55 protein-coding genes (1 of these 55 running past the window's edge) are annotated in these 56013 nt (G+C 62.7%); 39 read left to right on the top strand and 16 right to left on the bottom strand.

Features of this window, described 5'->3' with window-relative positions; all coding sequences use genetic code 11:
- Positions 1–4: 4 nt before the first annotated feature.
- Genes D3M59_RS04015 through D3M59_RS03995 form a run of 5 tightly spaced genes read right to left on the bottom strand, consistent with a single transcriptional unit; the run spans position 5 to position 5272 of the window.
- Positions 5–556 (bottom strand): winged helix-turn-helix domain-containing protein, encoded by a 552-nt coding sequence (locus tag D3M59_RS04015; protein ID WP_119531801.1) that lies wholly within the window; start codon positions 554–556, stop codon positions 5–7.
- A 14-nt stretch (positions 557–570) separates the two neighbouring features.
- A complete protein-coding gene (locus D3M59_RS04010; RefSeq protein ID WP_119531799.1) occupies positions 571–975 on the bottom strand; it encodes a DUF3035 domain-containing protein in 405 nt (134 codons plus the stop codon).
- Entirely contained in the window at positions 968–1468 is a 501-nt protein-coding gene (gene lspA, locus D3M59_RS04005; RefSeq protein WP_119531797.1) for a signal peptidase II, read from the bottom strand. Before lspA ends, D3M59_RS04010 begins: the two co-directional genes overlap by 8 nt.
- The gene (gene ileS / locus D3M59_RS04000) at positions 1461–4319 is read right to left on the bottom strand and encodes an isoleucine--tRNA ligase (RefSeq protein WP_119531796.1); all 2859 of its coding nucleotides are present in this window, start codon (positions 4317–4319) and stop codon (positions 1461–1463) included. The genes lspA and ileS overlap by 8 nt, the downstream gene beginning before the upstream one ends.
- An 11-nt stretch (positions 4320–4330) precedes the next feature.
- Positions 4331–5272, bottom strand: a complete 942-nt coding sequence (locus D3M59_RS03995; RefSeq protein WP_119531794.1) for a bifunctional riboflavin kinase/FAD synthetase — start codon at positions 5270–5272, stop codon at positions 4331–4333.
- A gap of 202 nt (positions 5273–5474) precedes the next feature.
- On the opposite strand from D3M59_RS03995, the gene rpsM reads away from it, so the two are divergent.
- The 4 genes from rpsM (at position 5475) to rplQ (ending at position 8017) form a co-directional block, all read left to right on the top strand.
- Positions 5475–5843: a 30S ribosomal protein S13 gene (rpsM, locus tag D3M59_RS03990; protein ID WP_119531792.1), complete on the top strand. Its 369-nt coding sequence runs from the start codon at positions 5475–5477 to the stop codon at positions 5841–5843.
- 73 nt (positions 5844–5916) lie between these two features.
- Complete coding sequence (rpsK, locus tag D3M59_RS03985) at positions 5917–6306, top strand: 30S ribosomal protein S11 (RefSeq protein WP_119531790.1); 390 nt, start codon at positions 5917–5919, stop codon at positions 6304–6306.
- A 103-nt stretch (positions 6307–6409) separates the two neighbouring features.
- Complete coding sequence (locus D3M59_RS03980) at positions 6410–7489, top strand: DNA-directed RNA polymerase subunit alpha (protein WP_119531788.1); 1080 nt, start codon at positions 6410–6412, stop codon at positions 7487–7489.
- Between the two features lie 111 nt (positions 7490–7600).
- Positions 7601–8017, top strand: a complete 417-nt coding sequence (gene rplQ / locus D3M59_RS03975; RefSeq protein ID WP_119531786.1) for a 50S ribosomal protein L17 — start codon at positions 7601–7603, stop codon at positions 8015–8017.
- A 57-nt stretch (positions 8018–8074) separates the two neighbouring features.
- Here rplQ and D3M59_RS03970 read toward each other — a convergent pair whose 3' ends face one another.
- Complete coding sequence (locus D3M59_RS03970; RefSeq protein ID WP_119531784.1) at positions 8075–8665, bottom strand: DUF1989 domain-containing protein; 591 nt, start codon at positions 8663–8665, stop codon at positions 8075–8077.
- A complete protein-coding gene (gntA, locus tag D3M59_RS03965; RefSeq protein ID WP_119531782.1) occupies positions 8665–9414 on the bottom strand; it encodes a guanitoxin biosynthesis heme-dependent pre-guanitoxin N-hydroxylase GntA in 750 nt (249 codons plus the stop codon). The genes D3M59_RS03970 and gntA overlap by 1 nt, the downstream gene beginning before the upstream one ends.
- Before the next feature lie 242 nt (positions 9415–9656).
- Here gntA and D3M59_RS03960 point away from each other — a divergent pair, with 242 nt between their 5' ends.
- The 5 genes from D3M59_RS03960 (at position 9657) to guaA (ending at position 15372) form a co-directional block, all read left to right on the top strand.
- Complete coding sequence (locus tag D3M59_RS03960) at positions 9657–11804, top strand: prolyl oligopeptidase family serine peptidase (RefSeq protein WP_407695433.1); 2148 nt, start codon at positions 9657–9659, stop codon at positions 11802–11804.
- Between the two features lie 121 nt (positions 11805–11925).
- Positions 11926–12339 carry a DUF3597 domain-containing protein gene (locus D3M59_RS03955; protein WP_119531778.1) on the top strand — a complete coding sequence of 138 codons (414 nt, stop codon included), beginning with the start codon at positions 11926–11928 and terminating at the stop codon, positions 12337–12339.
- A gap of 121 nt (positions 12340–12460) precedes the next feature.
- Positions 12461–12970, top strand: a complete 510-nt coding sequence (locus D3M59_RS03950) for a hypothetical protein (protein ID WP_119531776.1) — start codon at positions 12461–12463, stop codon at positions 12968–12970.
- A gap of 148 nt (positions 12971–13118) precedes the next feature.
- Complete coding sequence (locus D3M59_RS03945) at positions 13119–13703, top strand: hypothetical protein (protein WP_119531774.1); 585 nt, start codon at positions 13119–13121, stop codon at positions 13701–13703.
- Positions 13704–13800: 97 nt separating this feature from the next.
- Complete coding sequence (gene guaA / locus D3M59_RS03940; protein ID WP_119531772.1) at positions 13801–15372, top strand: glutamine-hydrolyzing GMP synthase; 1572 nt, start codon at positions 13801–13803, stop codon at positions 15370–15372.
- A gap of 3 nt (positions 15373–15375) precedes the next feature.
- Here the strand turns inward: guaA and D3M59_RS03935 are convergent, their stop codons facing one another.
- Positions 15376–15765, bottom strand: coding sequence for a hypothetical protein (locus D3M59_RS03935; RefSeq protein ID WP_119531770.1), 390 nt, complete (start codon positions 15763–15765; stop codon positions 15376–15378).
- Between the two features lie 123 nt (positions 15766–15888).
- Here D3M59_RS03935 and D3M59_RS03930 point away from each other — a divergent pair, with 123 nt between their 5' ends.
- Positions 15889–16317 (top strand): hypothetical protein, encoded by a 429-nt coding sequence (locus tag D3M59_RS03930; RefSeq protein ID WP_119531768.1) that lies wholly within the window; start codon positions 15889–15891, stop codon positions 16315–16317.
- 66 nt (positions 16318–16383) lie between these two features.
- Here D3M59_RS03930 and D3M59_RS03925 read toward each other — a convergent pair whose 3' ends face one another.
- Entirely contained in the window at positions 16384–16692 is a 309-nt protein-coding gene (locus D3M59_RS03925; protein WP_119531766.1) for a hypothetical protein, read from the bottom strand.
- A 226-nt stretch (positions 16693–16918) separates the two neighbouring features.
- Between D3M59_RS03925 and panB the strand changes: the two genes are divergently transcribed.
- Positions 16919–17788: a 3-methyl-2-oxobutanoate hydroxymethyltransferase gene (gene panB / locus D3M59_RS03920; protein WP_119531764.1), complete on the top strand. Its 870-nt coding sequence runs from the start codon at positions 16919–16921 to the stop codon at positions 17786–17788.
- A gap of 13 nt (positions 17789–17801) precedes the next feature.
- Here panB and ybaL read toward each other — a convergent pair whose 3' ends face one another.
- Entirely contained in the window at positions 17802–19406 is a 1605-nt protein-coding gene (gene ybaL, locus D3M59_RS03915) for a YbaL family putative K(+) efflux transporter (RefSeq protein ID WP_119531762.1), read from the bottom strand.
- Between the two features lie 181 nt (positions 19407–19587).
- Here ybaL and D3M59_RS03910 point away from each other — a divergent pair, with 181 nt between their 5' ends.
- The 4 genes from D3M59_RS03910 to D3M59_RS03895 all read left to right on the top strand — a co-directional run bounded on the left by D3M59_RS03910 (position 19588) and on the right by D3M59_RS03895 (position 23566).
- Complete coding sequence (locus D3M59_RS03910; RefSeq protein WP_233543124.1) at positions 19588–20301, top strand: tetratricopeptide repeat protein; 714 nt, start codon at positions 19588–19590, stop codon at positions 20299–20301.
- 11 nt (positions 20302–20312) lie between these two features.
- On the top strand, positions 20313–21644 hold the full coding sequence (locus D3M59_RS03905) for an outer membrane protein assembly factor BamB family protein (protein ID WP_119531758.1): 1332 nt from the start codon (positions 20313–20315) through the stop codon (positions 21642–21644).
- A 38-nt stretch (positions 21645–21682) separates the two neighbouring features.
- Positions 21683–23035: a ribosome biogenesis GTPase Der gene (gene der, locus D3M59_RS03900; RefSeq protein WP_119531756.1), complete on the top strand. Its 1353-nt coding sequence runs from the start codon at positions 21683–21685 to the stop codon at positions 23033–23035.
- A gap of 93 nt (positions 23036–23128) precedes the next feature.
- Positions 23129–23566 carry an Hpt domain-containing protein gene (locus D3M59_RS03895; protein WP_199662426.1) on the top strand — a complete coding sequence of 146 codons (438 nt, stop codon included), beginning with the start codon at positions 23129–23131 and terminating at the stop codon, positions 23564–23566.
- Here D3M59_RS03895 and D3M59_RS03890 read toward each other — a convergent pair.
- The 6 genes from D3M59_RS03890 to D3M59_RS03865 all read right to left on the bottom strand — a co-directional run bounded on the left by D3M59_RS03890 (position 23563) and on the right by D3M59_RS03865 (position 29312).
- A complete protein-coding gene (locus D3M59_RS03890; RefSeq protein ID WP_119531754.1) occupies positions 23563–24834 on the bottom strand; it encodes a DUF418 domain-containing protein in 1272 nt (423 codons plus the stop codon). The two genes, D3M59_RS03895 and D3M59_RS03890, sit on opposite strands and share 4 nt — an antisense overlap.
- Before the next feature lie 23 nt (positions 24835–24857).
- The gene (bfr, locus tag D3M59_RS03885) at positions 24858–25337 is read right to left on the bottom strand and encodes a bacterioferritin (protein ID WP_119531752.1); all 480 of its coding nucleotides are present in this window, start codon (positions 25335–25337) and stop codon (positions 24858–24860) included.
- Between the two features lie 334 nt (positions 25338–25671).
- Positions 25672–26127, bottom strand: a complete 456-nt coding sequence (locus D3M59_RS03875; protein WP_119531748.1) for a hypothetical protein — start codon at positions 26125–26127, stop codon at positions 25672–25674.
- A gap of 123 nt (positions 26128–26250) precedes the next feature.
- The gene (locus D3M59_RS12045; RefSeq protein WP_158581942.1) at positions 26251–26421 is read right to left on the bottom strand and encodes a hypothetical protein; all 171 of its coding nucleotides are present in this window, start codon (positions 26419–26421) and stop codon (positions 26251–26253) included.
- 178 nt (positions 26422–26599) lie between these two features.
- Positions 26600–28879, bottom strand: a complete 2280-nt coding sequence (gene purL / locus D3M59_RS03870) for a phosphoribosylformylglycinamidine synthase subunit PurL (protein ID WP_119531746.1) — start codon at positions 28877–28879, stop codon at positions 26600–26602.
- An 82-nt stretch (positions 28880–28961) separates the two neighbouring features.
- A complete protein-coding gene (locus D3M59_RS03865) occupies positions 28962–29312 on the bottom strand; it encodes a hypothetical protein (RefSeq protein WP_147416692.1) in 351 nt (116 codons plus the stop codon).
- An 80-nt stretch (positions 29313–29392) separates the two neighbouring features.
- Between D3M59_RS03865 and D3M59_RS03860 the strand changes: the two genes are divergently transcribed.
- The 24 genes from D3M59_RS03860 to D3M59_RS03745 all read left to right on the top strand — a co-directional run.
- The gene (locus D3M59_RS03860) at positions 29393–29650 is read left to right on the top strand and encodes a hypothetical protein (protein ID WP_119531742.1); all 258 of its coding nucleotides are present in this window, start codon (positions 29393–29395) and stop codon (positions 29648–29650) included.
- Positions 29647–30348: a motility-associated ABC transporter substrate-binding family protein gene (locus D3M59_RS03855; protein WP_119531740.1), complete on the top strand. Its 702-nt coding sequence runs from the start codon at positions 29647–29649 to the stop codon at positions 30346–30348. The genes D3M59_RS03860 and D3M59_RS03855 overlap by 4 nt, the downstream gene beginning before the upstream one ends.
- A gap of 278 nt (positions 30349–30626) precedes the next feature.
- Positions 30627–31112, top strand: coding sequence for a division/cell wall cluster transcriptional repressor MraZ (locus tag D3M59_RS03850; protein WP_158581941.1), 486 nt, complete (start codon positions 30627–30629; stop codon positions 31110–31112).
- Entirely contained in the window at positions 31109–32056 is a 948-nt protein-coding gene (rsmH, locus tag D3M59_RS03845; RefSeq protein ID WP_119531736.1) for a 16S rRNA (cytosine(1402)-N(4))-methyltransferase RsmH, read from the top strand. The genes D3M59_RS03850 and rsmH overlap by 4 nt, the downstream gene beginning before the upstream one ends.
- Positions 32053–32742, top strand: coding sequence for a hypothetical protein (locus tag D3M59_RS03840; protein ID WP_119531734.1), 690 nt, complete (start codon positions 32053–32055; stop codon positions 32740–32742). Before rsmH ends, D3M59_RS03840 begins: the two co-directional genes overlap by 4 nt.
- Positions 32742–34442: a peptidoglycan D,D-transpeptidase FtsI family protein gene (locus tag D3M59_RS03835; protein ID WP_119531732.1), complete on the top strand. Its 1701-nt coding sequence runs from the start codon at positions 32742–32744 to the stop codon at positions 34440–34442. Before D3M59_RS03840 ends, D3M59_RS03835 begins: the two co-directional genes overlap by 1 nt.
- A gap of 4 nt (positions 34443–34446) precedes the next feature.
- Positions 34447–35862, top strand: a complete 1416-nt coding sequence (locus D3M59_RS03830) for a UDP-N-acetylmuramoyl-L-alanyl-D-glutamate--2,6-diaminopimelate ligase (RefSeq protein WP_119531730.1) — start codon at positions 34447–34449, stop codon at positions 35860–35862.
- Complete coding sequence (locus D3M59_RS03825; RefSeq protein ID WP_119532859.1) at positions 35859–37250, top strand: UDP-N-acetylmuramoyl-tripeptide--D-alanyl-D-alanine ligase; 1392 nt, start codon at positions 35859–35861, stop codon at positions 37248–37250. The genes D3M59_RS03830 and D3M59_RS03825 overlap by 4 nt, the downstream gene beginning before the upstream one ends.
- Positions 37238–38308 (top strand): phospho-N-acetylmuramoyl-pentapeptide-transferase, encoded by a 1071-nt coding sequence (gene mraY, locus D3M59_RS03820; RefSeq protein ID WP_119531728.1) that lies wholly within the window; start codon positions 37238–37240, stop codon positions 38306–38308. The genes D3M59_RS03825 and mraY overlap by 13 nt, the downstream gene beginning before the upstream one ends.
- Positions 38305–39570: a UDP-N-acetylmuramoyl-L-alanine--D-glutamate ligase gene (murD, locus tag D3M59_RS03815; RefSeq protein ID WP_119531726.1), complete on the top strand. Its 1266-nt coding sequence runs from the start codon at positions 38305–38307 to the stop codon at positions 39568–39570. Before mraY ends, murD begins: the two co-directional genes overlap by 4 nt.
- Positions 39567–40793, top strand: coding sequence for an FtsW/RodA/SpoVE family cell cycle protein (locus D3M59_RS03810; RefSeq protein WP_119531724.1), 1227 nt, complete (start codon positions 39567–39569; stop codon positions 40791–40793). Before murD ends, D3M59_RS03810 begins: the two co-directional genes overlap by 4 nt.
- Entirely contained in the window at positions 40790–41941 is a 1152-nt protein-coding gene (murG, locus tag D3M59_RS03805) for an undecaprenyldiphospho-muramoylpentapeptide beta-N-acetylglucosaminyltransferase (RefSeq protein WP_119531722.1), read from the top strand. The genes D3M59_RS03810 and murG overlap by 4 nt, the downstream gene beginning before the upstream one ends.
- Positions 41938–43350, top strand: a complete 1413-nt coding sequence (murC, locus tag D3M59_RS03800; RefSeq protein ID WP_119531720.1) for a UDP-N-acetylmuramate--L-alanine ligase — start codon at positions 41938–41940, stop codon at positions 43348–43350. Before murG ends, murC begins: the two co-directional genes overlap by 4 nt.
- The gene (gene murB / locus D3M59_RS03795) at positions 43347–44243 is read left to right on the top strand and encodes a UDP-N-acetylmuramate dehydrogenase (protein WP_119531718.1); all 897 of its coding nucleotides are present in this window, start codon (positions 43347–43349) and stop codon (positions 44241–44243) included. Before murC ends, murB begins: the two co-directional genes overlap by 4 nt.
- 44 nt (positions 44244–44287) lie before the next feature.
- Entirely contained in the window at positions 44288–45214 is a 927-nt protein-coding gene (locus D3M59_RS03790) for a D-alanine--D-alanine ligase (RefSeq protein ID WP_233543172.1), read from the top strand.
- Between the two features lie 113 nt (positions 45215–45327).
- Positions 45328–46095, top strand: a complete 768-nt coding sequence (locus D3M59_RS03785; RefSeq protein WP_147416691.1) for a cell division protein FtsQ/DivIB — start codon at positions 45328–45330, stop codon at positions 46093–46095.
- A 9-nt stretch (positions 46096–46104) separates the two neighbouring features.
- Positions 46105–47361, top strand: a complete 1257-nt coding sequence (gene ftsA, locus D3M59_RS03780) for a cell division protein FtsA (RefSeq protein ID WP_119531712.1) — start codon at positions 46105–46107, stop codon at positions 47359–47361.
- 585 nt (positions 47362–47946) lie between these two features.
- Complete coding sequence (gene ftsZ, locus D3M59_RS03775) at positions 47947–49329, top strand: cell division protein FtsZ (protein ID WP_119531710.1); 1383 nt, start codon at positions 47947–47949, stop codon at positions 49327–49329.
- A 104-nt stretch (positions 49330–49433) separates the two neighbouring features.
- A complete protein-coding gene (locus D3M59_RS03770; RefSeq protein WP_158581940.1) occupies positions 49434–51041 on the top strand; it encodes an SPOR domain-containing protein in 1608 nt (535 codons plus the stop codon).
- Entirely contained in the window at positions 51038–52198 is a 1161-nt protein-coding gene (locus tag D3M59_RS03765; protein ID WP_119531706.1) for a deoxyguanosinetriphosphate triphosphohydrolase, read from the top strand. Before D3M59_RS03770 ends, D3M59_RS03765 begins: the two co-directional genes overlap by 4 nt.
- A gap of 71 nt (positions 52199–52269) precedes the next feature.
- Positions 52270–52797: a D-Ala-D-Ala carboxypeptidase family metallohydrolase gene (locus tag D3M59_RS03760; RefSeq protein ID WP_119531704.1), complete on the top strand. Its 528-nt coding sequence runs from the start codon at positions 52270–52272 to the stop codon at positions 52795–52797.
- Between the two features lie 93 nt (positions 52798–52890).
- Positions 52891–54621 (top strand): arginine--tRNA ligase, encoded by a 1731-nt coding sequence (argS, locus tag D3M59_RS03755; protein ID WP_119531702.1) that lies wholly within the window; start codon positions 52891–52893, stop codon positions 54619–54621.
- The gene (locus D3M59_RS03750; RefSeq protein ID WP_119531700.1) at positions 54622–55368 is read left to right on the top strand and encodes an SPOR domain-containing protein; all 747 of its coding nucleotides are present in this window, start codon (positions 54622–54624) and stop codon (positions 55366–55368) included.
- Between the two features lie 79 nt (positions 55369–55447).
- Positions 55448–56013, top strand: the 5' portion of a protein-coding gene (locus D3M59_RS03745; protein WP_119531698.1) for an SPOR domain-containing protein. 115 nt of this gene lie beyond the right edge of the window; the window shows 566 of its 681 coding nt (coding positions 1–566); its start codon is at positions 55448–55450; its stop codon lies beyond the right edge, outside the window.

The following is a 56013-nucleotide window of genomic DNA, read 5'->3' as shown; positions in this document are numbered from 1 at the left end:
GTGCTCAGGCGGCCGACGCATTTTCGATGTCGCGGAGAATCCAGCCACGCTGGGGGATCGTCTCGATAAACTCCGCGCCGCCACTGGCGGAGCGCAGCTTCTTGCGAAGCTTCGAGATGAAAACATCGATGATCTTCGGCTGCGGCTGGTCGTCGGCGCGGCGATAGAGATGCTTCAGGAGCATCTGGCGCGTAACGACATTGTTGCGGGCGAAGGCCAGCAGTTCCAGCACGCGATATTCCATCTCGGTGATGCCGATCGGATGGCCGTCGATGCGGATCAGACGCTGGACCGGATCGACCGCCAAGCGGCCGCCGCAAAGCGTTTCGGGAAGCTCGCTTCCGCTAGCCTTCAAACTGGCGAGCAGGCGCGACGCCGCTTCCTCATTATCTTCCGGTGACAGCGTGACCGGCGAACCGATCAGCAATTGCTGCACCTCGGCAAGCGACTTGTGCGCTTCTTCGACTAGGCGGCTGCCTTCTTCGAACCGGCGGCGCGAGCGGTCGAGCATCGCTTCGATTTCGACCAGGCGGGCGGACAGCGTCTCCGAACTCATGCGTTGGTTCGTCCTTATTGCGGGGTCTGGGCGGACGCGTCCTGACCGTCGCCTTCCGGCGCGGCAATGATCGCCTGCGTGGCCTGGCCCTTGTCGACGACGCGGGTGTCTGGTGCGCCGGCGGTCGAGCGGATGCCAAGTGCGGCGCGGTCGCGGCCGGCGCTGTCGAGCATCGACGTTTCGGTCGCGCTGCGCGGGGCGGGGCCGCCGAACAGCGCCTCGATCGCCTGCGTTTGTGCATCCTGCGCGGTCAAGCCAACGGTGCCGGCGACCGGCGGGGTCAGTGAATAGTCGGGGGGAATGACGAGTGGTGCGTTGCGAGCTACCGCGAATTCGTCGAGCGTCGCCCGTTTGCCGCTGAGCACGCCGCAGCCGCCGAGCAGGATAGCTGGGGCAAGAATGAAGAGGGCCTTACGCATGTTCGTTCGTTCCTTCAGGCGCCTTGTCCCGGACGAGGAAGGCGCGGAGCAGCAAGATGACGACGCCGATGCTAATCGCGGCGTCGGCGACATTAAAGACATAAAAGGGGCGGAACGAGCCAAAATGCAGGTCGAGGAAGTCGACCACATAGCCGAACCGCACCCGATCGACGATATTTCCGACCGCGCCGCCCAATACCATGGCGAGGGCCAGTTGGTCGCCCCGTTTCTCTTCGCGTGTAATCCACCAGGCCACGCCAATGGCGATTGCGGCGGTCATTGCGACCAGCATCCAACGGTGACCGTCGTTCTGCGCCTGCGCCAAACCAAGGCTGATGCCGCGGTTTTCGACCCAGGTCAGGTTAAAGACCGCCAGCAGTTCAATCTGCCCGCGCTCCATCAGGCGGAGCGGGTTGATCATCACCCACTTGGTCAGCTGGTCGACGATGAAAATGACCAGCGCCATGACATAGGCAGTAGTGCGGTTACCCATTCACGACATCCTCGCAACGCGCGCAAAGATCGCCGTCCTCTACGACCTCTGGCAGGAGCCGCCAGCAGCGGCCGCATTTGTGCTTGTTGGTCTTGGCCACCGACAACGCTTCTCCGGGTGTGACCGAAGAGACGATGAACAATTCGGCCAGCAAATCAGTGTCGGCGTCGCCGGGCACCGTTATTTCCGCTTCCAGACTGGAGCCGATGACCTTGTCGCGACGGAGCGGTTCGATAGCTTCGGTTACCGCCACTCGCTGCTCGCGAAGCTCGGCCCAGCGTATCTCCAACGCCTCGTCGCGCCAGTTGGCGTCGACCTCCGGCCATTCCAGCAGGTGGACGCTTCCAGCGCTTGGATAACGTGTGCCCCATACCTCCTCGCTGGTAAAGACCAGCACGGGTGCCGTCCAACGGACCAGAGCGTGGAACAGCGCGTCCAGCACTGTGCGATAAGCACGGCGTTTCGGATCCGACGGCGCATCGCAATAAAGGCAGTCTTTCCGGATATCGAAGAAGAAGGCGCTGAGGTCGTTGTTGCAGAAATCAGCCAGCGCGCGCGTGTAATCGTTGAAGTCGAAGTCGTTGACCGCCGTGCGCAGCCGCGCGTCAAGGTCGGCGGTCAGCGCCAGCATGTAGCGCTCCAGCTCCGGCATAGATTCGATCGCAATTCGCTCTTCGTCGCTGAAGCCGTCCAGTGCGCCGAGCAGGTAGCGGAAGGTGTTCCTTAGCTTGCGATACTGGTCGGCGACACCGGCAAGGATTTCCTTGCCGATACGATGGTCCTCGGTGAAGTCGACGCTGAGCGCCCACAGCCGCAATATGTCCGCGCCATAGTCGCGCATCAAGTCGAGCGGGTTGACGGTGTTCCCCAGGCTCTTGGACATTTTCATGCCCTTCGAGTCCATGGTGAAGCCGTGGGTCAGGACAGCATTGTAGGGCGCACGGCCCCGCGTACCGCAGCTTTCCAGCAAGCTCGACTGAAACCAGCCGCGATGCTGGTCACTCCCTTCAAGGTAGAGGTCGGCGGGCCAGCGCTGTTCGGGCCAATAACCGCTCTCCAGCGTGAAAACATGGGTGCAGCCGCTGTCGAACCAGACGTCGAGAATGTCGGTAACGCGCTCATAATCATGAACGTGGTAGTTGGCGCCGAGGTATTCCTGCGCGCGCTCGTCTTCCCAAGCGTCGACGCCTTCGGCCTTGATCGCGGCGACGATGCGGGCGTTGACCTCGGCATCGACCAGCAACTGGCCCGTCTTGCGGTCCACGAAGACGGCGATGGGCACGCCCCAGGCTCGCTGGCGGCTCAGCACCCAGTCGGGGCGACCTTCGACCATTGATCCGATGCGGTTGCGTCCCTTTTCGGGGACGAAGCGGGTTTCGGCAATGGCCTTCAAAGCTAGCTGGCGAAGCGTCGCGCCTTCATCGTCGCTAACATGATGTGCGGGATCGAGCAGCGCGCCGCCTTCGCCTTCCCACCGCTTTTCCGCCGGCGTCTTGAAGTGATGATGGCCCAGCGGCTTATCCATCGCGACAAACCATTGCGGCGTGCAGCGGTAAATGACCTTGGCTTTCGACCGCCAGCTGTGCGGGTAACTGTGCTGGTAGTCCGCGCTGGCTGCTAGCAGCCCGCCGGCTTCGCGCAGGTCGTTGCAGATCGGGCCGTCGGGCGCGTTGAACTTGGGGTTGATGACAGACCCTTGTCCGCCTAGCCAAGGCCAGTCCTCGCGATACTTGCCGTCGCCCTCGACCGCGAACTGCGGGCCGATGCCGTGGGTCTTGCAAAGTTCGAAATCGTCCTCGCCATGGTCCGGTGCCATGTGGACGAGACCGGTGCCGCTGTCAGTCGTGACGAACTCACCCGGCAGGAAGGGGCGTGGCTTGGCAAAGAAGCCGCCGAGTTTGTGCATCGGATGGCGGGCGACGGTGTCGGCGAGCATTTTGCCCGGAAAATCGTTGAACGTGACCCATTCGCCATCACCCAAGCCGGCGTTCCGCATTCGCGTCACGAACTCATTCCAGAGATCGCTCGCGATCAGGTAGCGGGGACCGAGGCCACTTGTACTGCCTACGACGTCGTATTTAATGTCCGGATTGAACGCGATCGCCTGATTGACCGGGATCGTCCAGGGCGTGGTTGTCCACACCACCGCATATGCGCCGATCAGCTCCGGAAAAGGGCTTTCGACGATCTCGAATGCCACGTCGATCTGGGTTGAGGTAATATTCTCATATTCGATCTCGGCCTCGGCCAGCGCGGTCTTTTCGACTGGGCTCCACATCACCGGCTTGGCGCCGCGATAGAGCTGGCCGCTTTCTGCGAACTTGTAGAGTTCGGACACGATCGTGCCTTCGGCCTGATAGTTCATCGTGAGGTAGGGCTTGTCCCACTGCCCGCCGATGCCGAGGCGCTTCAGTTGCTCGCGCTGCGTGTCGACCCAATGCTGCGCGTAAGCGCGGCACTCGGCGCGGAACTCCTTGACCGGCACCTCGTCCTTATTGAGCTTCTTCTTGCGATACTGCTCCTCGACCTTCCACTCGATAGGCAGGCCGTGGCAATCCCAACCGGGGATGTAGGGCGCGTCCTTTCCCAGCAGCGTCTGGGTGCGGACGACCATGTCCTTCAGGATATGGTTGAGCGCATGGCCGATGTGGATGTCACCGTTCGCATAGGGCGGGCCATCGTGAAGGATGAACTTTTCGCGGTCTTTGCGGGCTTTCCGCACTTGGGCGTACAGGTCGCCTTCCTGCCACTTAGCGAGGATGAGCGGCTCCTTCTGCGGCAAGCCGGCCTTCATCGGAAAGTCGGTCTTCGGCAGAAATACGGTGCTGCGGTAGTCGGGCTTTTCGGACATCGCGGCGGGCCTTAGGCGAGGGGCGAGCCAGCGGCAAGCAGTCGCCGCGCCTCGGAGGCGTCGCGGTCCATCTGTGCCATCAGTGCTTCCAGCCCGTCGAAGGTCGCCTCCGGCCGTATATAATGATGCAGCGCCACCTCGATCGTCTGGCTGTACAGATCGCGATCGATGTCAAACAGGACCGCTTCCAGCAACTCCTTCGGCGGGTCGAACATGGGCCGGACGCCTAAGCTGGCCACGCCCTCATGCTCGCTGCCGTCGTCCAGCCTGACGCGGACGGCGTAGATGCCGTAAGCGGGGCGAAGGTAGCTGCCCAGTTCCAGATTGGCGGTCGGCCAGCCAAGCTCGCGGCCGCGTTTGTCACCATGTACGACCTTGGAATGTACGGCAAAGGGCCGGGTTAACAGACGGGTCGCGGTGCCAGGATCGCCGGCCTTCAACGCCGCACGGATCCGGCTGGACGATACCGGCACTCCATCCAGCAGGATCGGCGCGACAGTCTCGGCCGCGATGCCGTGGGCCGCGCCCAGTGTCTTCAGCGTTTCCGCATTGCCGCCGCGTGCCTTGCCGAAGGTGAAGTCCTCGCCGGTCACGACCCCCGCTACGCCGAACCGGCCAGCTAGCAGACCCGACACGAACTGCTCCGCGGTGGTCGCGGCAAGCTCCGGACCGAAGGTGAACACGAGCATCGCATCTGCGCCGGCGGCGGCGAACATCCGCTCGCGCTGTTCCAGCGTAGTCAGTCGAAAAGGGGGCGTCTCGGGCCGGAAGTGACGGACGGGATGCGGGTCGAAGGTGGCGACGATGACCGGCCGGCGCTCATGCGCGCCCCATTGCACGGCTCGCCCGACCACCGCCTGATGGCCAAGGTGGAACCCGTCGAAATTGCCGAGCGCGACGATCGCGCCCTTCAAGGCTGGCGGGAAGGGGTCTTCGTGGGTAAAGCGCTGCATGCGGAACAGGGGCTTAGCGCTAATCGGTGCCGAGTCCAGACGCTTGACTCTCCCCACCCGAATCCATATCTGGCGGCCATCCCGTTTTACCGGCCACGGCGGCGCAACCCTGCGCGCGCCGTTTTTCCGTTGGATCGGGTGGTCGCTTTGAGATGGGATCGTCGGGTGCCCGCGATCCTGTGGAGCTAGGAGAAGTTAGTTCATGGCACGTATTGCGGGCGTCAACCTGCCCACCAACAAGCGCGTTCTCATCGCGCTCCAGTACATCCATGGTATTGGCCAGGCCAAAGCCAAGGAAATCACCGAAAAGCTGAGCATCGCGCCGGAACGCCGCGTCCAGGACCTGTCGGACCAGGAAGTGCTGCACATCCGCGAGACGATCGACGCCGACTACACCGTCGAAGGCGATCTTCGCCGCGAAACTGCGATGAACATCAAGCGGCTCATGGACCTCGCCTGCTATCGCGGCCTGCGTCACCGCAAGGGCCTCCCGGTCCGCGGCCAGCGCACGCACACCAATGCTCGCACCCGCAAGGGCAAGGCCAAGCCGATCGCTGGTAAGAAGAAGTAACGATTGTCCGGGGACAATCGAATTACCTCTTCTCAATCCGGCTGAACGCACAGCTTAAGGTTTAGGATTTCCAATGGCACAAGCACCTCAGCGCCTTCGCCGCCGCGAGCGCAAGAACATCACCGCCGGCGTCGCGCACGTGAACGCCAGCTTCAACAACACCATGATCACCATCACCGACGCTCAGGGCAACGCCATCGCGTGGAGCTCGGCCGGCATGATGGGCTTCAAGGGAAGCCGCAAGTCGACCCCGTATGCGGCGCAGGTTGCCGCCGAAGACGCGGGCCGCAAGGCCGCGGAGCACGGCGTCCGCACCCTCGAGGTCGAAGTTAAGGGTCCGGGTTCGGGCCGCGAAAGCGCGCTTCGTGCGCTGCAGGCGGTCGGTTTCCAGATCACGTCGATCCGCGACGTGACCGCGATCCCGCACAACGGCGTTCGTCCGTCGAAGCGCCGCCGCGTCTAAGGGTTTCGGCCAAAGTAGAACTTTGGCCGAAGTTCTAACACGCGAAAAAGTTCAAAATCCGGGTTTGGCGGGACGCCGCAGGACCCACTGCCAAGGAAGAAACATGGCCGTCAACGCAAAGAACTGGCAGGAACTCAAGAAGCCGAACAACCTTGAGCGCAAGCCGGGGACCGACGTTCGCCGCAAGGCGTCGTTTGTCGCCGAGCCGCTTGAGCGCGGCTTTGGCATGACGCTCGGCAACTCGCTGCGCCGCGTGCTGCTCTCGTCGCTGCAGGGCGCCGCGGTGACCTCGATCAAGATCGAAGGCGTGCTTCATGAGTTCTCGAGCCTCGCAGGTGTCCGCGAGGACGTGACCGACATTATCTTGAACGTGAAGCAGATCGCGCTGAAGATGGAAGGCGAAGGCCCCAAGCGGCTGCAGCTTTCGGCGACCGGTCCGGGCGAAGTCACTGCCGGTCAGATCGCGACGTCGGGCGACATCGAAGTCACCAATCCGGACCTGGTCATTTGCCACCTGGACGATGGCGCGACACTCAACATGGAACTGACTGCCGACGTCGGTAAGGGGTATGTTCCTGCCGCCGCGAACCGTCCCGCCGACGCCGCGATCGGCCTTATCCCGGTCGATGCGCTGTACAGCCCGGTCCGCCAGGTCGCGTACAAGGTGGAAAACACCCGCGTCGGCCAGGAACTGGATTATGACAAGCTGACGCTGACGATTGAAACCGATGGCACCGTCACGCCGGAAGACGCGCTCGGCTATTCGGCCAAGATCTTGCAGGACCAGCTTCAGCTGTTTGTGCATTTCGATGACAGCCAGGTCCGCTCGGCGGCTCCAGCAATGGCCGGCGGCACGGCCGGCATGGGCGCTGCCCCGGCCGAAGGCGCGGCCACCGACACCAATCAACTCAACCGCTACCTTCTCAAGAAGGTGGATGAGTTGGAACTATCGGTTCGGTCGGCGAACTGCCTGAAGAACGACAACATCATCTACATCGGCGACCTGGTTCAAAAGACCGAGGCCGAGATGCTCCGTACGCCTAACTTTGGTCGCAAGAGCCTCAACGAGATCAAGGAAGTCCTTGCCTCGATGGGCCTGCGCCTCGGCATGGACATCCCCGGCTGGCCGCCGGAAAACATTGAGGAAATGGCCAAGAAGCTCGAACAGGAGCTCTTGGGCTAATCAGGACCAGCCCCGGCTTCGGCCGGGGCATCGGTGAAGAGCAGCGACCGCAACGGCTGCCGGGATTGGGGTGCCTGATACGGCCCCTCTACGAACGAGAAGGAAGATATCATGCGTCATCGCGTTGCTGGCCGTAAGCTCCAGCGCACCTCCAGCCACCGTGCGTCCCTGTTCCGCAACATGGCCGCCGCGCTCATCAAGCATGAGCAGATCACCACTACGACAGCCAAGGCGAAGGAACTTCGTCCGTACGTCGAGAAGCTGGTGACCCTGGCCAAGAAGGGCGGCCTGTCGAACCGCCGTCTGGCACACGCCCGCCTGCTCGACGACGCGCAGCTTGTGAAGTTGTTCGACGTTATCGGCCCGCGTTATGCGGACCGCAACGGCGGCTACATCCGCATCGTCAAGGCCGGCATCCGCGCTTCGGACGCTGCGCCGATCTCGATCATTGAATTCATCGACCGCGACGTTTCGGCCAAGGGCCAGGACTCGGGTCCGGTGATGACCGAGGAAGAAGTCGAAGCGTAAATATTTTGCGCCTCACAGGGTTAAGGAAGGGCCGCAGCGAAAGCTGCGGCCCTTTTCCTAATTGGCCTGTTCTACCTCATAATCGATCGGTTTGAAGCTGCCGCCGTTGCTCGCATAGGCTGAACAGGCAGTCAGACCGATGATCAAGTCCATCTCCGCGCGCAGACGCAGGAAGTCCCCTGCCTTGCTGAGCGGCGGTTGCACGGTGATTGCGCCGTCGGCCCCGACTGGAACGTTCATGAAACAGTTGAACGCGACGGGGATGTCGTCCTCACTGATGCCGTACGGGGCGAGGGCCTCTGCCAAGTTGCCGAAACAGCCGCGATGGACCGGCTGTCCAGGGTAAAAATGTTCGAATGTCGCCTTGCTGCAAGGGGTCAGCAGGAAGTCGTGGGTGCCGACCGTGTCCTCGACAATGGTCAGCATCGGTCGCGAGCGGTTGCTGTACAGGACATGCCCTGTCGTCAGCTTGATTGTTTCCGCATAATCGAACGTCCGTCCGTTCGAAATGACTTCCCTCACGTCATTCGCATTGTAAGCGAGCAGATCGGCCACCTGGACGCCCTCGGGGTCGATCACCCAGAGCGTATCACCGGCGGAGAGGCGGAAAGCGGTCCCGCTTCGCGGTGGAATCGATTGGCGGCCCATCAGCCGTCGCTCCGGTGAAACGGGCAGACCCAGCCCTCATCAATGCGCCGGCCGCTGTATTGGCGCGCCTCGCTGGTTTCGCCATGGCGCGCGAGCATCGGGTTGATTGATCCGGCCAGCTGCCGGTCGCGCTCGAGAATGGATTGGCGGAGACTATCGTAGCGGCCCTCTGCCCGAAGCGTTTCGAACTGGTCGTGCAGGTTGAATACCATGACAGGGTGATTGAATCGCCGGGCAGGGCGGCTAGCTTGCGGATGCAGGCCCACGACGAAGAATGCCTCTCCGCCAAAGCTAAGCGAAAAATGCGGATCGGCGGGATTGGAACTCACGCGCTCGTCGGCGGGAAGCCCGCGCCAAACATCTTTGTCGGTCACCGACTGAATCCGCTGCCACAATGCCTGTTCAAAGGCGGTTTCGTCGAGGTGGTCCGGTCCTTCGAAAATGACAGCCAGACTTCGGAAAAGGCCGGGTTTGCGGCGATAGGATTGAGCCCAGCGGCGCAGTTCTTCATGAATTCGAAGGTCGTCCCATGCACTGGCAATGGAGCGGCAAACGATTGTCTTCAGCGTTCCGCGCCCCAGCGCCGACTTCGCGCCCACGCAAGGAAAATCGCGTTCGCGTACGAATTGCTGGAACCGGGCCTCCAAGTCCGCTTGCGGCCGGTGGGGAATGTCAAAGGGGTGAGCGAGAGCGGCCGCGCCACTCCCTTCAGCGTCAACCGCCGCCAAGGCTTTAGAATCTCGGAACATATTGCCCAAACCAGCGGAACGGGGCGCGAGTTCCCCAGTTGCAGTTTTGTCGGACTGAGAAATCGGTCACCGTTGGTTCCGGAAGGTTGAGCGTACTTCTTCGCGAACGTCGTCCGTCGAATAGCGGATTGAAACGGGCGGCACGGCCGCTAGGCTGCGAGCGTGTAAACCCAATTTTGCCTCATCCCATGCCATCGGAGACCTGCCTGATGCGTTCGAGTCCGACGCTTGCCGCCCTTTTTATGACCAGCGCCTGCATGACCACGCCACCGCCTCCGCCGGCACCGCCCGAGCTTGCGGCCTTAGAAGCCGCCGCAGCGACACAGAAGGAGGGAAGCATCGCTTATCCGTTGACCCGCCGCACCTACCTCGTCGATCCCCAGTTCGGCGTCCAGGTCGCCGATCCTTATCGCTGGCTGGAAAATGACGTCCGCAACGACCCGGAGGTGCGGTCGTGGGTGACCGCCCAGAACGAGGTGACGGATAAGTTTCTCGAGACGCTGCCGCTGCGCGAGACATTCAAGGCGCGGATGACGCAGCTGTACGATTACGAGCGGTTCGGAATCCCACGGAAAAAGGGCGGGCATTATTTCTATACCCGCAACGACGGCCTGCAGAATCAGTCGGTATTGTACGTGCGCGACAAGGTCGATGGCGAAGGCAGGGTGCTGATCGATCCTAATGGCTGGTCCGCTGACGGTGCCACCGCGCTGGCCGAATGGACGCCGAGCGACAACGGCAAGCTTCTGGCTTATGCGATTCAGGATGGCGGAACAGACTGGCGCATCGTCCGGGTGCTGGACGTCGCGACCGGCAAGCTGCTTGAAGACGAACTGAAGTGGCTGAAATTCGGCGGCGGGGTCGAATGGGCGAAGGACGGCAGCGGATTTTATTACTCTCGCTTTCCCGAGCCGGAGGCGGGCCAAACCTTCCAGTCGCTCAACAAGAACCAGAGCGTCTACTACCATAAGCTGGGAACACCCCAGGTCGAAGACCGGCTGGTTTATGCGACCCCTGACCATCCCGATTATGGCCATTACCCGACGATAAGCGAGGACGGCCGTTGGCTGGTCGTGACCAGCTCGATTGGGACGGACGATCGCTACGAAGTCACTTTGATCGACCTGAGGAAGCCGGGCGCTAAGCCGCGGACGCTGATCAAGGGCTTCACTAACAATTACAGCTATGTCGGCAACAAGGACACGACCTTCTATTTCCAGACCAACGACGGCGCGCCGCGTATGAAGGTGGTGGCGATGGACGTTGCACAGCCCAACCCTGTCGCGCGGACGGTGATTGCGGAGGATACGGCGACGCTCGATGGCGTATCCATGATCGGCGGGCGGCTCGTTACCTCCTATCTGGTTGATGCCAAAACCGAGGTACGCGTGCATGGCCTCGGCGGAAAGCTGGTTCGCAAGATCGAACTTCCCGGCATCGGCACCGCGTCCGGATTCGGCGGGGAGCAGGACGACGAGGAAACCTTCTTCGCTTTCACCAGCTTCAATCGGCCGACAACGATCTATCGCTATGATGTGGGGGCCGGCCAGGCGAGCGCCTGGGCCAGCCCGAAGGTCGCGTTCAATCCAGACGATTTCACTGTCGAGCAGCGCTTCTATGCATCGAAGGACGGGACGAAGGTGCCGATGTTCATCGTTCGCAAGAAGGGGACGAGCGGCCCGGCGCCGACCATGCTGCATGGCTATGGTGGGTTCAACGTGTCGAGCCTGCCCGCCTTTTCGCCCACGCGGTTAGCGTGGGTCGAGCAGGGTGGAATCTTCGCGCTGGCGAACCTTCGCGGCGGCGGTGAATATGGCAAGGCCTGGCACGACGCTGGGCGGTTGCAGAACAAGCAGAACGTGTTCGACGACTTCATAGCCGCGGGCGAATATCTGAAGGCGCAAGGTTTCACTGGGCCGAAGCAGCTCGCGATTACCGGCGGGTCCAACGGCGGCCTTCTGGTCGGAGCGGTAGTCAACCAGCGGCCCGACCTGTTCGCGGCGGCAAGTCCGGCGGTCGGCGTGATGGACATGCTGCGTTTCGACCGGTTTACGGCTGGACGCTATTGGGTTGACGATTATGGCTATCCCAACAAGGAAGCGGATTTCCGCGCCCTCTATGCCTATTCGCCCTATCACAACATCAGGGGCGGCACGGAATATCCGGCAGTGCTGGTGACGACTGCCGATACCGACGACCGAGTCGTCCCGGGGCACAGCTTCAAATATGCGGCTGCCTTGCAGGCAGCCGAGGATGTCGGCGGCCAGCCGCACCTGATACGCATCGAGACTCGGGCGGGTCATGGGTCTGGCAAGCCGACCAGCAAGATCATCGAGGAAGCCGCCGACGTCTATGCCTTCCTAGGACACTTTACCGGGCTGGAGAAGTAAGCAGTTCGTTCAATCGCCCCGCAGCCGCGATCGGTTGCGGGGCGAAGCGAAACCGCCATCGACGGCAGGCATTCACTCATGAGGAGCGTTCGCGAAGAGCGGTCCGAAGGAGGAGAGTGTCATGAGCATCTTCGGCAAAATGAGGGACGCCATTTTCGGCAAGAAAGCCGTACCGTCGCAGTCGCAAGTGACTCCCGGTCAAACCCCGGCCGGCCAAAGTCCGACCGGCCAGGCCAATCCGGCCCCGCAGCTACAACCCACCGCCCCCGCACAGCATGTCGATGTCGAACAGGTGTTGAGCCGGATTGCGAGCGAAAAGGGCAACCCCGACCTCCACTACAAGACATCGATCGCCGACCTGATGAAGCTGCTTGACCTGGATTCGAGCTTAGAGAACCGCAAGGAACTCGCGACCGAGCTTGGGTACGCCGGCGACAAGGACGGCAGCGCGGACATGAATATCTGGCTGCACAAGGAAGTCATGAAGCAGCTGGCGGCTCACGGCGGCAAGATGCCGGCCTCCTTGGCGGATTGATCGAAGGCCGGGCGGGCATTTGCGCCCCTCCGACCCCTTTTTGCATCCTTTTCGGAGCTGTAACGTTTTAATGGGTGCCGCGTCGTTGGCGAGTCCATGGGACTGAACGATGGAGGGGCGAATGTCGTTAGTGTCGCAGTTGCTGATCGGCGTGGGCGTGACCGTGGTCGCGGGCGCCGCCAGCGCGCAATATTATCCGCAGCAGCACCCCAAGGGCGTCCTTGGCGCAATCATCAATAGCTATCGCTACGGACAGTATCCGTACGGCAACTACGGCTATAACCAATATGGCCAGCAGGGCTATGCGATTGATCGCTGCGCTCGCGCCGTAGAGCAAAGGCTGAACGGTTACAGCTACAACTGGGGTTACCAGGGACGGCAATACAACCGTTATCGCAATCACGGCCGAGTCGAGGGAATCACGCGGGTTGAGCGCAAGTCCTATGGCCTGAAGGTGTGGGGCGTCGCCAGCAGCGGCTGGGGCGGCTATCAAGGCTGGAACCAGAGGGGTTATGGCAATTACGGCTATGGCGCCGGCGCAGACCTGAGATGGGATTGCGAAGTGAACCGGAGTGGCCGGATCCGCGACCTTGACATCAAGCGGCGCACGGCCACTTGGCGAGGCTATTGAGCGGCACCTCTGCCGTCAGCATCATTAACGAACCTTTCGCGCAGCAAAACGACGCATTCAGGGGGAATGCAGCCCGAATCGCTTATTGAGCGTTGTATGGCCCGGAAATGTCCGGGTTTCGGACGAGTGCGTGAAAAGGAGACAGCTGATGTCGCTTAAGATGAAGATCCTGGCCGGAGCGGCTGGCATCGCGGCTGCTGCGGGTCTGGCGACCCCGGCTGCTGCCCAATATTATCCGGCGCCAAACTACGGTTACGGTTATAATCAGGGCTACAACAACAATGGCGGCGTACTTGGCGCGATCGTCAACCAGGTGTTGGGCTATGGCCGTTATCCGTACGGCAACTACGGCTACAACCAGTATGGCAACCAGAGCGCCGCAGTGAACCAGTGCGCCCGTGCGGTTGAAGCCCGCATTGGTGGCGGTTCGTACGGCAACTGGGGCTATCAGGGCTGGAACGGCTACAACCGCGGTTACGGTTACAACCAAGGCTACAACAACGGTGGCCGAGTGCTCGGCATCACCCGAGTTGATCGCAAGTCCTATGGCCTGAAGGTCTATGGTGTCGCGAGTTCGGGCTACAATGGCTACAACGGTTATGGCCGCAGTGGTTACGGTAACTACGGCTACAACGCCGGCGCGGACCTGAGCTTCAACTGCGAAGTCCGTTACGATGGTCGTATCCGTGACATCGACGTCAATCGTCGGTCCGCCAGCTGGCGCGGCTACTAAGGCCACGCTTTTAGGCTAACGGAGCGCGCGTCCCGCAAGGGGCGCGCGCTTTGTTTGGGGCGTTTACAGGACGGGCGCCGCTCTTTATCGGCCAGCCATGACAATCCAACCCGCCGACACTATCCTGATCGTCGACTTCGGAAGCCAGGTCACCCAGCTTATCGCCCGCCGCGTCCGCGAAGCCGGGGTTTACTGCGAGATCGCACCCTTCAGCATGGTCGACGAGGCGTTTCGCCGGATGAAGCCGAAGGGCATCATCCTTTCAGGCTCGCCCGCCGGCGTTCCGGAGGAAGGCAGCCCGCGCGCGCCGGATATGCTGTTCGAGGCCGGGCTTCCCATCCTAGGCATCTGTTACGGCCAGCAGGTGATGAGCCATCAGCTTGGCGGAACCGTCGAAGCCGGCAACAGCGGCGAATGGGAAGGCGAGTTCGGGCGGGCGTTCATCACCGTGACCGAGGATTGCGCCCTGTTCGATGGTCTGTGGAAAGTCGGCGAGCGGCATCAGGTCTGGATGAGCCACGGCGACAAAGTGACCAAATTCGCGCCCGGCTTCCGCATTGTCGCAGTGTCCGACGGCGCGCCCTTCGCCGTGATCGCGAACGAGGAGCGGCAGTTCTACGGCACCCAGTTCCATCCGGAGGTGGCGCACACGCCCGACGGGGCGAAGCTGATCGCTAACTTCGTCCACCGCGTCTGCGGGCTGAAGGGCGACTGGACGATGGCCACGTATCGCGACACCAAGGTGGCTGAAATTCGCGATCAGGTCGGCGAGGGCCGGGTGATCTGCGGGCTGTCTGGCGGCGTCGACAGCTCGGTCGCGGCGATCCTGATCCACGAGGCGATCGGCGACCAGCTGACATGCGTGTTCGTCGACCACGGCCTCCTGCGTCTCAACGAACGCGAACAGGTGGAGCGGCTGTTTCGCGACCATTACAACATCCCGCTCGTCGTGGTGGACGCGGAAGAGCGGTTCATGGCTGGGCTCGCCGGCGTCACAGACCCGGAGGCGAAGCGCAAGTTCATCGGCGCTGAATTCATCGCCGTGTTTGAGGAAGAATCGAAGAAGCTGGGCGGCGCGGATTTCCTGGCGCAGGGCACGCTCTACCCCGACGTCATCGAGAGCGTTAGCTTTACCGGCGGGCCGTCGGTGACGATCAAGAGCCACCACAATGTCGGCGGCTTGCCCGAGCGTATGAACATGAAGCTGGTCGAGCCGCTTCGCGAACTGTTCAAGGACGAGGTTCGCGAGCTCGGCCGAGAACTGGGCCTGAACGATCAGTTCGTCGGGCGCCATCCCTTCCCGGGGCCGGGTCTTGCCATCCGCATTCCGGGCGAGGTGACGAAGGAACGTTGCGACGTCCTGCGCAAGGCCGACGCAGTCTATCTGGAGGAAATCCGCAATGCGGGCCTCTACGACGCGATCTGGCAGGCATTCGCTGTACTGTTGCCGGTGCGGACGGTCGGCGTGATGGGTGACTACCGCACCTATGACAGTGTCTGCGCGCTGCGCGCCGTCACCAGTGTCGACGGCATGACGGCTGACATCTATCCCTTTGATGCCGCTTTCCTGTCGCGCTGCGCGACGCGGATCATCAACGAGGTAAAGGGCATCAACCGCGTGGTCTACGACTACACGTCAAAGCCGCCCGGCACGATCGAGTGGGAGTGAACCCTAGCGCTTCACGCGGCGATAGGGGACGAATTCCGTGAGGAAGACGTTGCCGGTGTAGAAGTGGGAGCCGCTATTCATCGTCGTCACGATGTCGCTGTTGCACAGCTGCGCGCCGGTACCCGACTTGCGAATGACCAAGGCATTGTCGTCGTCGATCGAACGGGGGTCTCGGGTACGGTTGACGTAAATGACGCTGCCGGTGCCGAAAACGAGTGCGGTTCCGTCGATTGCCCGTGTATGGCCGGACGGATAGTCGCGGATGCAACTGACCGGCCGTTCGGCGACGCGTCCTTCGAGCAGCTTGGCCAGTTCGGCCTCGCCCGTGAGCCGCTCGCCGGCACTGGCGGCGCCAGAGATGGCGAGCAGGGAAATTGCCGTGAAAGCGAGCATGCGCACTGGGTCTCTCCCAATTGTCGAGTCGGCGAATGTTGCTCCATCATAGCTGAACCGCTGCTGATTGGCTTTGCTCGGCAAGACCGATAGGCTTGGCGCTGTAATTAGTAGGGGGCGGATATGGTCGACGGTGAGGTGCGCAACGTTCCGGGCTGGTTCTGGGCAGGAGCGGCACTGGCGCTCCTGTGGGAAGCCTTCGGCTGCTTCACGTATGTCAGCCAGGTCACGACCGACCCGGCGACGCTGCCGATCGACCAGAGAGCAATGTGGGAAGCGTCGCCAAGCTGGATGATCGCTGCCTATGCGATTGCGGTGTGGGTGGGATTGATTGGTGCCGCGCTTCTGCTGATGCGGCGCAAAGTGGCGGTGCCCGTGCTGATGGTATCGCTGCTGGCCGTCGTCGTCCAGTTCAGCGCGCTAGTGCTGGTGCCGCAACTGCGAGAGACGACGCCGTCGGAAGCGCTGCTGGTGCCGGTCGTCATCGTCATCGCCTGTTACGTCATCTGGCAATTTTCCAAGCTTGCCGCCCGGCGCGGCTGGCTCCGCTGACCAGCGAAAAGGGCGCGCCCGGGATGGGCGCGCCCTTCCTTTGATCGACCCTCAGGGGGAGGCCGATCAGCGGGGTTTCTTCGACTTCGCGACCTTCTTTACCGACTTGGTTGCCTTGATGGTCGTTTCGGCCGTGGTCGCCTGCTCATTCGGAGCGAGCGGGTCACCGGTCTTTGCTGCCGGCACGGCCGGCGTTGCGGGTGTGGCGGGAACAGCTGCAGTGTCGGCCGAGGGGTCTGCAGGGGTGGCCGGCGTTGCCGGAATTGCCGGCGTTGCGGCGTTAGCAGCGCCGGGGCTGGTGGCCGGCGGGGCGGCCAGTGCTGCGCCGCTCGCGGCCAAGAGCATCGCTCCCGCAAGGATCGTGCGCTTCATCATGAGACTTCCTTTGTTTTGTTCTCCCGAACGGGTTCGGGGGTCAGGGGAGATACCGTGTTAGGCCGCCCCTTGCGTTAAATCGCGCAGTTGTCGGTAGGCCGAGCCTTCACTGGGGGCGAGCGGGCAGATCCGGTCACAGTGGCGGATTTCCGCCACTTGCGGGTAACGCTGAGCCGAGCCGTAGGCAGGACTGGCTGCCCGGACGGCCAGCAGCTATGAGTCGCTCATGTCCACATTCACCATCGACAGTGCGACCAGCCGCGCGACACCGACCCCCGTACCCGGGAAACGGATGACCGTCCCATCCATCCGGACGCGGAAGAAGGACGGCAAGACAGAGCAGCCGCTCGTAATGTTGACTGCCTACACCATGCGCATGGCGCAATTGCTCGACCCGCATTGCGAAATGCTGCTGGTCGGCGACAGCCTTGGCCAAGTCATCTATGGTCTGCCGTCGACGGTGCCGGTGACGATGGAGATGATGTGCGCGCACGGTGCTGCCGTGGTGCGCGGCAGCTGGCACGCGCTGGTCGCGGTCGACATGCCATTTGGGAGCTATGAGGGATCGCCCGAGCAGGCCTTTGCCAGCGCATCGCGGATCCTGAAGGAGAGTGGCTGCGCAGCCGTGAAGCTGGAAGGCGGGGAAGCCATGGCGCCGACCATCGATTTCCTGACGAAGCGCGGAATTCCCGTCATCGGTCATGTCGGACTGACGCCCCAAGCGGTCAACGTTCTGGGCGGCTACGGCGCGCGGGGGAAGAGTGACGCCGAGGCCAGGAAAATCGTCGGCGACGCCAAGGCGGTTGCAGACGCGGGCGCCTTTTGCGTCGTCATCGAAGGCGTGATGGAAAACATCGCCGACCAGGTCACCGACGCGATTGCCGTGCCGACCATCGGCATCGGCGCTTCGGCGAATTGCGACGGCCAGGTGCTGGTAACCGAAGACATGCTGGGATTGTTTGAGCGGACGCCGCGCTTCGTGAAGCGCTATGACGACCTTGCCACGCGCATCGGCGATGCGGCGGCGGCCTATCGGAAGGAAGTTCTCGGTCGCGCGTTCCCGACCGAGGAGCAGACGTACCGACCCAAAGCCTAGGCCAGTGTGACCATCAGGCCGGGACCGCGGCGATCATCTGTCGAGCGATCTCCTCCTCGCCCATGATGACCTGCGTTGCTCCATGGCCGAGCAAATGGGCGACCTCTTCGCGCGAATGAGCGCGGGCGATGATCTTCAGATCGGGCTTCAGCTTGCGAGCGACGTCGGCAACGCCGCCGGCCTCAAACCCTTCCGGAATGGCAATCAGCAAGGCGCGGGCCCGATCGATGCCTGCCTCGCGAAGGATATCGGCGCTGGCGGCATTGCCCCGGATCGTTTCCATGCCGGCTTCGTCCGCAAGGCGAATCACCTCCGACTGGTCATCGATCAGGACGAAATCGCGGTTCGATCCGTCAAGGCGTTCGGTGATGAGCTTGCCGACCCGGCCATAGCCAACGACGATTACATGAGATGGCGGAGCCTCCTCCACCCCAGGTAATGATAATCGCCTGGCTCGCTTCGCAGCGAGGCTGAACAGAAACGGGTGAAGTAGGATCGAGATGATCGCACCTGCCAGGATTAGGTCGCGGCCTTCCTGCGGCAGGATCGCAAGCTCGGTACCAAGGCCGGCCAGGATGAACGAGAATTCGCCAATCTGGGCCAGACTGGCAGAAACGGCGATTGCGGTCTGGTTGCCATGACCGAAGGCGCGGACGATGGCGTAGGCAGCCAGCGATTTGCCAATGACGATGATTGCCACCGTAGCGAGCAGCGGCAGTGGCTGTTCGACGATGACGGCCGGATCGAACAGCATGCCGACCGACACGAAAAAGAGGACCGCGAAGGCATCGCGGAGCGGCAGGGTCTCTTCGGTCGCGCGGCGACTGAGTTCGGTTTCTCCGAGGATCATGCCGGCAAAGAAGGCCCCGAGCGCGAACGAAACGCCAAACACCATGGCCGCCCCGAAGGCGACGCCGAGCGCGATGGCGAGAACCGCAAGCCGGAACAGCTCGCGCGAGCCAGTATGGACGACCCAATGCAGCGCCCAAGGAATGACCCGGCGACCGACGATGAGCATCAGTGCGATGAAACCTGCCAACTTCAGGGCCGTGATCCCAAGTGCAATCAGCGGCGTATTGGCGCCGTCGCCTTCCGCCGCGCCGGCAATGGCGGGAAGCAAGACAAGCGCCACGACCATCGCAATGTCTTCAACGATCAGCCAGCCGACCGCGATGCGTCCGCGATCCGTGCTGACGAGATTGCGACTTTCCAGTGCCCGCAACAACACGACGGTACTGGCAACCGACAGGGCAAGGCCAAATACGAGGCCGGCAAGCAGGCTCCACCCCAGATACAGTGCAAGCCCGGCGCCCATGACGGTCGCCACGGCGATCTGTGCAACAGCGCCGGGCACCGCGATTTTGCGAACTTTCATCAGGTCGCGGACCGAGAAATGGAGGCCCACGCCGAACATGAGGAGAATTACGCCGATCTCTGCCAGTTCAGCCGCCAGCGCGCTATTGGCGACGAAGCCTGGCGTAAACGGACCGACGATGACGCCCGCGAGCAGATACCCGGCGATGGGGGAGATGCGGAGCCGCTGTGCGATCGCGCCAAGGAGGAAGGCGACGACAAGCCCCCCGACAATCGTTCCGATGAGGGGGGTATGGTGAGGCATGTCTTTCACCTAAGGGCACGAGCCGTTGGCGCAACCCCGGCGGGCTGGATTAAAGGCACGATGCATGGGCCTTTGCCTTTGCCGCTGGCCGCGCTAGACGATGCGCCGCCAGCTTCTGTTCATCCGGGGTGGGGAAGGAAGCGACGCGGCGCACCCCACCAGATTGTCGAAGAGGAATAACTTGGCGCTTCCCCCCGATACCGGCGAAAGCTTCGTCCGCGAGGTCGATGAAAACCTGCGGCGCGACCAGCTGGCTGACGCCGCCAAGACCTATGGCAAATGGATCGTTGCTGCGATCATCTTGTTCCTAGCTGCGGTTGGCGGCTATCTCTACTGGCAGCATCGCCAGGCTCAGCAGTCAGTTGCCGACAGCGAAGCCCTGTCGTCCGCGCTGGACAAGGTCGGATCGGGTAATCTGAAGGGCGCCGACGCCGAACTCGCGCCGCTGGGCAATTCGTCGAGCGACGTGACTCGTGCCAGCGCGCTGCTCGCGCAGGCAACGATCGCGATCAACCAGAATGACCGCAAGAAGGCGAGTGCCCTCTACAAACAGGTCGCCGGCGACGAGGACATCCCGGAACCACTTCGCGACCTTGCTACAGTTCGCGGGACGATGGTCGATTTCGATTCGATGAAGCCGGATGATGTGATCGCGCGCCTGTCCACGTTGGCTAAGCCTGGCAATGCCTTCTTCGGAAGCGCGGGCGAACTGACCGGCATGGCGATGATCGCCAAGGGCGACAATGCCGGTGCTGGCCGTCTTTTCGCACAGATCGCGGCCGACAAACAGGTTCCCAACACCATTCGCAGTCGGGCGGTCCAGGTCGCCAGCTCCCTGGGGGTCGACGCCTCCGCATCCATGCCCGGCGATCCGCTCGCCGTTCCAGCCTCGTAGGACCAACCTCCATGCGTAACGCCAAACGGTTCACCATCCTCCTCGTGTCCGCCGTCTTGCTCGCCGGCTGCGCGGGCGGCGGTCTGTTCAAGAGCAAGCCCAAGACCCCTATCCTCGGCGAACGCGTCGCCGTCCTTGTCAACGAAGCCGAGATCGAGGTCGATCCGGCGACCGCCGCGCTGCCGATGTCGCTGCCCGAAGCCACGGTTAACGACAGCTGGGCGCAGTCCGGCGGCAATGCGCGCAAGTCGGTCGGGCATGTCGCACTGGGCAATACGTTGGGCGCCGCCTGGACCGCATCGATTGGCGAAGGAAGCAGCGCGAAGGGCCGCCTTGGCGGTGGCCCAGTAGTGGCGGACGGCAAGGTATTCACGATCGACACGCAGGGAACGGTCCGCGCCTTCGACGCGAACAGCGGCGGCCAACTCTGGTCGGCGCGCTTCGGCGACATCGGCAACAATAGCGCATCGGTTTACGGCGGTGGTGTCGCCTACGATGGCGGGCGAGTCTACGCCACTAACGGTCTGGGATATGTTGCGGCCTTGGACGCCCGTAACGGAGCAGCCGTCTGGACCGTCCGGCCCGGTGGTCCGCTGCGCGGTGAGCCATCGGTGGCCGACGGCTCGGTTTATGTGATGAGCCAGGACAACCAGATTTATCAGCTCAAGACCGCGGACGGATCGACAAACTGGTCGAGCGCCGCGGCGCTGGAGATCGCGGGCGTGTTCGGAGCTGCGGCGCCGTCGATCGGCCAAGGAACGGTCGTTGCCGGTTTCTCCTCGGGTGAGCTCAACGCCTATCGCTATGAGAACGGGCGCCAGGTCTGGCAGGACGCGCTAGCCCGTACGTCGATTTCCACCAGCGTCGCTTCGCTCAGTGATATTGACGCGGACGCAGTGATTGACGGTGGCGTCGTTTATGCCGTTGGCCAAGGGGGCCGCATGGTCGCGCTCGATCTGTTCTCTGGCCAGCGCATCTGGGAGCTCAACTTTGCCGGCATCGCCACGCCGTGGGTCGCCGGTGACTGGCTGTTCGCCGTCAACGACCGCGCACAGCTCGTCGCCATTTCGCGCGCCAACGGCAAGATCCGCTGGATCAACCAGCTGCCGGGCTACGAAAGCATGAAGAGCAAGAAGAACCCAATCACATATGTCGGTCCCGTTCTTGCCGGCAACCGCTTGATCGTCGCCGGATCGAACGGTGCGCTGATCAATGTGAATCCGATGGACGGCAGTTTCCAGAGCCAAGTCGATTTGAAGGACGGCGTCAGCTTCCAACCGGTTGTGGCGAACAATACGCTCTACATCCTGACCGATAGCGGAAGGCTCGTCGCCTACCGCTAGAGTTGACGCATGGGCGACGGACGGGCAGGGGCGGCGCCATGCCCCTTCCAACAGTCGCCATCGTCGGCCGCCCGAACGTCGGCAAATCGACGCTGTTCAACCGCCTCGTCGGCAAGCGTGTCGCGCTGGTCGATGACCGGCCTGGCGTGACCCGCGACCGGCGCGAAGGCGAAGGCCATTTGCTGGGCTTGGAATTCCGGGTGATGGATACTGCAGGTTTCGAGGACCAAGACCCTCAGAGCCTGCCTGGGCGCATGCGCGCGCAGACTGAGGCCGCAGTTCGCGAGGCGGACGTCGCGTTGTTCCTGATCGACGGGCGGGAGGGCCTGACGCCGCTGGACGAGGAAATCGCCCGCTGGCTGCGCAGCGAGGATACGCCGGTCGTTGTTGCCGCCAACAAGGCGGAAGGCAAGGCCGGCGAGGCGGGCCGGCTTGAAGCCTATGCGCTGGGTTTTGGCGAGCCTTTCGCGCTGTCAGCCGAGCATGGTGAGGGCCTGGTCGACCTATTCGAGGCGATCCGCCCCTTTGTCGAGCGCGATGAGAACGAGGCCGAAGAGGTTGAGGACGAGGAAGGCGGGCCGCTGAAATTGGCCATCGTCGGACGGCCCAACGCGGGCAAGTCGACGCTGGTCAACAAGATGTTGGGTGAAGAGCGGATGATCACGGGCCCCGAAGCCGGAATTACCCGTGACAGCATCAGCATGGACTGGATCTGGCAGGATAAGCCGGTGCGGTTGGTAGATACCGCGGGCCTAAGGAAGCGTGCGAAGGTCGAGGACAAGCTGGAAAAGCTGTCGGTTATGGATACGCGCCGGGCGATCGACCATGCGGAGGTGGTCGTCCTGTTGCTCGACGCGACCCGCGGGTTGGAAGTGCAGGACTTGAAGATCGCGGACCAAGTGCTGGTCGAGGGGCGGGCGCTGGTCATTGCTATCAACAAGTGGGACGTTGCCGAACATGCCTCGTCGCTGTTCAATGGGGTCAAGGCGGCGCTGGAAGAAGGGCTGAGCCAGCTAAAGGGCGTGCCCGTGCTGACCGTGTCTGCGAAGACCGGGAAGGGCATCGACCAGCTGTTGGGCGCGGCGTTCGAAATTCGCGAGAACTGGTCGCGTCGTGTATCGACCGGCGAACTTAACCGCTGGTTCGAGCGGGCAATCGAGGCCAATCCGCCACCTGCGCCTGGCGGCAAGCGGATCAAGCTGCGTTACATCACGCAGGTTAAGAGCCGGCCGCCGAGTTTCGTCATCTTCGGAACGCGCGTCGACCAGTTGCCGAAAAGCTATGAACGCTACCTGCTCAATTCAATGCGGCGGGACCTGAAGCTGGGTCCGGTGCCGCTTCGGCTGACTATGCGCGCGCCGAAAAATCCGTTCGACAACAAGGCCCAATAACACCTCCTTTACCCTTTCAGGGTTAGGAAAGGGCTGTGGAACAGGGCCTAGGTGGAATAGCGCCTAGGTGGAGCGACGCCGAGGAGCGATCAACTGGTGGACGACAGCTCGAACATTGTCGATTGGGTGCATTTCGAGAAAAGCCGTGCCGAGCTGGGCGGAGGCTTCATCCGCATCCTGAGCTATTACCGCGAAGACGGGGCGAAGAGCGTCGCGGCGATCGAGCAGGCGATGCACGAACAGAATACGGTGGCGCTCGTCATTCCGGCCCACACGCTCAAAGGCGAGTCGCGCCAGTTCGGGGCGGAGCCGCTCGCTGCGGTGGCGGAGCTGATCGAGCAAACTGCCCGCTTCTGCATCGAAACACATCGCTTCCCCGACGAGCTGGTTCCCGAAGTAGTCGAGCTTCGCCGGCTGTGGAGCAAGACGATCGAACTGTTCGACCAAGCGACCAACCCGCTGCAAAGCCGTGGGCCGACGGCGGGCGGGTTCGGCCGCAAGGTGACGAACCAGGGCTTCGGGCGGATCTAGGACGAGACCGTTTCGGCGGGCCCGCGCCTGCGGAACGGCTGGGCCCTGCCCCGAGCGAGCGAGCGCCACATCCATTCGAGCGGACCGTAGTGGAACCGCTCCAGCCATGGCTTCGACCATAGAAGCATGAGCACCCAAACCGGCGGGACGAGGAGCCATGCTTCCCAACGCTCGGCGTAGCCATAGTAACCGAGTCCCCACCCATAGAAGACGAATGTCGCGATGAGCGAGGTGCCGAGATAATTGGTGAAGGCGCAGCGCCCGACGGCGGCAAAGCGGAGCGCCAACTGTCCGAGGTTTCGCGTAAGCAGAACGATCAACGCGGCGTATCCCGCCGCCATCAGCACGCGAAACGGTGCGAGCGCGACGACGAAACCGCCAAACACGACGGGCACGTAGAATTTGCTCTGGATATCGGCATAAGCAACTGCGACCGATGCGGCTGCTCCGAGGATCAGGCCGACGAGGGCCCACCTAGCGTAACGGCGGTTCGCCCAGTTGCCGGTCAGGAAGCCCGATTTGTAGCCCGCCATGCCGAACAGCATCAGGCCGAGCGTTTCCGGCCCGAACATGATGGTGCCTTGTACCCAGCTGAACGGCTTCACCAGCAGCCAGTGAAGTGCAATGCCGGTCCATGGGCCGCGGTGGAGGGCGAGATCCTTCGAAATCTCGGCCGCCGTCGGGTACATAAAGGAGGCGAACTCGTTCCATTCGCGGATTGCGCCTTGGGTGGCGCCGGGGGCGTGGGCAGCGTGGTCCCATTCGACGATCTGGTAGATTAGTCCGCCGAAGAACAGCATGCCGAGCAGGTAGAAGAGTGAAGCGAAGATAAGCAGCGGGCGGACCGGCTTGTCGCGAAAGAAATATGCGATGCAGCCGATGATCGCATAATCCTTCAGGATGTCGCCCCACCAGACGAGGTGGTAGTGCAGCCAGCCGATGGTGAAGAGTACCGCCATCCGCGAGAAGTGCAGCTTTTCCGGTGACTGACCTTTGGCTTCCGCCCGCTGGATGACAAGCAGCATCGAGGCCCCGAACAGCATCGAAAAAAGGCTGCGCATCTTTCCATCGATGAAGATCAGGTTGACGACCCACAGCGCAAGGTTGGCGCCCTCCGCGCCGCCATATGCGGGGGGATTGAAATAGGCGGCCTCTATCATCGCGAAGGCGGTGATGTTGACCGAGAAGATGCCCATCACCGCAATGCCGCGAATGATGTCGAGCGTGACGATGCGCTTCGACGCTTCGCCCGACGCTAAAGTCGCCATGGCCGTGCCCCCTTAGGGGCAGCCTACTCCCCGGCGGCTACCGATTGAAGCTGGATATAATTGTGGATTCCCATGCGGTCGATCATTTCGAACTGCTGTTCCAGATGGTCGATATGCTCCTCTTCGGAAGCGAGGATTTTCGAGAAGAGGTCTCGGGTGGGAAAATCGCGCACGCTTTCGCAATGGGCGACCGCGCCCTTCAATTGCTCGACTGCCTCGATCTCCAACTCGAGGTCGGCTTTTAAGATTTCCTCGACATTCTCGCCGATGCGAAGGCGGCCGAGCGCCTGGAAGTTCGGCAGGCCGTCAAGGAATAGCACGCGTTCCGACAGTTCGTCGGCATGCTTCATCTCGTCGATGGACTCATGTTTCTCGAAATCTGCGAGTTTGTGGACGCCCCAATTGTCGAGCAGCCGGTAGTGCAGCCAATATTGGTTGACCGCCGTCAGTTCATTCTTGAGCGCTTCGTTGAGCAGTTCGATAACCCGGGGATCGCCCTTCATGTCCGGTCTCCTTGTGCCAAACCGGAATACGACGGAGGTCCGCCGAAGTGAAGAAAAAATTGGCAGATTTTAGGGAAAAATAATGCGACTTAGTCGCAGTTAAGCGGCTTTGGCCGACACACGGAGCATCGCGATGCGTTCCTCTTCCACCATCTCGTCCGCATGGCAGAGGCAGGTCCCGCATTGCGGCTCGAACCCCATCGAACGATAAGCGCATTCTCCTGTCGGCGCGCCACAGCGGGCCGCCTTGCGGATGTCGGCTTCACGAATCGCGTTACAGGAGCAAACGATCATGGTGATCGATCTATCCGATAATGCGAACCATTCGCAAGTATTATTTCGTGACGGCGCGGGCGCGAAGGTTGCGGGCAGCGATAACTGCGATGGGAATGCCGACCAGAACGACATGCGCGAACAATTGCGTGGCGATCGAAGTCGGCCGCGGCGAGACTGGGGCGCCGAAGCGCAGCGGAACAACGATCAAGTTCATGATGAGGTATGTCAGCACCCCGTATGCGATGCCGGCGCGAACCGGCATGTCCGCAAGGAATGTCCGGGACCGTGCGAACCAAGCATAGGCGCCGGCCATAATCGCCATCAGTGCATAGTGGACTAGGACGCCGAGCGCCGATCCTGCAGATCCCATCTCAGCGGCTGGCGGGTAGGGGCCGGACGCAACATAGCGAAGCATCCCCGTTGGATCGCGGCCGTAGAACAGCGTCACGGCGATTGCGAAGATGATGTCGAGCGTTCCAGCCAAAATCGTCGCCAGGCCGATGGTTCGAAGCATATCCCGCCTTTCCCTTTTGACGGCGCGGAGGCTGGCAGGCGGGACGGCGAAGTCAAGCCGGACGGCTGCCGCCGCGGATCGACAGCTTGAGGGCCGACCAAGCCCGCTCGATCGCGCAGAACCTCACGTGGACCCAGTCAATCGTGGAAGGACGGCAGCGCGGATCCGGTCCTCGGTGATGTCGGTGTTGGGCTTCGATAGCTTCTTGGGCTTGCTGATCCAGATGAAGCCGGAAGGTCTTATCAGCGTGCGGAGTACAGCCAGTTTGGGATTAAGGTCGGCCCGGCGAGCCATGAAGAGATGGGGTGGCATCGAGCCCGGGCTCCGGAATGCGCAGCCAATCGGGCTGTTCAGCGATGGTGCGCTCGATGGCGGGGCGGATCGGGTCTGGCTACCGTCTACCAAGACGCATCCCTTGGTAATATCCGAGTTTCTTACCACGCGGCGTGTCCGAATAGCCTGCCGCAATCGGCTAGAGTTCGCCCTGCATCAGCGCGGGAAAGAAGCCTTCGTGCGCGTTACGTAGATCGGCAAGGGGGACTTCCCCCGCTGTCGCGACGTCCGAATTGCCCAAATAAATCGTGTCGCCACCGGTCCATCCCAAGAAGCAGGTGCCGATCCCCATTTCCCTACCCAATTTTCCGACAATGTCGTGATCAAGCGCTTCGGTTACGATGTAGCGTCCCTGAGTTTCGCCGAAAAACGACCATGCGTGGCGCACCTTCTCCTGATCGACCTTGTCTTCGAACGCCTCGACCATGAGCCGAGCGCCGATATTGCCGGCCAGCGCCATCTCGGTGACCGCAACGAGAATTCCCCCATCCGACACGTCATGGACGGCCGTGACATAGCCCTCGTCGATCAGCATTCGGACAAACTCGCCGTTGCGGCGCTCAGCTTTCAGGTCGACGCGGGGGGGAAGCCCGTCGCGGCGACCGTGACAGACATCGAGCCACAACGACCGGCCGATCTCCGGGTCAGCATCGGGGTTAGCGCCGATCAAATGAATCTTCTGCGCGCCGCCCTTGAACGCGACCGTTGCGCTCTTTGCCCAGTTTTGGAGCAAGCCTACCCCCCCGATGGCGGGCGTTGGGAGGATGGCGCTGCCACCTCCGGTCGCCTTGCTTTCGTTGTAGAGCGAGACGTTACCGGAGACGATCGGGAAGTCTAGCGCGCGGCAGGCGTCGCCCATGCCGCGTAGCGCTTCGACGAACTGGGCCATGATTTCGGGGCGCTGGGGATTGCCGAAATTGAGGCAATTTGTCACCGCGAGCGGCTTCGCGCCAACCGCGCAGAGGTTGCGATAAGCCTCGGCGATCGCCTGCTTCCCGCCTTCGAAAGGGTCAGCATAGACGTAGCGAGGAGTGCAATCCGTCGTGATCGCCAGTGCCTTGTCGGTGCCGTGAACGCGGACGACCGCTGCGTCGCCGCCGGGCCGCTGCACGGTGTCGCCGCCAACCTGACTGTCATACTGCTCCCAGATCCAGCGGCGACTGGCTAGATTGGGCGAGGCCATCAGCGTCAAGAGGTCGGCTGCGATGTCCGTGCTTTCGGGGGCGTCCTGAAGCGGCTTCACTTGTGCCCACGCCTTATAGTCATCAAGGCTGAGATGAGGACGGTCGTATTCGGGTGCGTCGTCGGCAAGCGGGCCGAGCGGAATGTCGCACACGACTTCGCCGTTGAATTCGAGGACCATGCGGCCGGTGTCGGTCACTTCGCCGATCACCGCGAAGTCAAGCTCCCATTTGCGGAAGATGGCTTCGGCCTCGGCCTCGCGGCCCGGCTTCAGCACCATCAGCATCCGTTCCTGGGATTCTGACAGCATCATTTCGTAAGGGGTCATACCCTCTTCGCGGCACGGCACCCTGTTCATGTCGAGGCGGATGCCGGCGCCGCCTTTGCTCGCCATTTCGACCGAGGAACTGGTGAGGCCTGCGGCGCCCATGTCCTGGATGGCAACGATGGCGTCGGTCGCCATCAATTCGAGGCACGCCTCGATGAGCAGCTTTTCGGTAAAGGGGTCGCCGACCTGAACGGTCGGACGCTTCTCGTCGCTGTTCTCGTCGAAGTCGGCGCTTGCCATGGTCGCGCCGTGGATACCGTCGCGGCCGGTCTTGGAGCCGACGTACACGATGGGATTGCCGATGCCGGTCGCGGCCGAATAGAAAATCTTGTCGGTCCCGGCGATGCCGACGGTCATGGCGTTGACTAGGATGTTGCCGTCGTAGGCCGGGTCGAAATTGACCTCACCGCCGACGGTGGGAACGCCCACGCAATTGCCGTAGCCGCCAATGCCGCTGACCACGCCGGCGATGAGGTGACGCATCTTCGGGTGATCGGGCCGACCGAAGCGGAGAGCGTTCATGTTGGCCACCGGGCGTGCGCCCATGGTGAAGACGTCGCGCAGGATTCCGCCGACCCCGGTAGCCGCGCCCTGATAGGGCTCGATGTAGCTGGGGTGGTTATGGCTCTCCATCTTGAAGATCGCTGCCTGTCCGTCGCCGATATCGATGACGCCCGCATTTTCGCCGGGACCGCAAATGACCCAAGGGGCCACGGTGGGCAACTTCTTCAGGTGAAAGCGCGAGCTTTTGTAGCTGCAATGCTCCGACCACATCACCGAGAAAATGCCGAGTTCGACCAAGTTCGGTTCGCGGCCCAGGGCATGAAGGACACGCTCATACTCTTCTGGCGAAAAGCCGTGGTCGGCGACGATCTGCTGGGTAATGGCGGGGGCTTCGGCGACGGTCATGCGCGCGCACTAGCGTTGCAATGGGCAAAGAAAAACCCCCGGCGGTTTCGACCGGGGGTTTCAAGAACGGGAATTGCCCGGGTCAGGCGTGGCAGCTCTGCCCGTTAAACGTTACAGACGCGCTCTTCGCATCGCCAGTCAGCGGCGACGCGATGCCTTCCGCGGGAGCCGCAACCTCGGTGCCGGCTTCGGCCTTATCCTTCTTCACGCGGGCGCTGCCGTCGCTGTACCAGTCGATGTAAAGCAGGCTGTTGTCCTTGCAGCGATAGGTTTTCGACGCCGCAATGGCTGGCGGAAGTTGGACCGGTGCCGCATTGGCAAGCTGGTCCGCCATCGGATCGGGCCGCTCGCCGGCGACGATATTTTCGGGCTGGGTGTTGCAGGCGGCAAGCGCCGCCGCACCCAAGACGATCAGGGAAAGGTTGCGAATCATAACCCTTATTTCGCAATCGCAGCACGGTTCGTAAAGCGCTTCGCGTTGCATTGGTCGGTTCCCACGCATACGTTGGTCGAATGAACCGCGCCGAACGGGATGAACGGACACAGCGTATCCGCATCGGCCTGACCGGCCTTGCTTTCGTCTTTCTGCTGGTGCTCCTGGGCACAGCGATCAGCCGGTCGAGCGAAGACCCGACCGCGCCGCCTCCACAGCAGAATGTCCAAGCCGGCGAGCCCAATGAGCCGCTGGCCGAAATTGGCGCCGCGCCGGGGACGACGGGATCGAACTCCGCGGCGAGCGAACAGGCGCCGAATCCCGTCCAACCCGAATGACGCCCAAGGCGCTTGGAATCGGCGGCGCCGTGCTGCTGCTGCTGGCCGCGGTTGCGGTTGCAGCCCTGGCGGGGCGCGACGACCATGGGGTAAGGGACGATCGGCCGGTGCTAGCGCTCCTGACCAGCTTGCCCCTAGTTTTCAGCGAGAACTTCGGCCTCGAAGGCGGCTCGCCGACTCTAAGCCGATTGCAGGAGCGTTATGAGGTCGTGCCGATCGCGGTGGCCGACGCTGCCAGCCTGAAGGGCAAGCGATACCTCTTGATGGCGCATCCGCGCGCACAACCGGCCGAGGTGCTGGTCGAACTGGACCGTTGGGTGCGACAGGGGGGCAAGGTCTTGCTGCTGGCAGACCCCCGGCTGGAGTGGGAAAGCGCGCGGCCAATCGGTGATCCGCTTCGCCCGCCGCCAGCCTTCGCCGATACGGGGCTGTTGGCGCACTGGGGCGTAAGCCTGACCGGGCCGATAGATGGCGCCACTACCGTCGGCAATGGCGACCAATCCGTCAGCACAGCGTCGATTGGCAAACTATCCAGCGCGCGGTGCGAAATGGCGGGGGATGGCTTTGTCGCACGGTGCGACGTCGGCAAGGGCCAGGCAACGATTATCGCCGACGCGGACTTTCTGAACGGCGAAGCGGGCAATCTCGAGCTGCTGACGGATGAGCTCGACCGGCTCGAAACCGCGCCCTCACGCTGATTCCCGCGCAGTTTGCCAACATGGTTATCCACAGGGTTGTCCCGCAAGAACAGGCGCGGAACAAATAGTTAAGAGATCATGAAAAACCGTTGAAAATCCGCCAGACGGCATGAAAACCCATGAATTGGCATCAAAACCCATTGTAACCCACGGTTGGTTGAGTTACCAACATCGGCTGTAGCGTGGGGCAAACCCAATTGAGTCGAGTGTGCCGCGGAATGCGCGAAAAATCGTGCGTCCGCGAACGGGGGAGCTTTGCGCGCCGAACGAGGTGGGACGTGGCGCTAGAGCATCTGTTTCAGGGCAGTGCTTTGAACGCGGTAGACGCGAAGGGTCGCGTTTCCGTGCCCGCCTTCCTGCGCACGGTGATTGAGCGGCGGGGTGACGCCCGCAGCATCGTCCTAGCCAAGCACGATAGTTTCCCAGCTCTTAGCGCCTATGATCCCGCCTACGCGGCGCTGAAGCATGCGAAGATCGAACGGCTCTTGGAAAAGCAGGAAACCGATCCGGCCTCCGAACTTGACTATGCCCGCCGCACGATGATGGCCTTCGGCGCTACCGAAGAGGTTCCCTACGACAGTAGCGGCCGCATCGTCCTGCCCGCCATGATGCGCCGGAAGGGCCAGCTGGACGATCTCGCGCTGTTCATCGGCGTCGGTGAAACCTTCCAAATCTGGAACCCGAAACTGTTTCTGGCCGACCCGAACATCCCGGAAGACATGAAGGATATCGCCCGCTTCCGGATAGAGGAGCGCGGGATGTGAGCAATGACGCACCTCATATCCCGGTCCTCATCAACGAGGTTGTCGTGGGTCTCGCCGTCGTCCCCGGCGAGACCCTAGTCGACGGCACGTTCGGAGCTGGCGGCTATACTAAGGCCCTGCTCGGGGCGGGGGCGGGACGGGTGATCGGCTTCGATCGCGATCCCGACGCGATCGCCAATGGCCCCTCACTCGTCCCGGATCCTCGGCTGACGCTGGTCAACGAACGCTTCAGTCAAATGGACCGTGCGCTGGCGGACCGCGGCCTGCTGCCCGTTGACGGCATAGCGCTCGATATCGGTGTTTCGTCCATGCAGCTCGACCAGGCCGACCGCGGCTTTTCCTTCCAGAAAGACGGTCCGCTCGATATGCGCATGAGCCAGTCGGGCGAAACCGCCGCTGATTTTCTCAACCATGCCGAAGAGGGCGATATTGCCCGCGTCCTCAAGGAATATGGTGAGGAGCCGCGTGCCCGCGCGGTTGCGCGCGCCATCGTCGCTGCAAGGCCGTTGACCCGGACGGCCGAGCTTGCGGCGGTGGTGCGACGCGCCCTCGGTTACCGGCAGGGCCAGAAGAGCGACCCTGCAACTCGCACCTTCCAAGCCATTCGCATTCACTTAAATGCCGAGCTGGAGGAGTTGGAGCAGGGGCTGCGCGCCGCCGAACGTTCGCTCCGTCCGGGCGGCCGGCTGGCCGTCGTTACCTTTCACAGCCTGGAGGACCGAATAGTGAAGCGGTTCCTGAAGGCCCGTAGCGGGGCGACGCCCGCCGGATCGCGGCATCGCCCGCTCGCCGCCGCCGGTCCCGCCCCCTCATTCGAACAAGTCGCCAAGCCGGTCTCTCCTTCCGAGGCCGAGCTGGCTCGCAACCCGCGCGCGCGCTCGGCCCGGCTCCGTACGGCGGTCCGCACCGATGCGCCCGCGTGGGACCAGGAGAAGGCAGCATGAGCGCGCGGGGATTTGCACCGGTATTCTGGGCCGGCACCGTCGCGGCGGCCGCACTGGGTTTCTACTTGGTGTCGCTGCGCGTTGCCTCCGAGCGGGCGGCGCTTGAGGATGTTGAGACCGAGATTGCCATGGCGCAGCGCGACATCCGGCTGCTACAGACCGAGATTGGCACTCGCGGCCGCCTTGCGCAGTTGGAGCGCTGGAACGTACGCTTCATCCGTCTGTCGGCACCGACCGCCGACCAGTTCGTCGAGGGCGGATTCCAACTGGCAACGCTGGTCAAGCCGGAAGCGAAGCCCGCGATCGCTGCACCAGTCATCCTCGCCTCCGCGCCGGTCGAGCAGGATGCGCCGCAGTCCAAGCTGACGGGTGAGGCGCCCACATCAGCGCCGGCGTCGCGCTCCGTCAGCGAAATGGTGCATGTAGCAAGTTATTCGGTGCCGGATAAAACACCGGCAGTAACGCAAAGGCTCGCAATCAAGCCGGGAGCACCAGTTGCGAAGCCGGCTGCCGGGGCCTCCAGGCCGCCCAAGGCGCTGGCTGCGACGAAGTCAGTCAAAACCGCGACGGCCGATCCGCTCGCTCCCTTGCAAACGGCCAAGCCCAAGGCCAAAGGCAGCTCGCCCAAGGCAGCTTCTGGCGCCGGCAGCCCCAAAGCCAAACCCAAGGACAGCGTAACCGACTGATGAACGCCCCGACGCCCGCTCTCGTCGCACGGCCCGAGCGGCTCCGTCTCGTCGGACAGCGTCGCCAGATATTGGCGGTGATGCATCAGCGGCTAATGTTCGGCATGCTGGTCTATGCCGGCATCATCGCCATCATCGCGTTGCGGCTCGTCTACCTGGCGGCATTCGGTGACCATGCCGGCCGCAAGGGCGGCGCCCTCGATCTTACTCCGGAACGCGGGGACATCGTCGACCGGGACGGGCAGGCGCTGGCGCGTACGATCGATGCCTGGACTATCGGCCTGCAGCCGGCGAAGGTCATCGGCAACAAGCTCGACCTCGCCCGCAAGCTCGCCGAACTGATGCCGGAGAAGGACGAGGCGGCATATCTCCAGATGCTGCGCTCGGGACGAAACTTCTATTATCTCCGCCGTCGCGCGCCGCCAGGCTTGGTGGCAGCGATCAATTCCCTCGGCGAACCGGGTTTGGCCTTGGAACGTGAGCCTGACCGGCTTTACCCGCAGACCTCGCTTGCCGCGCATGTCATCGGGTACACCGATATCGACGGGAAGGGTAACGCCGGCATCGAGCGGGCGTTCGATCAACAGCTGCTCGATCCCGAACGGCGTGGAGAACCGATCACGCTCAGCATTTCAAGCAAGGTGCAGCAGGCGCTGGAACATGAGCTGGGTGGGGCCATGTCGCACTTCTCCGCGATTGGTGCCGCCGGCGTCATCATGGACATCCACACTGGCGAAGTGCTGGCGATGACGTCCTTGCCGCAATTGAACCCCAACGCCGCCGGGCAAGGGACGCCAGAGGCCCGTTTCAATCGTGCCACGCTCGGCGTTTACGAGCTCGGTTCGACGTTCAAGCCGTTCACGGTCGCAATGGCGATGGATGCGGGGATCGTGAAGTCAATGGGGCAGATGTACAGCTGTCCGCGGCAGCTGCACGTTGCCGGACGGACGATTAACGATACTCATCCCTATGGGCGGGCCTGCTCGGTCGCCGAGATCATGAAGGAAAGCTCGAACATCGGCACCGCGCAGATCGCCGATCAGCTTGGGGCCAAGCGGCAGCGGGAGTTCCTGAAACAGATGGGATTTCTCGACAAGGTGGAAGTCGAGCTCTTGGAGCGCGGCCGCACGCTTTCGCCCGGCGCCAACTGGAACCAGATCGAAACTATGACCGTGGGCTATGGACACGGTATCGCGGTCACGCCGCTTCACCTTGCCAGCGGTTACGCGACCTTGTTCAACGGTGGAATATACCGGCCAGCAACCTTGCTTAAAGTTGACCGCAATCATCCGGCGGGCAAAGGGCGCCGTGTGTTCAGCGAGGACACCAGCTACAAGATGCGGTCCTTGCTGCGGCTTGTCGTAACCGACGGTACTGGAAAGAAGGCCGATGCACCGGGTTATCGGGTTGGCGGCAAAACCGGCACTGCGGAAAAATATCATAACAGGTCGTTGAAGGTGACGAGTTTTGCGGGGGTTTTCCCGATGGACGAGCCGCGCTTCGTGATGGTGATGATGCTGGACGAGCCCAAGGCGACAGCGGAGACCTTCGGGTTCAGCACGGCTGGCTGGAACATCGCGCCAGCGTTCGGCCGGACAGTGGCCCGGATCGCACCGATGCTTGGCGTGCGCCCCGATAAGCGCCGCGAACCCAACATGGCCGAGGTCCTGCCCTACGTCCAAAAAGAAAAGGGGCATTGATCGAATGCTTTTGGGCGAGCTCGCCGGCATTGAGAATGATTCGGACGTCACCGGTTTCGCGCTGGACCACCGCAAGGTCGCGCGCGGCAATATCTTCGGTGCGTTCCGGGGCAGCCGTTTCAACGGCGAGGATTTCATTCCCGAGGCCGTGAAGCGCGGTGCGGCTGCGGTCGTCGCACGGCCCGAAGCAGTAGTCGAGGGCGCGATACATCTTGCCGCCGACGAGCCGCGCAAGCTGTTCGCCGAGCTGGCCGCGCGTTTCTTTGCCCCCTTTCCCGAGACGATCGTCGCCGTGACCGGCACCAACGGCAAAACGTCCACGGTTGAGCTGACTAGGCAGATTTGGCGCATGGCCGGGCATCGCTCCGCATCGATCGGCACATTGGGCGTCACCACCGCGGACGATCAGGTGAAGACAGGGCTAACGACGCCCGACATCGTCACGTTTCTGTCCAACATGGCGGGCCTCAAGCGAATGGGCATCAGCCATGTGGCGTACGAAGCCTCCAGTCATGGACTGGATCAGTATCGGGCCGAAGGCGTGCCCGTGAAGGCAGCGGCCTTCACCAATTTAAGCCGCGACCATCTCGACTATCATCCGAACATGGACGCTTATTTCGCAGCCAAGATGCGGCTGTTCGACGAGGTTGTCCAAGGGAATGGGACCGCAGTCGTCTGGACCGGCGATCCGAAATCCAAATCCGTCATCGAGCACGCGAAGCGGCGCGGATTGACGCTGGTGACGGTCGGGCCGGGTGCCGAGACCATTGAGCTGATATCCCGCCAGTCCACGCCGCTTGGCCAGCAGCTGCTGCTTCGGCACGACGGGAAGGAGCATGCACTCTCCCTTCCCCTCATCGGCGCCTATCAGATGAACAACGTGCTGACTGCGGCCGGGCTTGCCCTAGCGACCGGCGGCGACTGGGCGCCGACACTTTTGGCCATGGGTCGGGTATCTCCAGTTCGTGGCCGGCTCGAGCGGGCTGTGATCAGCCGGGCGGGCGCGCCGGTCTACGTTGATTATGCGCACACACCGGACGCTGTCGAAGCGGCGATCGCGGCGCTTCGACCGCACGTCGATGGCCGGCTCATCACGGTGCTCGGTGCCGGCGGCGACCGCGACGAGGGCAAACGGCCCGAAATGGGCGCAGTTGCTGCACGGCTCAGCGATGTGGTGATCGTCACGGACGACAATCCGCGTAGCGAGAATCCGACCACGATCCGCCGTGCCGTACTCGCCGGAGCGCCGGGCGCGCAGGAGATCGGCGACCGGCGCGAAGCCATTGCGGCGGCCGTCGCCATGGCGAAGGCGGGTGACATCGTATTGGTGGCCGGCAAGGGCCACGAACAGGGACAGATCATAGGAGACAGGGTGCTTCCGTTTGACGACGTGACCGTGGCGCGGGAATGCGCGGCATGACTGAAATGTTGTGGACTAGCGAAGAAATCGTGGCGGCGACCGGTGGCAGCGTGGCGGGCGGCAACTTTGCCGCCAGCGGGGTCACGTTCGATAGCCGTGAGGTCGAGGATGGCTGGCTGTTCGTCGCTATGCCGGGAACGGTCGCGGACGGTCATGACTTCGTCGCTAGGGCCTTTGCGGCAGGCGCGGTCGGGGCGCTGGTCAACCGGCCGGTGGACGGCCCCCACGTGCTGGTTGACGACGTCGCCGAAGCTCTCACCAAACTCGCCATCGCCGCCCGTCAGCGCATGACGGGCACCGTCATCGGCGTCACCGGGTCAGTCGGCAAGACATCCACCAAAGAAGCGCTGTTCGCGGCACTCGACCGCTACTCGCCGGGCACAGTCCATCGGTCCGTCAAAAGCTACAATAACCACACCGGCGTACCCCTTAGCCTTTCGCGAATGCCGCGCAGCAGCGAGTTCGCGGTGCTGGAAATGGGAATGAACCACGCGGGCGAGATCGCCAGCCTGACGCGGTTGGTGCGGCCGCATGTTGCGCTCATCACCACCATCGCGTCGGCGCATATAGAGCATCTGGGGTCGATGGAGGCCATCGCCGACGCGAAGGCGGAGATCTTCGAAGGACTGGAGCCCGAGGGCGTTGCTATCGTGCCGGAAGACACGCCCTACCGCGACCGGCTGGTGAAGGCTGCGCGGCGTCATGCGGAGCGGATCGTGACTTTCGGCGGTGGCGAGGCCGACGTCACGGCCATCCATGCGGTCAAGTCCGACAATGGCGGGAGCCTGGTTACCGCTCGCCTGCTGGAGAGTGAACTAACCTACACCATCGCCCAGCGCGGCGACCATTGGGTGACCAATTCACTGGCGGTGCTTGCAGCAGTCGAAGCGGTCGGTGCCGACCTCGCCGTCGCCGGCCTAGCCTTAGCGGATATGGGCGGGCTGAAGGGGCGCGGCGAGCGGCACCGGCTGCCGGCCCACGGTGGCCAATATTTGCTGATCGATGAAAGTTACAACGCCAACCCGGCGTCGATGGCGGCGACGCTCAAGTCGCTGGGCGAGGAGCGGGACGCCGTCCGGCGAATCGCCGTGCTCGGCCCGATGCGAGAGCTTGGTGACAAAGCCGACGAACTTCACGCGGCGCTGGCCCCGGCGGTGGTGGCGGCCGATGTCGACCAGCTTATCCTGGTGGGCGCCGACATGCGCCCGCTGGAAGATGCGCTGGACGGTGACGTGATCGTCGACCGTGCTGAAGATGCCGACGAAGCGGCGGCGCTGTTGGCGAAGATCGTCGAGCCGGGCGACGCGGTGCTGGTCAAGGCATCGAACAGCATTGGGCTTGCCAAACTGGTCGAGCGCATGGTGAGGGAACCGGCATGCTCTATCTGATTGCCGAGCAGCTCGGATTCCCGGGCATTCTGAACCTCATTCGCTACATCAGCTTTCGAGCAGGCGCGGCGACAGCGACTGCCCTGCTCATCGGGCTGCTGCTCGGGCCGTCCTTCATCCGCTGGCTTCGCGCCAAGCAGGGCAAGGGTCAGCCGATCCGAGCAGACGGGCCGCAAAGCCATCTCGCAAAGCGCGGCACCCCAACGATGGGCGGCTTACTCATCCTCATATCCGTCGCGGTGTCGGTCCTCCTGTGGATGGACCTAAAAAACCCTTACGTGTGGGCCTGTCTGCTGGTCACGGGCGGGTTCGGCCTGATCGGTTTCCTCGACGACTATGACAAGGTGAAGAAGGCACACCATGCCGGCCTGTCAGGGAAGATGCGGCTGTTTCTGGAATTCGCCATCGCGGGCTTCGCGACCTGGCTGATGGTGCGGATGAGCGGGACCCAGCTTTACTTGCCCTTCGTGCAGGGGGCGGTCATCGATCTTGGCTGGTTCTACATCGCGTTTGGGGCGTTCGTGATCGTCGCGTTCGGTAATGCCGTGAATTTGACCGACGGGCTGGACGGCCTGGCGACCATGCCGGTGATTATCGCTGCAGTCGCGTTCACGCTGATCGCCTACTTGGTAGGCAACGCGGTCTATGCGGAGTATCTCGGTATACCGCTGGTGAAGGGCGCCGGTGACCTCACTGTGCTGCTGTTGGCGGTCGTTGGTGCCGGCCTTGCATTCCTGTGGTTCAATGCGCCGCCGGCGGCGGTGTTCATGGGCGATACGGGCAGCCTCGCATTAGGCGGCGCCCTCGGTGCAGTTGCCGTCGCGACTCACCATGAATTTGTGCTGGCGATCATCGGCGGCCTGTTCGTGCTGGAGGCCGTCAGCGTCATCATCCAAGTCTTCTGGTTCAAGCGCTACGGCAAGCGCATCTTCAAGATGGCGCCGATCCACCATCATTTCGAGCATCTCGGCTGGAGCGAACCGACGGTGGTGATCCGCTTCTGGATCATAAGCTTCATCCTGGCGCTGGCCGGTCTGTCGACCCTAAAGCTGAGGTGATCACGGCAAGGGCCTTCGCCGATAAACATTATGCCGTCCTTGGTTTAGCGCGCAGCGGCCTGGCGACAGTCGAGGCGTTGCTGGCGAGCGACGCCAGGGTGACAGCCTGGGACGACAACGAAGTAGCCCTCGCCGAGGCGCCTGCGGGTGTCGAGCTTCGCAACTTTGTCGGCGGCGACTTATCCGCATTCGACAGCATCGTCGTCACGCCGGGCCTTCCGCTCAATCGTCACCCGATCGCAATCGACGCGAAGACGGCAGGCGTGGAGATCATCGGCGATATCGAACTCTTTGCGCGAGCGCGGCCCGAACTTCCGGTGCACAAAGTGGTGGGGATTACCGGCACTAACGGCAAGTCGACGACGACCGCGCTAGTCCATCACATCCTCAAGACCGCGCGCGTGCCAACGACGATGGGCGGCAACATTGGCCAGCCAATTTTGGCGCAGGACCCGCTGCCGGACGGTGGAGTCTACGTGCTTGAGTTGTCGAGCTATCAGATTGACCTGACCAACTCCCTTAATTGCGATGTTGCGGTGTTGCTCAACATCACGCCCGACCATCTTGATCGGTATGAGAGCTTCGAGGCGTACGAGGCGTCGAAGGCGCGACTCCTTGAAATGCAATCGGGAAAGAGCCTTGGCTTTGTTGGGCAGAGCTTATTCAATCGCCTTGCTCTTCAACGTGGCACGAACGCCATTCCGCATATTCAGCCGGATCGTCAGCAATCGTGGCCCGCGCTTCTTGGGCCTCACAATGCCGAAAATGCCTCAGCCGCCATCCAGATTTGTATCGAGCTCGATCTGACACCGGAGCAGATCGAACGCGGGCTCCGCACCTATACCGGCCTTCCTCACCGCATGGAGCGAGTCCGCGAAATGGACGGAATCCTGTACGTCAACGACAGCAAGGCCACTAATGCGGAAGCCGCTGCGCCGGCGTTGGCGGCCTATCCTAGGGTGCGGTGGATTGTCGGGGGCCAGGCCAAAGGGAAGACGCTGGGCGATACGGCCAACCACCTACAGAATGTCGTGAAGGCTTACACTATCGGCGAGTCAGGGCCGATGTTTGCCCGCCTGTTACGCGATGCCGGTGTCGAGGTCGAGGAATGCGAAGCGCTTGAAAATGCGGTGAAACGCGCCACTGAGGATTCACAATCGGGCGAGACTGTCTTACTCTCGCCGGCAAGCGCCTCGTTCGACCAATTCAGGGACTTCGAAGCGCGCGGGGACCGGTTCAAGGAACTGGTGGAGGGGCTATGAATACGGCGACGATCACCGGCAGGATCAAGGCTAGCGCGGCGTTGGTCGACCCGAACCGCTATGGTCGGTCCGACCGCTCGGCGATGGGTCGTTGGTTCTGGGAAATCGACCGGGTCCTGTTGCTCCTGCTTGCGGTCCTAATTGGGTTCGGCCTGATCGCGGTCGCCGCCGCCTCGCCTGCCGCCGCGCACCGCTATTCGGGCGGCTCGGTTCGGTTCGACGAGCTTCACTATTTCTACCGCCAGATCGCGTGGATCGCGATTTCCATGCCCGTCATGATCGCCATCTCCATGCAGCCGCGCGACCCATTGCGGCGGCTGTCGGTGATCGGTGCGCTGGTCTGCACAGTCGCACTGGCGCTGGTACCGGTGCTGGGCGAGGAAGTGAATGGCGCCCGGCGCTGGCTGAACCTTGGCGTCGGCCAGTTCCAGCCGTCCGAATTCCTGAAGCCCTTCTTCGTCGTTTCGATGGCATGGCTGCTGAGCCTTCGCGAGACCGACAAGTCCCTGCCGATTTTCAGCCTCTCGGCGATCCTGTTGGGCATCGTCGCCATCCTGCTGATGCGTCAACCGGACTTCGGGTCGACTATCATCTTCGGTTGTGTGTGGATCGCGATGCTCGCCATCGCGGGTCTCAACCTTCGCATTCTGGTCGGGCTGGGCATCGCGGGGATGATCGGCGTCATCCTTGCCTATTTCTTCTATGACGTAGCGACAGCGCGCATCGACGGCTTCCTCTTCGGCGAAGGCGACAATTTTCAGGTGGAGAATGCGCTGCGTACGCTTACGGCCGGCGGGCTATTCGGCATGGGGCCGGGCGGTGGCACGCGCAAGTTCGGGCTGCCCGAGGCGCAGACCGATTACATCTTCTCCGTCATTGGTGAGGAGTTCGGTCTGATCGCGTGCATGGCGGTCGCTCTCCTCTATCTCGCCATCATCGCGCGCGTATTGATCAAGCTGCTCGATGAGGAGAATAGTTTCGCAATCCTTGCCGCTGCGGGCCTCGTCATCCAGTTCGGGCTGCAGGCGCTGATCAACATGGCGGTCAATGTGCAGATCGCGCCGTCGAAGGGAATGACGCTGCCGTTCATCAGTTATGGCGGTTCGTCCATGCTCGCGCTGTCAATCGCCATGGGATTGCTGCTCGCCTTCACGCGGCGAAACCCCTATCTGACCCGCTCGCCCTATGTGGTGAAATGGGGCGGGGAGAGCATCAAGGCATGAATATTACCCTCGCCGCCGGGGGCACCGGCGGGCATATGGTTCCGGCTCACGCGCTTGCCGCCGAGCTGAAGGCCCGCGGGCACGGCGTTATGCTGATTACCGACGATCGTGGTGCGAAGATCCCTGGCCTGTTCGAGGATGTGCCGACCCATATTCTGCCCGCCGGACGGCTGGGTGGTGGCCCGATCGGCATGCTGAAAGCCGTTCGTTCGGTGCTTCAGGGACGGCGTCGGGCGAAGGCGCTGTATCGCGATTTCACGCCGGACGCGGTCGTGGGGTTTGGCGGTTATCCCGCATTTCCGGCGCTGCTTGCGGCAAGTTCGATGAAAATTCCGACGATCCTACATGAGCAGAATGCGGTGTTGGGGCGGGTCAACCGCTGGGTCGCGGGCGACGCTGCAGCTATCGCGACCGCTTATGCGGAGGTTGACCGACTTAAAGCCACCTATCGCGGCAAGGTCGAACTGGTCGGCAACCCGGTGCGCGAAAGCGTCGCGCGGCTGGGCACCATGCCGTTCCCGGAGTTCGACGATACCGCGCCGCTGAAAATCCTTGTCACCGGCGGAAGTCAGGGGGCGACGGTGTTGGGCAAGGTCGTGCCGGACGCGCTCGGCAAGCTGCCGCCGAAGCTGCGTCACCGCCTGCAAGTGGTACAGCAATGCCGCGCCGACGATATTGAGACCGTGCGGGCGCGATATGCGGCGCTCAATATCCCGGCGGAACTGCTGACCTATATCGAGGACATGCCCGAGCGGTTGGGCGAAACGCATCTCGTCATTGCTCGGGCCGGGGCGTCGACAATCGCCGAACTAACCGCCGCGGGGCGCCCCGCGATTCTCGTTCCGCTGCCAACCGCGACTGACGATCACCAAACTGCAAACGCCCGGGAAATGGCTAAGGCGGGTGGTGCCCGGATGATCATGCAGGATGAGTTCACACCCGAAACGCTGAGCGCTCAGATCGCCGTAATTGCCGGTGACGCACAGGCGCTTTCCAACGCGGCAGAGCGGGCGCTGTCCGTCGGTCGGCCCCACGCGACCAGCGACCTTGCAGACCTTGTCGAGCGAGTGGCGGGCGGCGCATCGCCCCTGTTGGTCGGAAGGGTCGAGACTGCGCAGCCTTCGCTTGCGATGGGGGCGCCGGCATGAAGGCAATGGGCACCGAGATCGGGACGATCCATTTCGTCGGCATAGGCGGCATTGGTATGTCCGGCATCGCCGAAGTGATGCATCACCTGGGCTACAAAGTGCAGGGGAGCGACCAGGCCGAGGGTTATGTCGTCGAGGGTCTGCGCAAGCGCGGCATCCCGGTCGCCATCGGGCACTCGGCGGAAAACCTGGGTGACGCGCGGGTTGTCGTCTGCTCGACCGCCATTTCGCGCGGGAACCCTGAAGTGGAGGCGGCAATCGAACGACGCTTGCCGCTCGTGCGGCGCGCGGAAATGCTTGCAGAATTGATGCGCATGCAGTCAACGGTCGCGGTCGCCGGTACGCACGGCAAGACGACAACAACCTCGATGATTGCCGCGATGCTCGATGCTGGCGGGATCGATCCGACCGTCATTAACGGCGGCGTAATCAACGCCTATGGATCCAACGCCCGCCTGGGCAAGTCAGACTGGATGGTGGTCGAGGCCGACGAGAGCGACGGCAGCTTCCTCCGGCTGGACGGGACGATCGCGGTCGTCACCAACATCGATCCCGAGCACCTTGAACATTACGGCACGTTTGATGCCGTGAAGGACGCCTTCGTCGAATTTGTCGAGAATGTGCCCTTCTACGGTCTCGCCGTGATGTGCGTAGATCATCCGGAAGTGCAGGGCGTTTTGAGCCGCATCCGCGATAGGCGTGTCGTGACCTATGGCACATCGGCGTTGGCCGACCTTCGCGCGGAGAACATCGAGGCGGTGAATGGCGGCAGCCGTTTCGATGTCTCGGTGCGCGAGGCGGATGGCGGGCGGCGAGTAATCGAGGGCGTGTTCGTTCCCATGCCTGGACGACACAATGTGCTGAACGCCCTGGCCGCAGTCGCGGTTGGGCTCGAATTCAAGATGGACGACGCGGTCATTGCGAAAGGTTTTGAGCGCTTTTCCGGCGTGAAGCGACGTTTCACCCGCGTCGGTGAAATTGATGGTGCCGCGGTGATTGACGATTACGCCCACCATCCGGTCGAAATCCGGGCGGTGCTCGGCGCTGCGCGCGAGGCCGCGGACGAGCGGGTCATCGCGGTGGTCCAACCGCACCGCTACAGCCGCCTGCAGAATTTGATGGAAGACTTCCAGAACGCCTTCAACGACGCCGATGTCGTGTTCGTCGCGCCGGTCTATGCGGCGGGCGAACGGCCAATCGAGGGTGTGGATGCTACGGCCTTGGCGGAAGGCCTTCGGGCCCACGGGCATCGCATGGTAAAGACCGTCGACAGCGCCCAAGATCTTGCCGCCAATCTGCGCGATCTTGCAGGAGAGGGCGACCTGATCGTTTGCATGGGTGCTGGCGACATCACGAAATGGGCCGCTGGCCTTTCTGATGGAATCGCGAAGGCGAGGAAATCAAAGTGAGCGACGCGGTGACCCTTCCCGCCGCTCGCGGCAAGCTGCAATCAAATGCGCCCTTGGCGCCACTCGTTTGGTTCAAGTCTGGAGGGAGCGCCGAATGGCTGTTCGAGCCGGCGGATGCGGCCGATCTGTCCGATTTCCTGAAGAATCTCGACCCGTTGGTGCCGGTCATGGGCCTTGGACTCGGCAGTAACATGATCGTTCGCGATGGCGGCGTGCCCGGCGTCGTCGTCCGGCTTGGCAAGGCCTTCGCCAAGGTCACTAAGCTCGACTCTACGACGATCGAGTGTGGCGGAGGGGCGAGCGGGATCTTGGTATCCTCGACGGCACGTGACGCTGGGATCGGCGGGCTTGAGTTCCTCCGTTCCATCCCGGGAACGGTAGGGGGTTTTGTCCGTATGAACGGCGGCGCCTACGGTCGCGAGACGAGCGACATCCTGATTGGCTGCGAAGTTGTTTTGCGGTCCGGGCAGCGGAAATTCCTTGGCCCACAGGATCTCAACTACAGTTATCGACACAGCGAGTTGCCGGAGCAGGCAATCGTCATCGGCGCGACGTTCCGAGGTCATGTCGACGATCCTGCGGCCATCCAGGCGGAAATGGATCGCATCGCTCAGAGCCGCGAGGAATCGCAGCCGCTCCGCAGCCGGACCGGCGGATCGACCTTCAAGAATCCGCCGGGGCACAAGGCGTGGGCGCTGGTCGATGCGGCCGGGTGCCGTGGGCTCAGGATCGGCGACGCGCAAGTGTCGGAGAAGCATTGCAATTTCCTGCTGAACCTCGGTAACGCTAGCAGCAGCGACATCGAGGAACTGGGCGAGGAAGTCCGGCGCCGAGTGCAGGACAAGACCAACATCACCCTTGAATGGGAAATCCAACGGATCGGAGTGGCTTAAGCGTGTCAGGCGAGCTCGACAGGAACCTCAACATCGTCGTGCTGATGGGCGGCTGGTCGTCCGAACGGCCGGTGTCGCTGATGAGTGGGGAAGGCGTCGTCAACGCGCTGCGTGAGCGTGGCTTCGTCAATGTCACGCCCGTCGACATGGATCGCAACGTTGCCGAAGTGCTCGCGGCCATCCGCCCGGATATCGTCTTCAATGCGCTGCACGGAACGCCGGGTGAGGACGGGACTGTGCAAGGCCTGCTCGACCTGATGCAGATTCCGTATACTCATTCGGGCACGACGACCTCAGCTGTCGCAATCGACAAAGAGCTGACTAAGGCGGTCCTGGTGCCGCACGGTGTCCGCATGCCGCGCGGCAAGGTGGTCGAAAGCCGAACGTTGTACGAAGGCGATCCAATGGCGCGGCCATTCGTACTCAAACCGGTCAACGAGGGTTCGTCGGTTGGCGTTGCGATCGTCACTGACGAGGGCAATTACGGGCATCCGATCAGCGCAAAGGCCGAAGGGCCATGGCAGCATTTCGACCGCCTGCTGGCCGAGCCGTTCATTCGCGGGCGTGAACTGACGGTCGCGGTTCTTGGCGACGAAGCACTGTGCGTGACCGAGCTGAAGCCCAAGGCTGGCTTCTACGACTTCGACGCAAAATACACCGATGGGCTAACCGAACACGTGTGTCCCGCCGACGTGCCGGCCAACATTGCGCAGGAAATGATGGACATGGCACTGGCAGCACATCGGCTTCTCGGCTGCAAGGGCGCGTCGCGTTCCGACTTCCGGTGGGACGACACGCAGGGCGAGGCAGGCGTCTACCTCCTCGAAGTGAACACACAGCCCGGGATGACGCCGCTGAGCTTGGTCCCCGAGCAGGCGCGTCAGAAGGGCATCGGCTACGGCGAGCTCGTCGAGCGGATTATCGCTGAAGCGCTGGCCGAGAAGGCGCTCGAAGACGTGAGGAGCGGGTGATCGCGGCGCACGTCCGGCGGGGAACGTCGGGCCGTTCGCGACCCAAGAAGGCGCCCTCGCGCGGTTCTGTCAGCAAGAAACTAGCAGCCCGACTTCCGGTCGAGGAAGCGCAGGTGAGCCGTCTTGCGGCCTGGGGGTTCGGGGCATTCGTGCTGTCCATCGCGGGTGTGGCCCTCGTCGCGCTTGATGTTCCGGCAAAGGTTGGCTTGGCCGCAGGGGAGGCAGTCGGTGAGGCAGGCTTCCGAGTGAAGAGCGTGGATGTGCAGGGCATCCGCCAAATGGACCCCAAACCGGTTTATGCCATCGCGCTCGATCAGCAGACGACCGCCATGCCGCTGGTCGACGTCAGCGCCATTCGCAAGCGGTTGCTTGACTACGGCTGGGTCAAGGATGCGCGTGTTTCGCGTCGCTTTCCCGACACGCTGGTCATCGACATTGTCGAGCGGAAGCCTGCCGCATTGTGGCAGGACGATAATCGCCTGTCCCTGATCGATGCGGAGGGCGTTGTGCTCGATCGTGTTCCCGTAAGCCGGATGCCGGATTTACCGCTGCTTATCGGAAAGGGCGCGAACGCTCAGGCAGTTCCCCTCGACCGCTTGCTGGAAAAGACGCCCGCGCTGAAGGCACAGTTGGTGTCCGCCAATTGGGTCGGCGGGCGTCGTTGGGACTTGTCGTTCCAGTCAGGCGAAACCGTGTTGCTGCCGGAAGGCGATGCCGCCGCGACATCGGCACTGGTCAAGTTCGCAAAAATGGATAAGTCGGCAGGCTTGCTTGGCCGCGGCATCCTCCGTTTCGACCTGCGCATCCCTGGAAAGATGACGGTCCGTTTGCCACGCGAACCCGGCGAGGCAATCGTTCCCGAACCCGTTTCCGAAAGCTGATATCCACCAATGGCCGCCGCTTCCGACCAGCCCCTCATTGCCGCGCTCGACATTGGATCGTCGAAGGTCAGCGCGCTCATCGTTACGCGCGACGCAGACGGCCGCCTACGGGTGCTCGGCACGGGGCAACGGGAGAGCCGAGGCGTCAAACGCGGATACGTCACCGACATGGAAGCCAGCGAGGTCGCGGTGCGCGAAGCCGTCGAAATCGCCGAGCGGATTTCCGGTGTGACCATCGACGATGTCTGGGCAAGCTTTGCGGCCGGCGGGCTGGTAAGCGATGTGGCGAATGTCGAAGTGGAGCTTGGCGGGCACCAGGTCGAACAGTCCGACATCAATGAACTGCTTGCGGCCGGCAAGGGTGCCATCGATCGCAACGGACAGGTTGTGCTCCACGCGCATCCTGCCCTTTACACAATAGATGGAGTTGAAGGTGTGTCCCACCCCATTGGGCTGCACGCTGACCGGTTGGGTGTCGACATTCACGTAGTCGCGGCCGATCCGGCCCCCTTGCGCAACATCGATTACGTCATCCGCTCCGCTCACCTCGGTGTGAAGGCGATTGTGGCGGCGCCGGTTGCGGCGGCCCTGTCGTGCCTGACGGTTGAAGAGCGCGAACTTGGCGTGGCGCTAGTCGAGCTCGGGGCGGAGGTGACCAACGTCTCGCTTCACGCCGGCGGTATGCTTGTCGGGCTACGTTCGATCCCGCAGGGCGCTAAAGACGTCACCGACGACATCGCTTGCGCCTTTGGGGTCCAGCGCCGCGAGGCGGAGAGGATGAAGTGCCGCTACGGTTCCGCCATGACCAGTCCGCGCGACAATCATGAAATGATCGAGGCCGCCCCGATCGGCAGTGAAGATGGGGCGGAACCGCTGCGCATCACTCATGCCCAACTCATCACCGTTATCCGCCAGCGCACGGAACAGATCACCAATGAGATCGAGGCCGCGTTGAAGAGCCTCGGTTTCTCCGGGCCGGTCGGTCGCCAGGTCGTCCTGACCGGGGGCGGCGCGGAACTTAAGAACATTGCCGACTATATGCAGGGAGTACTTGGTCGCTCTGTCCGCGTGGGCCGCCCGAAAGCCATCACCGGCTTGCCAGAAGCGCACAGCGGCCCGGCCTTCTCAACCTTGGTCGGTCTCGCCATGCTCGCGGGCAGCGGAACCGGCGATATCCGCGATCTTGCGCTGAGTTCGGCTAAGGAAAAGAAGCAGGCAACCGGAATGCTGGGACGGCTGGTTTCAGCCATGAAGGGCGGATTCTAGCTGCCCTAAGGGGTAAGGTGACGATGCACGGTTGAGCTGGGGTGCGCGCCGTGGGCGCCGCAGCGCATTAAAGCGCGGAGTTTGGGTCTTGGCGGCACCGAGTTCGGGCTGGCCGCTTGGGTATTCGTATCGATTTTCGGTCCCGTGCAGCTCCTGGTCGGGTGGTTGTGCGACCGCTTCAATGTGTGTCTGCTCATGACGCTGGCCGGGTGATGGAGCGGCTTCAAGAATGCGGTCGGCAACAGTTTTTGGGAGGCTTCGGGCCGGTTATGGCGCGATGATGGTCGATCGCACCGGCTATGACCGCGCCTTCTCCGTCGCGACCATGGTAGCTATTTTCGGCGGGTTTTGTTGGCTGGGGCGTCATCCCCGCAACCCGGCAAGTAAAGCCCGCCGATTATTAACCTTAACAACTAGTCGTTTCGGCGACGACTGTTCCATTTTGAATCATGGTGAGTCTGCGCGGCCACAAAGCCCGTCTTTTTTCACAGTTGTTAACTTTTTCGCTTGGCAGCGGAGTCACAATGATTCAAAGATTCCTCCAACAGATTCAACGCGCCCGCGCGACAGGGGAGGGGTTCATCCATGAGCATTGATTTCATCCGGCCGGAAGTCGACGAGCTTCGCCCGAGGATCAGTGTCATCGGCGTCGGGGGCGCGGGCGGAAACGCCATCGCTAACATGATTCGCTCGGACGTTCAGGGTGTCGAATTCCTGGTCGCCAACACTGATGCGCAGGCGTTGAATGCGTCGGCCGCCGACCAGCGGATCCAGCTAGGCCTCAAGATCACCCAGGGCCTCGGCGCGGGCAGCCGTCCGGAAATAGGCCGCGCCGCCGCCGAAGAAACGATCGAGGAAATCGAGCGCTCGCTGGAAGGAGCGCACATGTGTTTTATCGCCGCTGGCATGGGTGGCGGCACAGGTACCGGTGCCGCGCCGGTGATCGCGAAGGCAGCGCGTGATAAGGGCATCCTGACCGTCGGCGTCGTTACCAAGCCGTTCGCCTTCGAGGGAACCCGCCGCGGTCGTTCGGCAGATGCGGGCATCGAAGAGTTGCAGAAGCATGTCGATACGCTGATCGTCATCCCGAACCAGAACCTGTTTCGCCTCGCCACATCGGAAACGACCTTCAAGGAAGCGTTCGAGATGGCGGACGAGGTGCTCCAGCAAGGTGTGCGCGGAATCACCGACCTGATGGTCATGCCCGGCCTTATCAACCTCGATTTTGCCGACGTCCGCTCGGTTATGGGCGAGATGGGCAAGGCGATGATGGGAACCGGCGAAGCGTCGGGCGACAATCGTGCAATCGAAGCCGCCGAAAAGGCGATCTCGAATCCGCTGCTCGACGGCGTCAGCATGAAGGGCGCGAAGGGCGTCATCATTTCGATCACCGGCGGCGAGGACATGCGCCTTATGGAGGTCGACGAAGCGGCCAGTCACATCAAGGAGCTGGTGGATCCGGACGCCAACATCATCTGGGGCAGCGCTTTCAACAACAGCCTGGACGGCAAGATCCGCGTTTCGGTCGTTGCCACCGGTATCGAAGCTGAGGTTGCCGCGCAGCCGACGCAAGGCAAGGTGTTTACATTCCCAACTACGACGCGTCCGGCCGCCGTTGCTCCCGCGCCGTCGTCCGCTCCTGAGCCGAAGGCCGAGATCGTCGACGACGAGCCGCTCGACCTGACCGACGAGGCTGGCGATGAACTGCTGCTCGATAGCGAGGATATTCTTGCTGATCCGGTCATTGGAACGCCGATTGCCCCCCCGGCCGACGAAGACGATCTGGCGGCGACGGGCACCACCGGCGCTCCGCAACAGGTTGCTCGTGAAAGTGGCACCTTGTTCGAGCGCATGTCGAACATTGCCCGCGGCGCAGCCCAGGCGAAGGTCGAGGATGAGCCGGCCCCCGGTTTCCGCCGCGAGCCGCTGGATATCCCGCGCTTCCTCAATCGCCAGAATAATCAGTAAAGCGTGTTAGGCTGGCGCCCGGCTCGTCGCCGGGCAGCCACGTCCCGTCGCTAGGGACTTTTCAGCAAGCTTTGAGCAAGCTTCCGTCAGGCATGGGGAGGGCCATGCTGAATAAGGGTTTGTTGTCGGCGCACCGGATTGCGGTCGCGCTGCTTGCATCGACGACGATTATGGCCACGCCGGTCGTCGCGCAGCAGGTTGTCCGCGAAGCGCCCGAATCTGCGCTCGCGAGGCACATCCGCGTGCTTGCGGCCAATCCGCGCGACTTCAACGCATTGATCGGTGCCGGTCACGCTGCGCTGGAGCTTGCCGACCTTCAAGCCGCGGCAGGCTTTTTCGGCCGTGCCGAGGAAGCCAACCCGAATGCGCCGGCCGCGAAAGCGGGCCTCGGTGCGGCGATGGCCCACATGGGCGATGCCGATGGCGCAATCTTCTATTTCAATCAGGCCGCACGTCTTGGCGCCCAGCCGATGACGATGGCGCTGGAGCGCGGTTTGGCCCGCGACCTCGCCGGCGATCTTGGCGGCGCGCAAGCGGACTACCGCCTGGCAATTTCTTCCTTGGGTTCGGACGAGGCGCGACGCCGTTTGGCGCTGAGCCTGGCCATCGCGCGGAATCGGAACGCCGCCCTAGACGCGCTGCAGCCGCTGTTGAATCGCCGCGACCAAGCCGCGCAGCGAACCCGTGCGTTCGTGCTCGCTTTGGTGGGAGACCAGGCAGGGGCCGCGCAGGCGATCGAGGCAGTTATGCCGGGGGGATCCGCACGCTTCGCTCCCTTCTTCCGTTTCCTTCCGAATTTGAGCATCGGCGAGAAGGCCGCTGCGGTTCACCTCGGTATATTCCCGGAAGATGCGGAAGGGCGAGTTGCGGCCGCGCAGCAGCAGGCAGCAACGCAGCAGGTTGCCGCGGTCGCGCCCCCGCGCCCAACGCCGGTTGCAACCGCCCCCGTCAAGGTCGCATCCGTTTCACCGAATGTGGCGAATCCCACGTCCGCTTTACCATCTTTTAGCCTCCCGTCGGCAAGTGGCGCCACGTCGACGGGAATTACTCGGGCGCCTGGTCCGCAACAGTCGACAGCCTCCGCCGCCGAGCCAGTCAAGCTTGTCTCGAACAAGCCGCAGGAAGCGGCACCTGCGCCGTCCTTCTCGCTGTCGGATGTGAAGCCCTCGACTGACGAGAGCAATTTGAGCGGGATCGACAAGCTCCTTGCGACCATTGCGGAAGCGCCGCCAGCCCCGAAGCCAAAGGTCGAAACTACGATCGCCGCGGATCGCGATGGAGATGTCAAGGCCGCCCGCGCTTCAAAGTCAGCCAGCGACAAGAAAGCTGCCGCGAGACGGCTGGCTGACAAGAAGGCGGCGGAAGAAAAGAAGAAGCGCGAGGAAAAGCTTGCCGCCGAGAAAAAGGCAAGGGAAGAAGCCGCTAGGCTCGGCGTCACGGGTACGAACTGGATTCAGCTCGCGGGTGGGTCAAACAAAGACCGTATGGCGGTCGAATATAAGAAGCTTAGCTCTAAAGCCGGTTCACTCTTAAAGTCGCGCACTGCCTACGTTACCGAGGGCAAGGAGTATTTCCGCCTCCTTGTCGGGCCCTTCGACAGCAAGGGTGAAGCCCAGGCGTTGGTCAACAAGCTTGCCAAGGAAGGCGTCGACGGCTTTAGCTGGACACGAACTCCGGCCCAGATCAAGATCGAGAAACTTCCCGCCAAATGATCCTTCCCAAGGCTCTTGCCGCCGACCCGTCGAGATCGCGCGGCCGGGCCTTTGCGGAGGATGATCGGGGGCCGCGCGGGCCCCGCGATGCTTTTCAGCGTGACCGTGACCGGATTGTCCACTCGGTCGCCTTCCGCCGTCTGCGCCATAAGACGCAGGTCTTCGTCGCACCCGACGGCGATCATTTCCGGGTTCGCCTCACCCATTCGATCGAGGTTGCGCAAATCGGCCGCACCATGGCGCGCGCGCTGGGTCTCAACGAAGACCTAACCGAGGCCCTCTGCCTCGCGCATGACCTCGGCCACCCGCCTTTCGGCCATGGGGGTGAGGATGCGCTGCAGGCCAGCCTCGCTGATGCCGGCGGCTTCGACCATAATGCCCATACGCTTCGGCTCGTGACCTGCCTCGAAAACCCGTACCCCGGATTCGACGGCTTGAATCTAAGTTGGGAAACGCTCGAAGGTCTCGCCAAGCATAATGGGCCGCTGGGCGATCGTACTTGGGCGATGGAGGAAGCGAACGCCGCATTCGATTTGCAACTCGACAGCTGGCCTAGCCTTGAGGCCCAGGTCGCGGCCATCGCCGATGACATTGCGTACGACAACCATGACATCGATGATGGCCTCAGATCGGGCATCCTGGGACTGGACGCGCTTCTGGAACTGCCACTCGTGGCTAGGCTGTGGGCGGAAATCGAGCATCGCCATCCCGTCCTCGACCAAACGCGAAAGCTGAAGGCTTTGGTTCGCGACGGAATCGGCGCGATGGTGGGTGACGTCCTCGAGGAAACGCGCCGGCGCATTGCCCAAAGTGGAGTGGAGACGATTGACGACATCCGTTTGGCGGGCCGGCAGCTTGCAGGGTTTTCCAGCGCGATGCAAAAGGAGGAGCGTGGGCTGAAGCGCCATCTTTATGCGAATCTCTACGACAGCGACGAACTGCGGCCGATCCGGATGGAAGCGCAGCGGATCGTTGGCGATCTTGCGCGCTGCTACCGTGAGAACCCGGAATATCTTCCTGCCGGATGGCGCCGTGGCGAAGGTGAAGTGGCGCGCCTTCGGGGCGTTGGGGATTTCATCGCTGGTATGACCGATCGCTTCGCGATCGCCCGCCACGAAGCGCTGATCGGACCAGTGCATCTTCCGGAGAAATTCTAAGGCCACGCTCGCATTTTGCCTCGTGCGTTAAATTTATGTTATCTGTATTCCGACTCTTCGGGGGCAGAGACATGTTGAAAGCGGCGGGCGCAGCAATATTCCTCATCACCGCGCAAGCGGCGTTTGCCGCGGGCACTGACTTCGGCGTCCGGACGGTGGGTGGCAACGAATTTTACTCGAAGCAGGTGCAGCCTACTCCGGGCTTCCTCTCTGTTCCCCAAGCTTCGCCAAGTCTCGTTAACATGACCTCAATCCGCGACCTCGGAGGACGCTGGGGCCGTGTAACGAGCACCTATCGAAGCCCCGCGCACAACAAGCGTGTAGGCGGCGTCGCCAATAGTTACCACATGGCCAATCGCGCCATCGACATCGCTCGGCGGCCTGGTGTCAGCCACTGGCAGATCGCGGCCGCCTACCGCGCCGCCGGTTACAATCTCATTGAATCGCTGGACGAAGGCGATCACAGCCATTTCGCGTTCGGCCGCCCCGGCGAATATAAGCGTCGCTCGACCGCGCCGCGCCCGCAAATGGTCCTCGCCAAGACTGGCGAAGTCACCGAATGGCGGATCGTCTATGTCGGCTCGGCCGGGGGCAACTGACGTCGCTACGATCAAAATCCGGAAAGGGTGACGAGCGGCGCAGCATGGGCTAGAGGCGCGCTCAAATTAACCCATCCCAACCGGTGAACCGCATTGTCCCTTTACGCCCGCTATTCCGCGCTGCTCGACGGCGTTCTCGATGAACTGGTTGCCGAAGGCCATTTGCCCACGCATGCTAACCGCAAGCCCGTGGCGGTGGAGCCGCCGCGCGATGCTGCGCACGGCGATCTTGCCACCAATGCGGCGATGGTTCTGGCAAAGACGGCGGGCACCAATCCGAGCGCTCTGGCCGCGCTAATCGCGCCGAAGCTTGAAGCACTGCCCACGGTGACCTCGGTCGAGACTGCTGGTCCGGGATTCATCAACATCCGCCTGGTAGAAGACAGCTGGCGTGACGAACTCGTTACTATTCTCGGGGAAAGCGAGCGCTACGGCTTGTCGTCGATCGGAAAGAACGAGCGGGTGAACGTGGAATATGTGTCGGCCAACCCGACCGGCCCGATGCACATGGGCCATTGCCGCGGCGCGGTGGTTGGCGATGCACTGGCCCGGCTGCTAGAGGCCGCGGGGTTCCGGGTTACCAAGGAGTATTACGTCAACGATGCCGGTTCGCAGGTCGACACGCTCGCTCGCTCCGCGCACCTGCGGTACCGCGAGGCCCTGGGCGAGGACATTGGTGAGATCCCGGAAGGTCTTTATCCCGGCGACTATCTAAAGCCAGTGGGTGCCTCGCTCGCGGCTGAGTTTGGCGACAGGTTCGTCGGCCAGTCGGAAAGCGAATGGCTGGGCCTGTTCAAGCAGAAGGCTGTCGCGGCCATGATCGAGTTGATCAAGCACGACCTAGCCCTGCTGGGAATCCACCACGACATCTTTGCATCCGAGGCAGAGCTTCAGGCTTCGGGGGGCGTCGAGGCGGCACTGCAGACGCTACGCGCTAAGGGACTTGTCTACGAGGGCGTGCTGGAAGCCCCGAAGGGCGAAACGCCTGACGATTGGGAACCGGTCGAGCTGACGTTGTTCAAGTCGACCGAGTTCGGGGATGACCAGGACCGTCCGATGAAGAAGTCGAACGGAAGCTGGACGTATTTCGGCGCCGACGCGGCCTATCACCTTCAAAAGGCCCAGAAAGCCGACCATCTGGTGAATATCTGGGGCGCCGACCATGCGGGGACGGTCAAGCGGGTGCAAGCGGCGGTCAAGGCGCTCACCGATGGCCGTGTCGACTTGGATGTCAAGATCATTCAGATGGTCAAGCTTCTGCGCTCAGGCGAGCCGGTCAAGATGTCGAAGCGGGCCGGTAACTTCGTCACGCTAGCCGATGTCGTGCGCGAAGTCGGCAAGGACGTCGTCCGTTTCATGATGCTGACCAAGCGGACGGATTCAATGCTCGACTTCGACTTCGCAAGGGTGGTCGAGGCGTCGAAGGACAATCCGGTGTTCTACGTCCAGTACGCCCATGCGCGGATTTGCTCGTTGCAGCGGAAGGCGGCGGAAATCGGCGTTTCGCTGGACAGCAAGGCGGACCTATCGCTCCTCGACGGCGAGGAACTCGCACTGGTCAAGCTGGCGGCCCAATATCCGCGAACGGTTGAGGCCGCGGCGATGGCGCATGAGCCGCATCGGATCGCTTTTTACCTATACGAGCTCGCGGCCGCGCTCCATGCGCAGTGGAACCGTGGCAATGACGACACAGATCGCCGCTTTCTCATTGAATCCAAGCCGGAATTAACCCGCGCGCGGCTGGAACTGGCTCGCGGAATCGGGCAAGTTATCCGCAACGGCCTGAACCTGATGGGGGTGGAGGCTGCCGAGGAGATGCGATGAATGGCTGAGGCGGGGGCGATTAGGGCCGGTGACCGGCTTCCTTGGCTTGAACCCTATCGTCCGCCGTCGCGCAAGCCGTCGAACCGCAAGTCGGGCCTTGCGGCGACGATCGGCGTCGCCGGCTTGATAGGTATCTCGGCGGTCCTCACCTCGAGCGTCGCGCCGCCGTCCGAGGGACAAGCGCCGGCGACGCATATCGTGTTGCCTCCACCGTCGACCATGCAACCGCAACCGGCCGCGCCGGTGCTGACCACAAAGCCGCAGCCCGTGGTCAGCGAAAGCGCGGCGGCTACGACCACCCAAGCAACTACTACGTGGTCCCGGCCAGTGGCACGCCGGCAGATCAAGGCGGAGCCGACGCGCAACGCCTATGGCGAGGTCGTTCAGGAGCAAGCTGATGCGACTGCAATGGCCGTGACCGAAATCAGTCCCGAGGCGCTGGCCATCGCCGCGCTGCCGGCACCGCCCGCCGATCCTCCGCGTCCGGCGGTCAATCCGTCGGCACAGGTGGTTCGTGGCAAGACTGTGCAGCTGGGCGTATTTAAGTCGGCTCGGCAGGCGGAAATCGCGTGGAGGAGCGCGATCCGCGATTACACCTACCTGGTGACCATGCCGAAAAGCATCGAGCCAATCCGCATCCGGTCGAAGCGCTATTACCGGCTGCAGCTGGGGACGCCGTCTAAGACCCATGCTCGCCAGCTGTGCGGGAATTTGAAGCAGATCGGGCGCGCCTGCACCGTCGCCTGACCGTCAAAATTTGTGACGCGGCCCTCGCATCCTGGCGGGGCCGCATTAGGATGCCGCCCATTTTGGAGGGGTCGAAGGTATGAGTGACGGACGCGCCTATGACGATCAGGCCTTGCCCTGGCTCGAGGCGGTCGATGACGAGGATGGCCCGCGTGGCGTTTCGGCCCGCAAGATGCTGGTCGCGCTGGCCATGGTGCTTGCAGCGGGGGCAATCGTTGCAGGCACGATGTTCTGGCTGGGCCGCCGCGACCCCGTCGTTACGGGTGCGCCCGAGCTAATCAAGGCTGACCCGCGGCCCTACAAAGTCAGACCGACCGATCCCGGCGGGCTCGACGTGACCGGTGACAGCGAGACCGCCTATTCGACCAGCGCGGGCGAGGATCCGGACGCGGCGCTGGACGTCGGCAAGATGTCGGACGACATGAGGCCGCTGCCCGAACCAGTCGAAGGAGCGCCGCCGCCGAAGAAGATTCCGCCAAGTGAGACGAAGGAACCGGCGCCGGACGATGCGGCGCCTGCCGGGCCGTCGGGTCCAACCATCCAGCTGGGCGCCTATGCGTCGACAGTAAAGGCGGATACGGCGTGGAGCCTGCTTTCAGGGCGTTTCCCTGAGGTTGCTTCGCTAAAGAAGGTAGTGGTCTCCGC

It is taken from the genome of Sphingomonas edaphi (genome assembly GCF_003583725.1).
Lineage (GTDB): Bacteria > Pseudomonadota > Alphaproteobacteria > Sphingomonadales > Sphingomonadaceae > Sphingomicrobium > Sphingomicrobium edaphi.
This window is presented reverse-complemented; position numbering and strand designations above follow the sequence as displayed.

Coding starts and splice junctions, on each gene's coding strand:
- D3M59_RS04015 (WP_119531801.1), bottom strand. CDS start 556: ATGAGTTCGGAGACGCTGTCCGCCCGCCTGGTCGAAATCGAAGCGATG.
- D3M59_RS04010 (WP_119531799.1), bottom strand. CDS start 975: ATGCGTAAGGCCCTCTTCATTCTTGCCCCAGCTATCCTGCTCGGCGGC.
- lspA (WP_119531797.1), bottom strand. CDS start 1,468: ATGGGTAACCGCACTACTGCCTATGTCATGGCGCTGGTCATTTTCATC.
- ileS (WP_119531796.1), bottom strand. CDS start 4,319: ATGTCCGAAAAGCCCGACTACCGCAGCACCGTATTTCTGCCGAAGACC.
- D3M59_RS03995 (WP_119531794.1), bottom strand. CDS start 5,272: ATGCAGCGCTTTACCCACGAAGACCCCTTCCCGCCAGCCTTGAAGGGC.
- rpsM (WP_119531792.1), top strand. CDS start 5,475: ATGGCACGTATTGCGGGCGTCAACCTGCCCACCAACAAGCGCGTTCTC.
- rpsK (WP_119531790.1), top strand. CDS start 5,917: ATGGCACAAGCACCTCAGCGCCTTCGCCGCCGCGAGCGCAAGAACATC.
- D3M59_RS03980 (WP_119531788.1), top strand. CDS start 6,410: ATGGCCGTCAACGCAAAGAACTGGCAGGAACTCAAGAAGCCGAACAAC.
- rplQ (WP_119531786.1), top strand. CDS start 7,601: ATGCGTCATCGCGTTGCTGGCCGTAAGCTCCAGCGCACCTCCAGCCAC.
- D3M59_RS03970 (WP_119531784.1), bottom strand. CDS start 8,665: ATGGGCCGCCAATCGATTCCACCGCGAAGCGGGACCGCTTTCCGCCTC.
- gntA (WP_119531782.1), bottom strand. CDS start 9,414: ATGTTCCGAGATTCTAAAGCCTTGGCGGCGGTTGACGCTGAAGGGAGT.
- D3M59_RS03960 (WP_407695433.1), top strand. CDS start 9,657: ATGACCAGCGCCTGCATGACCACGCCACCGCCTCCGCCGGCACCGCCC.
- D3M59_RS03955 (WP_119531778.1), top strand. CDS start 11,926: ATGAGCATCTTCGGCAAAATGAGGGACGCCATTTTCGGCAAGAAAGCC.
- D3M59_RS03950 (WP_119531776.1), top strand. CDS start 12,461: ATGTCGTTAGTGTCGCAGTTGCTGATCGGCGTGGGCGTGACCGTGGTC.
- D3M59_RS03945 (WP_119531774.1), top strand. CDS start 13,119: ATGTCGCTTAAGATGAAGATCCTGGCCGGAGCGGCTGGCATCGCGGCT.
- guaA (WP_119531772.1), top strand. CDS start 13,801: ATGACAATCCAACCCGCCGACACTATCCTGATCGTCGACTTCGGAAGC.
- D3M59_RS03935 (WP_119531770.1), bottom strand. CDS start 15,765: ATGCTCGCTTTCACGGCAATTTCCCTGCTCGCCATCTCTGGCGCCGCC.
- D3M59_RS03930 (WP_119531768.1), top strand. CDS start 15,889: ATGGTCGACGGTGAGGTGCGCAACGTTCCGGGCTGGTTCTGGGCAGGA.
- D3M59_RS03925 (WP_119531766.1), bottom strand. CDS start 16,692: ATGATGAAGCGCACGATCCTTGCGGGAGCGATGCTCTTGGCCGCGAGC.
- panB (WP_119531764.1), top strand. CDS start 16,919: ATGTCCACATTCACCATCGACAGTGCGACCAGCCGCGCGACACCGACC.
- ybaL (WP_119531762.1), bottom strand. CDS start 19,406: ATGCCTCACCATACCCCCCTCATCGGAACGATTGTCGGGGGGCTTGTC.
- D3M59_RS03905 (WP_119531758.1), top strand. CDS start 20,313: ATGCGTAACGCCAAACGGTTCACCATCCTCCTCGTGTCCGCCGTCTTG.
- der (WP_119531756.1), top strand. CDS start 21,683: ATGCCCCTTCCAACAGTCGCCATCGTCGGCCGCCCGAACGTCGGCAAA.
- D3M59_RS03890 (WP_119531754.1), bottom strand. CDS start 24,834: ATGGCGACTTTAGCGTCGGGCGAAGCGTCGAAGCGCATCGTCACGCTC.
- bfr (WP_119531752.1), bottom strand. CDS start 25,337: ATGAAGGGCGATCCCCGGGTTATCGAACTGCTCAACGAAGCGCTCAAG.
- D3M59_RS03875 (WP_119531748.1), bottom strand. CDS start 26,127: ATGCTTCGAACCATCGGCCTGGCGACGATTTTGGCTGGAACGCTCGAC.
- D3M59_RS12045 (WP_158581942.1), bottom strand. CDS start 26,421: ATGGCTCGCCGGGCCGACCTTAATCCCAAACTGGCTGTACTCCGCACG.
- purL (WP_119531746.1), bottom strand. CDS start 28,879: ATGACCGTCGCCGAAGCCCCCGCCATTACCCAGCAGATCGTCGCCGAC.
- D3M59_RS03865 (WP_147416692.1), bottom strand. CDS start 29,312: ATGATTCGCAACCTTTCCCTGATCGTCTTGGGTGCGGCGGCGCTTGCC.
- D3M59_RS03860 (WP_119531742.1), top strand. CDS start 29,393: ATGAACCGCGCCGAACGGGATGAACGGACACAGCGTATCCGCATCGGC.
- D3M59_RS03855 (WP_119531740.1), top strand. CDS start 29,647: ATGACGCCCAAGGCGCTTGGAATCGGCGGCGCCGTGCTGCTGCTGCTG.
- D3M59_RS03840 (WP_119531734.1), top strand. CDS start 32,053: ATGAGCGCGCGGGGATTTGCACCGGTATTCTGGGCCGGCACCGTCGCG.
- D3M59_RS03835 (WP_119531732.1), top strand. CDS start 32,742: ATGAACGCCCCGACGCCCGCTCTCGTCGCACGGCCCGAGCGGCTCCGT.
- D3M59_RS03830 (WP_119531730.1), top strand. CDS start 34,447: ATGCTTTTGGGCGAGCTCGCCGGCATTGAGAATGATTCGGACGTCACC.
- D3M59_RS03825 (WP_119532859.1), top strand. CDS start 35,859: ATGACTGAAATGTTGTGGACTAGCGAAGAAATCGTGGCGGCGACCGGT.
- mraY (WP_119531728.1), top strand. CDS start 37,238: ATGCTCTATCTGATTGCCGAGCAGCTCGGATTCCCGGGCATTCTGAAC.
- D3M59_RS03810 (WP_119531724.1), top strand. CDS start 39,567: ATGAATACGGCGACGATCACCGGCAGGATCAAGGCTAGCGCGGCGTTG.
- murG (WP_119531722.1), top strand. CDS start 40,790: ATGAATATTACCCTCGCCGCCGGGGGCACCGGCGGGCATATGGTTCCG.
- murC (WP_119531720.1), top strand. CDS start 41,938: ATGAAGGCAATGGGCACCGAGATCGGGACGATCCATTTCGTCGGCATA.
- D3M59_RS03790 (WP_233543172.1), top strand. CDS start 44,288: ATGGGCGGCTGGTCGTCCGAACGGCCGGTGTCGCTGATGAGTGGGGAA.
- ftsA (WP_119531712.1), top strand. CDS start 46,105: ATGGCCGCCGCTTCCGACCAGCCCCTCATTGCCGCGCTCGACATTGGA.
- ftsZ (WP_119531710.1), top strand. CDS start 47,947: ATGAGCATTGATTTCATCCGGCCGGAAGTCGACGAGCTTCGCCCGAGG.
- D3M59_RS03770 (WP_158581940.1), top strand. CDS start 49,434: ATGCTGAATAAGGGTTTGTTGTCGGCGCACCGGATTGCGGTCGCGCTG.
- D3M59_RS03765 (WP_119531706.1), top strand. CDS start 51,038: ATGATCCTTCCCAAGGCTCTTGCCGCCGACCCGTCGAGATCGCGCGGC.
- D3M59_RS03760 (WP_119531704.1), top strand. CDS start 52,270: ATGTTGAAAGCGGCGGGCGCAGCAATATTCCTCATCACCGCGCAAGCG.
- D3M59_RS03750 (WP_119531700.1), top strand. CDS start 54,622: ATGGCTGAGGCGGGGGCGATTAGGGCCGGTGACCGGCTTCCTTGGCTT.